At 41.2% G+C, this 47,407-nt stretch carries 44 protein-coding genes and 2 pseudogenes; 29 read left to right on the top strand and 17 right to left on the bottom strand.

Translation table 11 applies throughout. The features are described from left to right. A pseudogene (locus tag H6G48_RS20805) lies at positions 1 to 575 on the top strand (RNA-guided endonuclease InsQ/TnpB family protein); the annotation flags it as partial. A gap of 13 nt (positions 576 to 588) precedes the next feature. Here H6G48_RS20805 and H6G48_RS20800 read toward each other — a convergent pair. From H6G48_RS20800 to H6G48_RS20780, 5 genes are all read right to left on the bottom strand, one after another. Further along, a complete protein-coding gene (locus H6G48_RS20800) occupies positions 589 to 1,059 on the bottom strand; it encodes a DUF4079 domain-containing protein (protein ID WP_004162940.1) in 471 nt (156 codons plus the stop codon). A 203-nt stretch (positions 1,060 to 1,262) separates the two neighbouring features. Continuing rightward, on the bottom strand, positions 1,263 to 2,120 hold the full coding sequence (locus tag H6G48_RS20795; RefSeq protein ID WP_190723052.1) for a glycosyltransferase: 858 nt from the start codon (positions 2,118 to 2,120) through the stop codon (positions 1,263 to 1,265). Between the two features lie 20 nt (positions 2,121 to 2,140). Continuing rightward, positions 2,141 to 3,745 carry a glycosyltransferase 87 family protein gene (locus tag H6G48_RS20790; protein ID WP_190723055.1) on the bottom strand — a complete coding sequence of 535 codons (1,605 nt, stop codon included), beginning with the start codon at positions 3,743 to 3,745 and terminating at the stop codon, positions 2,141 to 2,143. 27 nt (positions 3,746 to 3,772) lie between these two features. After that, positions 3,773 to 5,395 (bottom strand): glycosyltransferase 87 family protein, encoded by a 1,623-nt coding sequence (locus tag H6G48_RS20785; RefSeq protein WP_190723051.1) that lies wholly within the window; start codon positions 5,393 to 5,395, stop codon positions 3,773 to 3,775. A gap of 39 nt (positions 5,396 to 5,434) precedes the next feature. Continuing rightward, complete coding sequence (locus H6G48_RS20780; protein ID WP_190723050.1) at positions 5,435 to 6,805, bottom strand: ArnT family glycosyltransferase; 1,371 nt, start codon at positions 6,803 to 6,805, stop codon at positions 5,435 to 5,437. A 502-nt stretch (positions 6,806 to 7,307) separates the two neighbouring features. On the opposite strand from H6G48_RS20780, the gene H6G48_RS20775 reads away from it, so the two are divergent. The 5 genes from H6G48_RS20775 (at position 7,308) to H6G48_RS20755 (ending at position 14,370) form a co-directional block, all read left to right on the top strand. Continuing rightward, entirely contained in the window at positions 7,308 to 8,798 is a 1,491-nt protein-coding gene (locus H6G48_RS20775; RefSeq protein ID WP_190723049.1) for a glycosyltransferase family protein, read from the top strand. An 864-nt stretch (positions 8,799 to 9,662) separates the two neighbouring features. Further along, entirely contained in the window at positions 9,663 to 10,637 is a 975-nt protein-coding gene (locus tag H6G48_RS20770; RefSeq protein ID WP_190723048.1) for a methyltransferase domain-containing protein, read from the top strand. Positions 10,638 to 10,671: 34 nt separating this feature from the next. Further along, the gene (locus H6G48_RS20765) at positions 10,672 to 11,742 is read left to right on the top strand and encodes a formylglycine-generating enzyme family protein (protein ID WP_190723047.1); all 1,071 of its coding nucleotides are present in this window, start codon (positions 10,672 to 10,674) and stop codon (positions 11,740 to 11,742) included. 139 nt (positions 11,743 to 11,881) lie between these two features. Beyond that, on the top strand, positions 11,882 to 13,159 hold the full coding sequence (locus H6G48_RS20760; RefSeq protein WP_190723046.1) for a glycosyltransferase: 1,278 nt from the start codon (positions 11,882 to 11,884) through the stop codon (positions 13,157 to 13,159). 245 nt (positions 13,160 to 13,404) lie between these two features. After that, positions 13,405 to 14,370, top strand: a complete 966-nt coding sequence (locus tag H6G48_RS20755) for a glycosyltransferase family 2 protein (protein ID WP_190723054.1) — start codon at positions 13,405 to 13,407, stop codon at positions 14,368 to 14,370. A gap of 43 nt (positions 14,371 to 14,413) precedes the next feature. Here H6G48_RS20755 and H6G48_RS20750 read toward each other — a convergent pair whose 3' ends face one another. The 3 genes from H6G48_RS20750 to H6G48_RS20740 all read right to left on the bottom strand — a co-directional run bounded on the left by H6G48_RS20750 (position 14,414) and on the right by H6G48_RS20740 (position 17,421). Continuing rightward, the gene (locus tag H6G48_RS20750) at positions 14,414 to 14,779 is read right to left on the bottom strand and encodes a DUF1815 family protein (protein WP_002801757.1); all 366 of its coding nucleotides are present in this window, start codon (positions 14,777 to 14,779) and stop codon (positions 14,414 to 14,416) included. 333 nt (positions 14,780 to 15,112) lie between these two features. Further along, positions 15,113 to 16,558: a precorrin-3B C(17)-methyltransferase gene (gene cobJ / locus H6G48_RS20745; protein WP_190723045.1), complete on the bottom strand. Its 1,446-nt coding sequence runs from the start codon at positions 16,556 to 16,558 to the stop codon at positions 15,113 to 15,115. Beyond that, positions 16,555 to 17,421 (bottom strand): Uma2 family endonuclease, encoded by an 867-nt coding sequence (locus H6G48_RS20740; RefSeq protein WP_190537542.1) that lies wholly within the window; start codon positions 17,419 to 17,421, stop codon positions 16,555 to 16,557. The genes cobJ and H6G48_RS20740 overlap by 4 nt, the downstream gene beginning before the upstream one ends. Before the next feature lie 257 nt (positions 17,422 to 17,678). Between H6G48_RS20740 and H6G48_RS20735 the strand changes: the two genes are divergently transcribed. The 6 genes and pseudogenes from H6G48_RS20735 (at position 17,679) to H6G48_RS20710 (ending at position 23,635) form a co-directional block, all read left to right on the top strand. Next, positions 17,679 to 18,386 carry a hypothetical protein gene (locus tag H6G48_RS20735; RefSeq protein ID WP_024970548.1) on the top strand — a complete coding sequence of 236 codons (708 nt, stop codon included), beginning with the start codon at positions 17,679 to 17,681 and terminating at the stop codon, positions 18,384 to 18,386. A gap of 166 nt (positions 18,387 to 18,552) precedes the next feature. After that, entirely contained in the window at positions 18,553 to 18,984 is a 432-nt protein-coding gene (locus H6G48_RS20730; RefSeq protein WP_190723044.1) for a DUF29 domain-containing protein, read from the top strand. A 61-nt stretch (positions 18,985 to 19,045) separates the two neighbouring features. Next, a pseudogene (locus H6G48_RS27275) lies at positions 19,046 to 20,377 on the top strand (NACHT domain-containing protein); the annotation flags it as partial. Between the two features lie 2,097 nt (positions 20,378 to 22,474). Further along, positions 22,475 to 22,837 (top strand): DUF1257 domain-containing protein, encoded by a 363-nt coding sequence (locus H6G48_RS20720; protein WP_190723053.1) that lies wholly within the window; start codon positions 22,475 to 22,477, stop codon positions 22,835 to 22,837. Between the two features lie 244 nt (positions 22,838 to 23,081). Then, the gene (locus H6G48_RS20715; protein ID WP_002745983.1) at positions 23,082 to 23,306 is read left to right on the top strand and encodes a DUF433 domain-containing protein; all 225 of its coding nucleotides are present in this window, start codon (positions 23,082 to 23,084) and stop codon (positions 23,304 to 23,306) included. Continuing rightward, positions 23,303 to 23,635 (top strand): DUF5615 family PIN-like protein, encoded by a 333-nt coding sequence (locus tag H6G48_RS20710; protein WP_190723043.1) that lies wholly within the window; start codon positions 23,303 to 23,305, stop codon positions 23,633 to 23,635. Before H6G48_RS20715 ends, H6G48_RS20710 begins: the two co-directional genes overlap by 4 nt. A gap of 311 nt (positions 23,636 to 23,946) precedes the next feature. Here H6G48_RS20710 and H6G48_RS20705 read toward each other — a convergent pair whose 3' ends face one another. After that, positions 23,947 to 24,153, bottom strand: a complete 207-nt coding sequence (locus H6G48_RS20705; RefSeq protein ID WP_004159326.1) for a type II toxin-antitoxin system HicB family antitoxin — start codon at positions 24,151 to 24,153, stop codon at positions 23,947 to 23,949. A 776-nt stretch (positions 24,154 to 24,929) separates the two neighbouring features. Here H6G48_RS20705 and H6G48_RS20700 point away from each other — a divergent pair. The 3 genes from H6G48_RS20700 (at position 24,930) to H6G48_RS20690 (ending at position 28,228) form a co-directional block, all read left to right on the top strand. Beyond that, a complete protein-coding gene (locus H6G48_RS20700; RefSeq protein ID WP_190723042.1) occupies positions 24,930 to 25,679 on the top strand; it encodes a septal ring lytic transglycosylase RlpA family protein in 750 nt (249 codons plus the stop codon). Positions 25,680 to 25,740: 61 nt separating this feature from the next. After that, positions 25,741 to 26,442: an ABC transporter ATP-binding protein gene (locus tag H6G48_RS20695; RefSeq protein ID WP_190723041.1), complete on the top strand. Its 702-nt coding sequence runs from the start codon at positions 25,741 to 25,743 to the stop codon at positions 26,440 to 26,442. 124 nt (positions 26,443 to 26,566) lie between these two features. Beyond that, the gene (locus H6G48_RS20690; protein ID WP_012266897.1) at positions 26,567 to 28,228 is read left to right on the top strand and encodes an NAD(P)H-quinone oxidoreductase subunit 4; all 1,662 of its coding nucleotides are present in this window, start codon (positions 26,567 to 26,569) and stop codon (positions 28,226 to 28,228) included. Positions 28,229 to 28,489: 261 nt separating this feature from the next. Here H6G48_RS20690 and H6G48_RS20685 read toward each other — a convergent pair whose 3' ends face one another. The 3 genes from H6G48_RS20685 to H6G48_RS20675 form a co-directional block, all read right to left on the bottom strand. Then, positions 28,490 to 28,888 (bottom strand): helix-turn-helix domain-containing protein, encoded by a 399-nt coding sequence (locus H6G48_RS20685; RefSeq protein ID WP_002788855.1) that lies wholly within the window; start codon positions 28,886 to 28,888, stop codon positions 28,490 to 28,492. Further along, positions 28,872 to 29,171, bottom strand: a complete 300-nt coding sequence (locus H6G48_RS20680) for a type II toxin-antitoxin system HigB family toxin (protein WP_002788853.1) — start codon at positions 29,169 to 29,171, stop codon at positions 28,872 to 28,874. The genes H6G48_RS20685 and H6G48_RS20680 overlap by 17 nt, the downstream gene beginning before the upstream one ends. A 71-nt stretch (positions 29,172 to 29,242) precedes the next feature. After that, entirely contained in the window at positions 29,243 to 29,761 is a 519-nt protein-coding gene (locus tag H6G48_RS20675; RefSeq protein ID WP_190723040.1) for a helix-turn-helix domain-containing protein, read from the bottom strand. Positions 29,762 to 29,892: 131 nt separating this feature from the next. On the opposite strand from H6G48_RS20675, the gene H6G48_RS20670 reads away from it, so the two are divergent. Both H6G48_RS20670 and H6G48_RS20665 read left to right on the top strand, forming a co-directional pair. Beyond that, the gene (locus H6G48_RS20670; RefSeq protein WP_190723039.1) at positions 29,893 to 30,708 is read left to right on the top strand and encodes a PEP-CTERM sorting domain-containing protein; all 816 of its coding nucleotides are present in this window, start codon (positions 29,893 to 29,895) and stop codon (positions 30,706 to 30,708) included. Positions 30,709 to 31,181: 473 nt separating this feature from the next. After that, on the top strand, positions 31,182 to 31,376 hold the full coding sequence (locus tag H6G48_RS20665; protein WP_004159306.1) for a hypothetical protein: 195 nt from the start codon (positions 31,182 to 31,184) through the stop codon (positions 31,374 to 31,376). Positions 31,377 to 31,402: 26 nt separating this feature from the next. Here the strand turns inward: H6G48_RS20665 and H6G48_RS20660 are convergent, their stop codons facing one another. Beyond that, on the bottom strand, positions 31,403 to 31,819 hold the full coding sequence (locus H6G48_RS20660) for a DUF1816 domain-containing protein (RefSeq protein ID WP_190723038.1): 417 nt from the start codon (positions 31,817 to 31,819) through the stop codon (positions 31,403 to 31,405). 701 nt (positions 31,820 to 32,520) lie between these two features. Between H6G48_RS20660 and H6G48_RS20655 the strand changes: the two genes are divergently transcribed. Then, entirely contained in the window at positions 32,521 to 33,627 is a 1,107-nt protein-coding gene (locus tag H6G48_RS20655; RefSeq protein ID WP_147069186.1) for a sensor histidine kinase, read from the top strand. Positions 33,628 to 33,766: 139 nt separating this feature from the next. Here H6G48_RS20655 and mutL read toward each other — a convergent pair whose 3' ends face one another. Next, complete coding sequence (gene mutL, locus H6G48_RS20650; RefSeq protein ID WP_190723037.1) at positions 33,767 to 35,419, bottom strand: DNA mismatch repair endonuclease MutL; 1,653 nt, start codon at positions 35,417 to 35,419, stop codon at positions 33,767 to 33,769. A gap of 12 nt (positions 35,420 to 35,431) precedes the next feature. Beyond that, the gene (locus H6G48_RS20645; protein WP_004159297.1) at positions 35,432 to 35,560 is read right to left on the bottom strand and encodes an element excision factor XisI family protein; all 129 of its coding nucleotides are present in this window, start codon (positions 35,558 to 35,560) and stop codon (positions 35,432 to 35,434) included. A gap of 233 nt (positions 35,561 to 35,793) precedes the next feature. On the opposite strand from H6G48_RS20645, the gene H6G48_RS20640 reads away from it, so the two are divergent. The 10 genes from H6G48_RS20640 (at position 35,794) to H6G48_RS20595 (ending at position 44,860) form a co-directional block, all read left to right on the top strand. Then, the gene (locus tag H6G48_RS20640) at positions 35,794 to 36,111 is read left to right on the top strand and encodes a DUF4164 domain-containing protein (protein ID WP_159290913.1); all 318 of its coding nucleotides are present in this window, start codon (positions 35,794 to 35,796) and stop codon (positions 36,109 to 36,111) included. A gap of 383 nt (positions 36,112 to 36,494) precedes the next feature. Next, complete coding sequence (locus H6G48_RS20635) at positions 36,495 to 36,719, top strand: Calvin cycle protein CP12 (RefSeq protein ID WP_002781201.1); 225 nt, start codon at positions 36,495 to 36,497, stop codon at positions 36,717 to 36,719. Between the two features lie 175 nt (positions 36,720 to 36,894). Beyond that, complete coding sequence (locus H6G48_RS20630) at positions 36,895 to 37,485, top strand: DUF3177 family protein (RefSeq protein ID WP_004159290.1); 591 nt, start codon at positions 36,895 to 36,897, stop codon at positions 37,483 to 37,485. Positions 37,486 to 37,520: 35 nt separating this feature from the next. Then, entirely contained in the window at positions 37,521 to 37,805 is a 285-nt protein-coding gene (locus H6G48_RS20625) for a DUF7734 family protein (RefSeq protein WP_079207459.1), read from the top strand. Between the two features lie 229 nt (positions 37,806 to 38,034). Next, a complete protein-coding gene (gene egtD, locus H6G48_RS20620; protein ID WP_190723036.1) occupies positions 38,035 to 39,045 on the top strand; it encodes an L-histidine N(alpha)-methyltransferase in 1,011 nt (336 codons plus the stop codon). A 40-nt stretch (positions 39,046 to 39,085) separates the two neighbouring features. Continuing rightward, entirely contained in the window at positions 39,086 to 40,441 is a 1,356-nt protein-coding gene (gene ovoA, locus H6G48_RS20615; protein WP_190723035.1) for a 5-histidylcysteine sulfoxide synthase, read from the top strand. A 248-nt stretch (positions 40,442 to 40,689) separates the two neighbouring features. Continuing rightward, positions 40,690 to 41,124, top strand: a complete 435-nt coding sequence (locus tag H6G48_RS20610; protein ID WP_190723034.1) for a VOC family protein — start codon at positions 40,690 to 40,692, stop codon at positions 41,122 to 41,124. 135 nt (positions 41,125 to 41,259) lie between these two features. Continuing rightward, the gene (locus tag H6G48_RS20605) at positions 41,260 to 43,038 is read left to right on the top strand and encodes a S8 family peptidase (protein ID WP_190723033.1); all 1,779 of its coding nucleotides are present in this window, start codon (positions 41,260 to 41,262) and stop codon (positions 43,036 to 43,038) included. A gap of 250 nt (positions 43,039 to 43,288) precedes the next feature. Beyond that, positions 43,289 to 43,837, top strand: a complete 549-nt coding sequence (locus H6G48_RS20600) for a response regulator (protein ID WP_190723032.1) — start codon at positions 43,289 to 43,291, stop codon at positions 43,835 to 43,837. A 243-nt stretch (positions 43,838 to 44,080) separates the two neighbouring features. Further along, complete coding sequence (locus H6G48_RS20595; protein ID WP_190723031.1) at positions 44,081 to 44,860, top strand: DUF1350 family protein; 780 nt, start codon at positions 44,081 to 44,083, stop codon at positions 44,858 to 44,860. On the opposite strand, the gene H6G48_RS20590 is transcribed toward H6G48_RS20595, so the two are convergent. Both H6G48_RS20590 and H6G48_RS20585 read right to left on the bottom strand, forming a co-directional pair. Continuing rightward, positions 44,857 to 45,570, bottom strand: a complete 714-nt coding sequence (locus tag H6G48_RS20590) for a Uma2 family endonuclease (RefSeq protein WP_190723030.1) — start codon at positions 45,568 to 45,570, stop codon at positions 44,857 to 44,859. The two genes, H6G48_RS20595 and H6G48_RS20590, sit on opposite strands and share 4 nt — an antisense overlap. A 38-nt stretch (positions 45,571 to 45,608) precedes the next feature. After that, complete coding sequence (locus tag H6G48_RS20585) at positions 45,609 to 46,862, bottom strand: FIST signal transduction protein (RefSeq protein WP_190723029.1); 1,254 nt, start codon at positions 46,860 to 46,862, stop codon at positions 45,609 to 45,611. A 90-nt stretch (positions 46,863 to 46,952) separates the two neighbouring features. On the opposite strand from H6G48_RS20585, the gene H6G48_RS20580 reads away from it, so the two are divergent. Continuing rightward, positions 46,953 to 47,407 (top strand): RNA-guided endonuclease InsQ/TnpB family protein (locus H6G48_RS20580; RefSeq protein WP_190723028.1); only part of this gene is annotated, 455 nt, incomplete at its 3' end.

The raw sequence follows: 47,407 nt of genomic DNA, 5'->3' as shown, positions 1-47,407 counted from the left end.
TATCACAAGCAACGGATAAAAGTAGCTAGGCTTCATCTTAAAGTGTCAAGACAACGTAAAGACAAAGCAATTAAAGATGCTTTGGCGTTAGTCCAGTCTAATGATCTGGTAGTTTATGAAGCTTTAAAGGTAAGAAACTTAGTCAAAAACCGTAAGCTATCTAAGTCTATTTCTGATGCTTCTTGGTATCAATTCACTGAATGGTTTGAATTTTTTGCCAAGATTTATCGGATTGTTTGTATTGCTGTACCACCGCATTTTACTAGCCAAGATTGTTGAGTTTGTGGGACGAGAGTTCAAAAAACATTAAGCACTAGAACTCATCAATGTCCTAACTGTAAAACAATCTTAGATAGGGATCATAATGCAGCAATCAACATTCTTAAAAAAGGGTTGAAATATTTGGGAAATCATCTCAACGGTACTGTTGGGCAAACAGAAACCGACCCAAACGCATAATAGAGAGTCCGGCAAGAAAGATTTTCAGTGGAGACATTGAGAATCTAAGCTGTCTCGTTGAACAAGGAATTTACGATAGTGATAGGTCAAGAATCCCCCGTCACAGCGTAGCTTGACGGTGGGAGTATGTCAAATTTTGCTGAGAATACGCTGGACTATATCCATTCCTGTGAAGGCTTGCCAGCCAAAAAGACCTAAAATGACGGCATTAAGGGTAATATGGGTGATTCTGGCCAATTCATTGCCTTTTTGCATTAAAGGTACTAAAGCGGCGCTGATCGAGATTAAACCCACCATCCCTAAACCCGCCAGCAGATGGGGACCGACAAATAATTTACCGTTATTAATATAAGTCACCGCCATACCCCCGATCGTCCCCAAGACCATTAAAGCGAGGATTAGGGAGCCAATTTGATAGTGTTTAGTGCGAAAATCCTTGGGCAATAATTCTTTTTTTAGGTCCTTATCTGCTGTACGCGTCCGTCGCCATTGTAGCCCCGAATAGAGGGCATAGATAGTTAACCCTAATAAAACCCACATGAGAATGGGATGGCCAAATTGTGACCAAGTTTTTACGGCACTGGGAATCTCGAAGTTCATAGTTGTCTGTTCTCATCAAAGATCGCTTCTTAATAAAAATTAACATGAATCGCTCACTCTTCCTTATTTTTCGGGTCATTAGACTTGTCAGACTAGATCAGCAACATAGCTCACCATCACCAGTACGCGCCACTTCCCGCTCTCCTATAGCTTTTAAACAGGATTTAGTAAGAATAATGCCAGAAGCGGCAAAACTAAGGGTTTCAACCTAGACGCAGTTTAGTGATAATTCTTTGACAATATAGTTGAATTCCTTGCAGCTTGGCTAGGGAGAATTTTGGTTTAATGGGAAGGATCAGTAAAGACATAAAACTCATCCGCAGCAAGCGATAAACAAGGATAGTTAAAGTCGTATGTTTTTCGAGACTGAGAAGATAACTATAGATATTATGAGTTAGTCTTAGATAACCATAGCGACGGGTGATAGAAGATGGTTCATGAATGATTTTAATCTGATTGGTAACAACAACTAAATAGCCTTGATTTGCGTATCTTCGGGAAAAATCAAAGTCTTCGTAGTAGAGAAAGTAATCGGGATCAAAATGGGGACAAGTGTAAAAATTAGAGAAATTAATTAATAAACTGCATCCCGTCACCCAGTCGGGAATAAGATAGGATTTATCTCCGTAGTCTAAGGATTCCTCCACCACGTTAATTGTGCCGATTTTGGCATTAAATTTTCCCCAACCAAACCAGATTTTACCATCCGGTTCGTAAATTTCTGTACCAGCGATGGCAACTTCCGGATATTGCTGAAAAAATTTGCTTGCTTTCTCCAGAGAGTCCGGTAATAAGTAAGCGTCAGGATTAACTAACCAAACGATAGCTTCTCTGTCTTGTTGATAAATCCAATCAAGTCCCAGATTACATCCTTTCCCAAATCCTAAATTTTCCCCCGCTTCAATAATCTTGACTCTTTGCGCTGCTAAAGATTGGATATTTTTATCTTCAATGGAATTGTTAACAATGATGAGAGTAGCAGATAATTCATCGTTGAGGGAAGCGATTAAACGCTTAATTAATTCCGCGCAATTGTAGTTAACGGTCAATAGATAAATCATTACAGATAAAAGGTAGAGAATTACTTTTTCTGAAGACGACAGAGATTAAATTTTTCGATTTTGGTGGGAAAGGGTTGACAACTTTGGAAGTCAATAACGAGATTTTCCTTCGCTAAATCCCCCACTATATCAGGCGATTTTTTATTAAAGTCCGTCTGGAGAATGTAGAGAGATTCTGGGGGAGTATTAGCAATAAATGTCTCGGCATTTTTTCGCATTAAAGTTCCCTCACTGACTCCAGTATTGCCTTTGAGTCTCACAAAACGAGTCGAAGCGGGAAAATAAGGGACGATAAAAGATGTTCCTTCATCTCCCCAGATAACAATCGTGGAATTTTCGTAGGGTTTTAATGCTTGACTATCGATACCAAAATAATGATCTGACCATCCCATTCTCCACCAATCCATCGGTTTAACCGTAGTGACAATTAAGGAAAATATTACCAAATTTATGATTAATAATGGTTTCTTTCGAGGATAAAGATAGGCAATAATCAAAATAATTAAAGTGGGAGTGATTAATTCTAATGGCATCAGATAACGATAGATAGAAAATCCCACTAACCAAATAGAGTAAGCGGTCAGAGAAAAAGGCAGTAAAAACCCTAAAACTGCACCGTGGGTTAAGTCAGGTTCAGAAGATAGATTGCGCTTAGAAATAGCACGAAAAATAATCACTACTATTAGTAAAATTATCAATAAATAGGTTATAGCTAATCGGCTATCTTGGAAAGGAACCTCAGATACAAGAGTTTGTCTCTGGATAAAATAAACAGGATAAAACAACCATTGCCAGATATCTTTAGGCAAATATTGTATCCCTTTAAAATTGTAGTCGGTTTCGATATAAGGAGATTGAAAGATTTTATTATAGAAGGGAAAAAGAGGATTAGCAAACTTTGTCCACATTAGGATAATCCAATAACCAGCAGTGAGACTAAAACCCACGGCCATTGAGAGAATTGATAGAATTAAATTGCGTAACTTTTCTGACCAAGAATTAGGTAAAAAATTAATAGCTACCAAAAAGCTAATACTATATAAAGCATTGGTTAATTTAAACCCCGTTGCTAATCCTAATAAGAATCCAGATAAAAGAATATTTTTAGAGGGAATTGGCAGATTTTTCCCGAAACTACTAACTATAAAAAATAATCCTCCCAGAACGAAAACACTGGTGGTATTATCACCAATACTGGTTCCTAACTCCGAGATATAGGCTGCCCCAAAAATACTGGTAATCGCTGCCGCTATGCTTAGAGTTATCTTGTATCTTTCCGAAACTTTATCTAGGGAATGATAGGTAATTAGGTGAACTAACCATTGATTTAACCCGTGAAATCCTCCCATTAAAAACCCTACGACAATCGGAGGCAGTTTCAGATAATAAATAGCGACAAAGAAGGGAACATCGATGAGGGGATTAAAAAAAGTTTGTATCTGTGCGGGTAGGACATCATACTTAAACCTTCCTGTCAATAACATATAGGGATTATAAAAATGATAATTGCGTAAATCCCAACTAACATCTTGACCTAAAATAACCGAGATAATTCCCAAAGCAATAAAGTAGATAATTGCCCAAAATAAGGGATGAGAAATTGGAAACCGTTTCAGGGTTGTCATCATTGATTACCTAGTTTTCTAGAGTATTTAAGTTGAAATTTTTCCGAGTTTACAAATTGAGTATTTTTCAATAGCAGTTATAAAAGGTTGACAATTATTGCGATCAATAACAAGTTTACGCAATTCTAAAGCTGCTTGCTTAGATTTTTCCCTATCTGATTCTTTTAGTTCAAAATTGACCTCTAGTAAATACAGCGATGATTCGGGAGTTTTATCGATAATCTCTTCTGCTATTTTACTCATTTTGGTATGAGGACTTAACCCAAAATTACCAGTAATCCGCAGGAAGCGAGTATTACTAGAAAAATAGGGAACCACATAGCCGACCGGTTCTCCTCCCCAGAGAACAATTACATCATCTTGATATTGTACCAAAGCTTGTCTATCAATACTAAAATAGTTATCCGACCAAGGTATTCGCCACCAATCTAGGGGTTTAACAGTAGCTAAAATTAAAACAAAAATCCCCAGATTTACTAATAATACTGGGTTTCTTTTGGGATAGAAATAGACAACAATTAAGATAATTAAAATGGGAGTAATTAACTCTAAAACTATGAGATAGCGATAGATAGAAAATTTCATTAACCAAATCAAGTAAGCGGTCAAATAAAAGGGTAGTAAAAAGCTTAAATTTGAGGTATAAATTAGGTTATTTACAGGAAAAGTTAATTTTTTGTTACCATAGCGATAAAGAATAAAACCCAGCAATATTACTATGAGAATATAAGCGATCGCAAAGCGAGATTCTTTAAATTTAAGTTCAGCTACTAAGGTTTGTTCTTGAGCAAAATAAAAAGGGTAAAATAACCATTGCCAAATGTCTCTAGGCAAAAATCGCAGGTCTTGCAAATTGACATCGGTTTCTATATAAGGAGATTGAAAAATTTTATTAAAGAACGGAAAAAGAGGATTAGCAAACTTTGTCCACATTAGGATAATCCAATAACCAGCAGTGAGACTAAAACCCACGGCCATTGAGAGAATTGATAACATGAGGTTACGCAGTTTATCAGGCCAAGAATTGGGTAAAAAATTAATGGCTATCAAAAAGCTGATACTATATAAAGCATTGGTTAATTTTAACCCCGTTGCCAATCCTAATAAGAGTCCAGCTAAAAGAATATTTTTAGAGGGAATTGGCAGATTTTTCCCGAAACTACTAACTATAAAAAATAATCCTCCCAGAACGAAAACACTGGTGGTATTATCACCAATACTGGTTCCTAACTCCGAGATATAGGCTGCCCCAAAAATACTGGTAATCGCTGCCGCTATGCTTAGAGTTATCTTGTATCTTTCCGAAACTTTATCTAGGGAATGATAGGTAATTAGGTGAACTAACCATTGATTTAACCCGTGCAATCCTCCCATTAAAAACCCCACGACAATCGGAGGCAGTTTTAGATAATAAATAGCGACGAAAAAGGGAACATCAATCAGGGGATTAAAAAAAGTTTGTATCTGCGCGGGTAGGACATCATACTTAAACCTTCCTGTCAATAACATATAGGGATTATAAAAATGATAGTTTCGTAAATCCCAACTAACATCTTGACCTAAAATAACCGAGATAATTCCCAAAGCAACAAAGTAGATAATTGCCCAAAATAAGGGATGAGAAAGTGGAAAACGTTTCAGGATTGTCATAATTGAAAATTCAAGATTTATTTGTTTAGTTTTACTAGCTTAACTTGGCAATTTATAGTTAAGGATGAGATTAAGATTACCTAGTAACAATCCCAAAAAGACAATCAGCATGATTATCTTGACAAAATTAGTTAAAATTTTCGATTTTTTCTCGGTTAAATCATTAAAGAAAAATCCCCCTAAAGTAATTGCCGTTCCGATAATAAAGTCATATCTACCGTAAGGGGAACTCAAAACCCAATCCTTAATATTTAAATTCACCGACCAAACGACAAGAAAAATAAAGATAGTGGCAGCACTGATAAAATCAGGGTTCTTACGAAAATCGTCTAAGAATATACCAAGCACTAGCAAGAGAAATCCATAGTAAGGAATTACATACCAAGCATAGTAATGGCTTTGAGCGCCAGAAAAAATAAGAAGAATTGTATAGATTAATATAGGAAAAATAATTAATCGTATCTTAGATATTTTCAAAGGAAATCTGGCAACTAACAGTAGAGTGATCCAACTAAAAATTAACCAACCATCCTCAAAAAAAACTGTAGGTAAAACTAGATTTTTTAACATAGCAAAATCCGTAAAGCGATTTTTATGTTCTTGGAGAGTAGTTAAAAACCAACTAAAATCATAAAACCAACCGTAAAGGTAATACAAACCTAAGGATAAAACTGCCGTCAGAGAAGCGATTAAGCTATCTCGCCAATTTTTTTGGAATAATAGTAAAGCGACTAGAGAACCTAGAATATATAATCCTGTCACCTTAACTAAAGGTGCTAAACCACCTAGAACTATAGCCAAGTATAGATACTTTTTTTGAGACTTTTCACCGTACTGAAGGAATAAAATTGCTACCGCTAAACTTAGACATAATAATAAATTTTCACTAACTGCTAAACGAGATAAAAAAACCGTATTGGGGTTAGTGGCAAAAATTAAAGAAGTTATAATCGCCACACCGGTATTAGTCAAACGTAAAGCTAATAAATAAAGCAAGAAAATAGAGAGACTGCCAAAAACTAAAGAAGGAATTCTAATTACTGTTAAACTACAGTCAAAAAATTCCTTTGCTCCCGATAAAATAGCCGTCATACCCACAATTAATCCAAACAAGGGAGGATGATCAAACCAAGGGGTAACAAAACGATAACGAACAGCAGTTTTTTCCCAAACTGTCACCAAAAAATCATCCGTGGGACTGAGGAAAGACCAACTGGTAGGAACTCCCTCTTGAATCAAACTCATGCCACTCCAAGCAAAAGCAAATTCATCTTGAGTCCAGTTATAGGGAGGCAAGGAATCGTACTGATAATATCTTAAGATAAATCCCAAGACCGTAATTAATACACCCAGAAATAGACGGTAATCAAACTTTTCAAAATTCTTAAATAGAAAATCTCGTTGCAGCATTATTCTGAAATTAGCTCGCTATTTATTTTTTGGGGTGAACCCGTGCTATTGTATCACGGTTTGACGGTTAAATTTTTTGGCAAACCCAGAGCGATTAAATACCTGATTATCGAGATGACTTAACCTTGATAATTTCTCCTTCGTAAATTCTCAGGGGTATCAAAGGGCAAACTCATCTTTAATAGCCAACTCTAGGCAAGGGACTCATTTCTAGGAGAAAAGTTCCCCAGTTTCTCCCTACTAAACTATAACTTAAGAGATTGACATTACCATCAGCAATATGCTAAAAAACATTAGCTTAAGTAGGGAGGCACAATTATTTGTAGGATAGGTTAGCGGTAGCGTAACATAATCGGGCGTTGGGTTTCATGCTTCAACCCAACCTACGTTCATCTTATATTTAATTCCACCCACCTACTTAATAGCCTAGTAACAACAATTACCCCGTTAAAAATCCCTATATTTTCCCCTAAAGCAAAAATCTTTATCCTTAGTTGCCAACATGATTCGTCAGTTAAATTATTCTAGAGTTTGGTTGTTATTAATCCTTATTTTTGCCCTTTTCCTCCGTCTAAATGCCGCTTTCTCTTATCCTAATATTCTCTGGCCGGATGAAATTTTTCAGACCTTAGAACAGGGTCATCGACTAGCTTTTGGTAATGGGATGATACCTTGGGATTTTCGGGACGGGATTCGTTCTTGGTTATTTCCAGGCATTCTTGGCGGGATTATGAAGTTAACTGCTGGTTTTTCCGAGGGCTCCAGTGGCTATCTGGCCAGCGTCAAGATTTTCCTCAGTTTACTATCTTTAATCCCCGTTTGGATCGGATTCTTGATCGCCTACGAAAGTATCGGTTTGGCTGGTGCTATCCTAACCGGCGGTATTTGTGCGATTTGGTTTGAATTTATCTATTTTGCCCCGAAAGCCTTCACCGAAGTTATTGCTGCTTATTCCCTGCTAGTCGGCGTTTATTTAGGATGTTACGGCAAAAATCCCCCCTCTCGTCAGCGACTGTATTGGACGGGGTTTTTCTACGGATTGACCACCTATCTTCGATTTCATTTACTGCCTGCCATCGCCATCGCCCTCATTTATCAAATTAGACAAAAAAACTTTCCACAATTACTGCCCCTTGCCCTCGGTTTTCTCGGTCCGGTTTTGCTGGGTGGCGCTTTAGACACTTTCACTTTGTCCACCCCCTTCCAATCGATTTGGAAACTGATCTGGATTAATATTTTTGAAGGAAAATTTAATAGTTTTGGCGTATCCCCCTGGCAGCAATATTTTACTTGGTTAGCCCTCAATTGGTCTTGGTGGCTGTTTCCGATCCTCTTCTTCTCTGCAATCGCTGCTCGTCGTCACTGGATTCTCGCCCTTCTGGCCCTAGTTATTATCCTCTCTCACAGCTTTTTAGGTCACAAAGAATATCGCTATATGTTCCCTGCCCTACCATTAATTATTATTCTCGCCAGTTTGGGAACCGCCACTCTCGTCTCGCGTTTATCGTTAATGCGAGGTTCCCTCGCCAGCAAAACTATCATTATTTTTAGTAGTTTACTTCTTTGGGCTTTTCTATCCTGGTTATTGGCGGGGCGTTTTAATACCGACCAGACTTTTAATTTCGGACCGCCTTGGCAAAAACCGGGCTATACTCACTGGCAAACCCACGGCGGACAATTACAGGCCTATCAGTATTTAAGTAGCGAGAAAAAACTCTGCGGTTTAGGAGTAAAAGGATTGGCGTGGCAATATACGGGGGGATACGCCTACTTACACCAAGATGTACCGATTTATTTCCTCAAAGATAACCAAAATTTCGAGGAACTACAACCTTATTTTAATTATCTATTATTTAACCAAGACCGGGCCGCCGTCGGAGATTATCAACGGGAGAAATGCTTTAACGGAACTTGCGTTTACAGGCGATCTAATTCTTGTCAAGTTAACCCGAATTATCATATCAATCAGTATCTCAAAGAAGCTGGTGAGTAGGATCATATATCTTTAGGCAAACTTGCAGAATTTGTAAGGATTCAGGTGCCTCAAATGCAGTCACAGAGCGGCTTCTAAAATCTCAGAACTCGCTAAACTAACAGTTTCATTCTCAATAAGCACGAAAATTAAGGCTTTCAGCGTTTCTTAATGAGAATGAGGATTTGTCCATAATTCGCCTAAATGCTTACACAGCATGGGTTTGACTGCTTTTTGTCTGACCTGAATCCTTACCAGAATTTGTCAAAAATAAGTCTAAAAAGCAGAAAAAAAGTTAATTATCTAAGCGGGATAACTTCGATCATGAAAAAAGTTAAAATCTTGCCAATTTACCTAAGTTTTCTGATTTTAATCTACATACTTTTTGTGATCATCGTCAACCTCTCCTCTTTCCCCAGATTGCACGGAGATGAGGCTTGGTTTGGACTGAATGCCAGCAAAATCATCCACCACTGTTTTGATTGAATACTGTCCCAATTGTCGAGATTTTCCCAAATATTGGAAAATTATCTAAGGAAGTTACCCAGAATCTATAATTATTCAAAATCAATTATCTGCAAAAATTCTCAGCCTATATATTAACGAAAGCCAATAATAAGCTGACTTTAACCATCAAAAATTTTGGTAAATATCTTGACAAATGATCCCAATCGAGGGTATTATTAGAGTGGTTTTGGTAAAAATATCCAACAGCCAGACACCTTCTAGACTAACTTAAGTAGGGAGGCACAATTATTTGTAGGATGGGTTAGCGGTAGCGTAACCCATGCGGGCGTTGGGTTTCATGCTTCACCCCAACCTACGTTCATCTTATATTTAATTCCACCCACCCACTTAGTAAAATTAATTCCTTCCTATTGATAGATGAAAATCAAGAAATATCTTAAGTTCTGGAAATATCCTCGCTTAGTTGATGAACGAGAGACTTTAATTGAAGAACGAGATTCTCTCAAAGATCATCTGAAGAGTTTGAATCAAGAAAAACAAGAAATGATTCGAGAAAAAAATGCTCTTTATGAAAGATTAGGTCAGTTATCCTTAACCATTCCCGAACTGCAAGAAATTAGTCCGAAACTTCTCGATATTAGCGTGCTCAAAAATAAGGGCCGCCAGTTTCGAGTCCAATTAGATGCCGAAAAAGAAAAACTCGCTCCCGACAATTTTGGCTGGTATCCTTACAACACTTTAACCTGCTTCGAGATTCTCGAATTACTATTAACAGGTAAAAACCGTTTTCTCCTAGAACTAATCTCGGAAAAACCGATTGTTGATATTGGTTGTGCCGATGGCGATCTGGCGTTTTTTCTGGAATCTTTGGGCTGTAAAGTACAGGTGGTTGACTACGCTCCTACTAACTTTAATCTTATGCAGGGGGTTAAACTGCTCAAAACCGCACTTTCTTCCTCTGTGGAGATTCATGATGTTAACTTAGATTCCCAGTTTCTCCTCCCCGAAAAAAGCTATAGTTTAGTCATCTTCTTAGGAATTTTATACCATCTCAAAAATCCCTACTATGCCCTCGAAACCTTAGCGAAATCTGCCAATTATTGCCTGATTAGCACCCGCGTCACTAAGTTTAATACGGTGAGTAATGCCGCTAATCGAATCGATCTTTCCGCGATTCCTCTAGCCTATTTACTCGATGAACTAGAAGCAAATAATGATTCCACCAACTATTGGATCTTTTCTAATGCCGGGTTACGCCGAATTTTACAGCGAACCGGCTGGGAAATTTGCGATTATATAACAGTAGGTAATACCGAAAACTCCGATCCCGCCAGTCGTGACGGCGATGAAAGAGCCTATTGTTTAGTAAAAAGTCGTTTCTATCAAGATTAGAAATGCCTAAATATCAGACCAGTCTCCTAAAAATATGAACTATCCCCCTAATCCCCTCTTAAACCGACGTAGTTTGCTGAAATTAGCGGCCCTAGCCGGAGGAAGTGCCGGACTAGCTACCCTTCTCTCCTCTCGGCTCAGTTATTCTGCCGACCAAAACCAAGCTAGTGCCGAGAATATAGAGGCAATAGAGGAATTTTTGCGGCAAATTCGCCCAGTAAATTCGCAAAATCTCCAGTGGACAGAATATAGCTTTGAAACAGTCACCGTTGATCGTCGAGGGCAAATTATCGATCGCCGTCAGGGTAGCGCTCGCTCCTGGCGCGAACCCCTAGGCAACGGCAGCGAACTAGAAATGGTGGCTATTCCGGGGGGCAGTTTTCTACGAGGCTCGAAAAATGAAGAAAGAGGCGATCATACTAGCAGTGAAAAACCAGAAAATTCCCTGACGACGGCGGCTTTTTTTCTGAGCAAATACCCGATCACCCAAGCACAATGGCGAGCGATCGCACAACTTCCCAAAATTAATCTCGAACTCAACCCGGCGCCCTCCTTTTTCCAAGGTGATAACTTACCCGTTGAGAGAGTCTCCTGGTACGAGGCGATCGAATTTTGTCAAAGACTCTCCCGATCCACCGGCAAAGATTACCGACTAGCGAGTGAATCACGCTGGGAATACGCCTGTCGCGCCGGTACAACCACCCCCTTTTACTGCGGGGAAACCCTCACCAGCGAGCGGGCCAATTACTTTGCCGTCTATGATCCCTACGCCGAAGAACCTAACACCACCTATCTGGCCAGGACTACCCCGGTGGGCAGTTTCGCCCCCAATAATTTCGGTCTCTACGATATGCACGGCAACGTGGGCGAATGGTGCGCCGATAGCTGGCACCGGAATTACGAGGGAACCCCGCCCCTGGATGGTAGTGCTTGGTTAGACAGGGATACTCGCTTGCAGCCCCGTTATCGTTCCGCCCGCTTAGTGCGAGGGGGCAGTTGGGGCGATGAAGCCAGGCACCTACGCAGTGCCAATCGCACCTTTTGCCCTCCTGAGCAACAGCACAGTGTCTTGGGTTTACGAGTCATGGCCGATAGTACCGGTTAATCAATGCTTGTGTCCGCCCAAGAGACGACAAAGGTATGGTTCAATAGGTTAGGTTCCAAAGGGCCAAAAGTATTCAGAATCTTCTGCCGTTGTCAGTGCGTCTATAGCTAAATCAACCGCGAGTGAGGTCAAATTTTTCATGAAGGTACAGCAGTCTCATCTTTTCTTAACTCCCCCCACAGGAGATCTACAGGTACCTTTATCTCCTCCTCCCCCGGACGACGGCAACTTAGAAGAAGAAAAAAATTATCCTCTCAGCCTGTCTCTAGTCATTCCCACCTACAATGAACGGCAAAATATCGTTCAATTAGTCAACATTCTCAGTCAAATACTTGACGAAGCCCTTCCCAACGATTACGAACTGATCGTTGTCGATGATAATAGTCCTGATCGCACTTGGGAAGTCGCCGCGTCTTTAATCCCTGAATATCCCCAGCTGCGAGTGCTGCGCCGGGAGGGAGAAAAAGGCCTATCCTCGGCAGTGGTACGGGGGTGGCAAGTGGCACGGGGCGACATCCTTGGGGTCATCGATGCCGATTTACAGCATCCCCCGGAAGTGTTATTAAAATTATTCGAGCAAACCAGAGCCGGAGCCGATCTCGCCCTGGCTAGTCGCCATGTGGAAGGGGGTGGAGTCAGCCAATGGAGTCTGACTCGACGCTTCCTCTCCCGGGGGGCGCAGCTGTTGGGATTAGTCATTCTGCCTAACGTGGTGGGACGGGTATCGGATCCGATGAGTGGCTATTTCATGGTTAATCGACAAGCGATCGCTGGCCCGATCTTAAACCCGATGGGCTATAAAATCCTCCTCGAAGTTATCGGTCGCGGCAATATCGACCGGATCGCCGAAGTGGGTTACGTTTTCCAAGAGCGTCAAGACGGTGAAAGCAAAGTCACCTGGCAACAATACATCGAATATATCCTGCACTTGCTGAAATTGCGTTCCCGCGGTCGTTTCGGTGGCCTGAAAAGGCGTTGGCAATTCCCCCTCGCTCGCTTTCTTCGCTTTAGTTTAGTCGGGTTTAGTGGCGTATTCGTCGATATGGCCATCTTTTATCTCCTCAGCGATCCCACTACCCTCGCTTGGGGAGTAACTCGCAGTAAGATTATCGCCGCCGAGGTGGCCATTATTAATAATTTTCTCTGGAATGATCGCTGGACTTTTGGCGATTTGTCCACTGGCCAAAATCAGTGGCAGCAGCGTCTGAAACGTTTTCTTAAATTTAATCTTATTTGTTTGGCCGGTTTGATCCTCAACGTGCTGCTCTTGAACTTTTTCTTTAATGTCTTACATATTAATCGCTATATTGCTAACTTAATAGCGATCGCTATGGTTACTGTTTGGAACTTCTGGATGAATTTAAAACTCAGTTGGCGTGTGACGGAGGTTAAACCCGAAAAGTCCAGCAAGCAATAGTAAAGCCCGGGAAAACTTGGCCTCTCATCCTGCAAACCCTTTTTAACTCTCGTTCAACCGCTGGCAGCCTTAATTTTCGGGACTTAAAAGCGGACCAGGGTCAACAGGAAACCGATTACTGGAGATTAAGTCTCAAAGAGGGGATGGAATGGCTTAATCAAAATGCCGCCGCTAATTCTACCATTGTCGTCGCTGACCCAATCTTTGCGGCGGAAATGGTACAAGACTACCAAAAAAACTTGACGATGATCGAAATGACTGCTATTCCGCCGATTTCCCTGCAAAACTACCGTATCGCCGCGATTATTCCCTGTCACAACGAAGAACTAACGATCGCTAAAGTGGTCTCCCAATTCCAAACTTTTCTGCCAGAAGCGGCAATTTATGTTTATAACAACCGCTCTAGCGATGATACCGTGACCGAGGCGCTGAAAGCGGGGGCGATCGTTCGTCAGGAAATCCAACCGGGAAAAGGCAATGTTGTCCGGCGGATGTTTGCCGATATCGAGGCCGATATCTATATTCTCATCGATGGTGATGATACCTACGAAATTGCGGCAGTACGACGCTTAATTGAACGAATGTTGGGGGAACAATTGGATATGGTGGTCGGTGCGCGTCGGGAAGCGGCAAAATCCTCCCAGGCTTATCGTCCCGGTCATCGCGCTGGTAATCTATTTTTAACAGGATTGGTGAAATTTCTGTTTGGAGCGCGTTTAATCGATATGCTCTCCGGTTATCGCGTCTTTTCTCGTCGTTTCGTCAAATCTTTTCCCGCTTTGTCCAATGGTTTCGAGATTGAAACCGAGTTAACTATCCACGCTTTAGAATTAAAAATTCCCTTCGCCGAAGAACCAACCCTCTACGGGGAACGTCCCGAAGGTTCCCAAAGTAAGTTAAAAACCTTTCAAGATGGCTGGCGAGTATTGGGAACCGCTATCCTACTTTTTAAAGAAATTCGTCCTTTTCTCTTTTTTAGCCTTGTCTCGCTAATTTTGGCGGTTATTTCCCTCCTCTTAGCGATCCCCGTCCTGTTTGAATACCTCGAAACCGGCTTAGTACCACGTTTTCCCACCGCTATTTTATCGGCCTCGATCATGCTTTTAGCCTTTTTAAGTTTGACCTGTGGCATGATCCTCGATTCCGTCTCCCGGGGACGAAAAGAGATGAAACGAATGGCCTATCTAGCTAACAGTTGGCTGAAAGGTTAGGGAAAAAGTTCGCTAAACATACAGGTCTAGGTCACATCTGGGGTTAAACCGTCTCTAACCGTTGCAGCACGGAGGAGGGTTTTTTGTCAATAAATTCCGCCGGCGAAATTTGATATTTAATCAGATTGGCTAATTCCTGTAGTTGGCTGATGGCTTCTGCACCTTCGAGTTTCATTAACTCTCGATCATCGCGCATTTCTGTCCAGGTGATGCCGTAATCGGACACGAGAAACCGAATTAGATGGGTTTCACCCAATCCCACCATAAAAGATGCGCTGTTCATTTGACCGCCACAGGTGTAGCAAGATGCTAGATAACCTTGATTTTCTAGTGCGATCGCTAAGGCCTGTAAATCCATGACCAAGTCTTTGACTAGTTGGCGATGCTGTTCTGCAAGTCGTTTAAACACAATGTTCCTCCTGACAACACTGATCAATTATAAAGCCTTAAGACTTTTTTAAGATTCTTTTTTGAGAAAATAAGGTAAATGAACCAGGTTGTTTTACGGATGTTAAGTAACAAAATGTAAAGAACCCGATACCTAGAGTAGCGTGAATTCCTGAGATAGCCAAGTATATGTAAGTACAAAGCCACCAGTTTACCCATCTTTCCACCCCCTCGATCCCAACTATTCCCATCATGCCTATTTTTAAAGTTTAAGATCCGGTTTCGACAAAAAAGTTCGCAAATCTATGTTGACTGCCTATCCTAACCAAGAAGTTAATTTTACACGACTACTTACTTAATAGTGACGTGGAGTATAAACCCATTGCTTGCTTTTCCCTTGCTCAATCAGGCGAGTTTTACTCGATCCGATCAAAATTATGGTTCGCATATCCGCATCTTTAATAGTCATATCCTTTAGGAATTTCACCGTCACTGTTTCCCCTTTTCGTCCTAAATTACGCGCTAATACCACGGGAGTTTGCGGCGATCGCCATTGTAGTAAAATCTCTTTTGCCTTCTCCAATTGCCAAGTGCGCTCTTGAGACACAGGATTATAAAATGCGATCGCTAAATCAGCACGGGCCGCTAACTCAATGCGCTGAGAAATCACCTGCCAAGACTTGAGAAGATCCGATAGGGAAATCGCACAAAAATCATGGCCTAAAGGTGCGCCAACCCTGGCGGCCGCCGCCTGCATGGCCGAAATCCCCGGACAGACCTGAATGGCCACCCGCTGCCATTCCTGTTTTGCTTTTTTTTCTAATACCTCAAACACGGCCGCGGCCATGGCATAAATTCCCGGATCTCCGGAGGAAACTAAGACAACCGATCGCCCCTTAGCCGCTAAATCTAGGGCAATTTCTGCGCGATCGAGTTCCACCCGATTATCCGATTCATGGCGGACAATTTCTGGTTTTCGCAGGGATTCTACCAAATCCAAATAGGTTTTATAACCCACCCAATCCGTGGCTTTTTCCAATACTTCTCGAACTTCCGGCGACATCCAATTTAGCGCACCAGGGCCGGTTCCGACTATGGCTAATTTACCTTGACTTTCCTGGGCAAAATCCCCTGGGGACAAACTGGATTTTTCCTTAATTTGCTGGCTTTCCTCATACAGATAAACTAAACAGGCAGTGCTAGGTTTTGCCAAGTTTAAGTTATTTTTATCGATAATCTCAATGCTCAGTTTTGCTGCTGATGAAATCGGTAAATTACTATTTTTTAACCAGTCCGCTTCACCAATTAATTTTACTTTTTCACCCGCCAATAAATCGGCAAGAAACTTCTTAGCATCATCGGGATTAACTAACTGATAACCCAGTGGTGGCGATAATAAAGTCGTTTTAAATCTAATATCACCAGTGGTGGTAATGGCGGGGGAAATTTGCCAAACCGAGGCAATTTGACGAGCGAGATCGTTAACCCCTTGTAAACCCCCCAACAAAGGCACTACGGCGCTGCCATCTTCTGCGATTGCTAATACAGGCGGTTCTTGCCATTTATTAGTTAATAAAGGTGCTAAAGTGCGAATTAAAATACCTGCCGCACAAATGCCAATAATTGGCGTTCCCATCTGGAAAAATTCTCGCACCGTTTCGCCAAAATTAGTATAGGTAAAATCAGCCGAATGGGTACGATTTATTAACCCATAAACCACTGCTTCCGGTAGGGACATTTGCACTTGACGAGCAACGGGGATACTGGTTTCTCCTAAAATGAGAATAGCTGGAGGTTTCATTTGGCTTCCCCTGACTGCGCTGCAGTTAACTTTTGGATAAATTCTTGATGTTCTACCGAGTTAATTCCAGCCTTTAAGATGTCCAACACCCGTGACATATTGCCGTTGAGCATGGCTGAAATATCTAACCACAAACCCGGAAATACTAGAGAGCAAATCACCCCTTCTTGGTTGGGTAACAAAGAAATATAATCGCCATTTTCTAAACTAAACCAATCAATCTTTTGATCAAATACCTGCCAAATAAGGTATTCTTGAATGCCACTGCGACGATAAGCACGTTTTTTATCCCCTAAATCTATGGCGGCACTACTAGCGGCAATTTCTACCACTAATTCCGGCGCTCCTTCTAGGTATCCCTCTACAGTTAGGGTTGATTTTCCCCCGCTTTCTTGACTAATTAATAACACCCCATCCGGCTGTAGTTCGTTGTCGATATCCAAGCGGACTGTTGGCTCAATACCCATTTGTACTTGGGGGGTAGCAACTTTGTATGTCCATAGCCAACCCACAAGATTGCCATGGGGTTCAGCATGAAATTTAAACCTTAATGGGGATGCCATATACACAACTCCTTCGATCAGTTCGGCTTTTTTTAATCCTGGCATAGCTTGATAACGGCGCTCGAATTCGGGACGAATTAAGCGATCCCCATTTTCTAACGGGGGTAAATGTTGAGTGGTTACAATCTGAGAAGTTAAGGATTTAACCGGAGAAGAAGTCATGGTGGCAGTCTTTGGGAACAAAACAGCATTGATTTTATTATAGATTGTTTCATCGGACTTCTTGAGGGATTTAACTTTTAACTGAAATTTCGCCAGAAGTCCTGAGCTTTTAGCGATGGGATGAATGGCAACCAACATATAGACAATTCCCCAAAACTATAGCATTTATCTTAGTGGTGAGGTACAAAGTTTTCGTTTTGGGAAGTCGGTAGTCGATACCAAATTAGGTTACACTTCATCTAGTATGAGAAACGCTGTCATAACTGATATAGCGCCCCTAAATGAAATGTAAACGTCCTCTGCTTGCCGTCAAGCGACACCCGACTTCTAGAGCCTACCCATTCACGAATCAATTAGGCACACTATAACTGATAACTGATAATCGATAACTGATAATGTTGGTTCCCCTTACCCGTCAATCGATCGAGCAAATTGTCCCGATTATCGCCACCGGCCCCCAGTACGCTCACTATTGGGGTAAATGGTCTGATTTTCTGCGCCGTTTATTCATTTCTATCATCGCTCTCACCGCAGCTTGGTTAATCGGTAATTTATTCGGCCCGGGTGGTTTAACAATTAAACTAATTTTCGACATTATCGCCGGTTTATATTGGCTCTGGGGTCCGGTTTATTGGGCCAGTGTTCGCAATAATACCTATCGTCGTCTTCCCTACGGGGGGTTTTGGCGCGGTCGCGTTTTCGATGCTTTTGTCACCGAGGAATTAATCGGGGAAGAAGAAAGGGTCAATAAACGCGGGGAATTAGAGATTATCGAAAATCGCCAACGCTGTATTAATCTAGAAATCGGTGATCAAACTGGCTTTTCGGCGATCGTTCGCGCTCCCCTCAAACGCATTCATAAATCGATCCGTCCCGGGATGGTGGCCGAAGCTTTGTTAATGTCTCGAGAACCCGATTTAGGGGATATCAATCAGCTTTCTGATGTCCATCTTCCCCAACTCGACCAGTGGATAGGGGAATATCCTGTGCTGCGACGGGATATTTTTCAGCAAGTTAGTCGCGAATTGGGAGGGGGAAAAGAACCCCGGCCAAAACCTTCTCGTTATTCTAATAATGTCATCCGAAGACGCAAAACCCGTTAATGGTTCGGCAATCTTTGAAACGATGCCGGTTTCTCAGTCATCAATGAATCATAATTTACAGATTTTAGTCCATTTAATCCTTGTTTTCGCTGTTTTTGAACCATCAAAAATTAATTATGCAAGAGGTTTAATATAATGTTAATTGAGCTTATAAGGAGATAAATCGATGACGGCATCCTATGAGCAAGACTTTGGACTTTGGGCCGAACAAATGGCCGATTTATTAGCCTCTGGTCGGTTTTCCGAGTTGGATATTGAGAATTTAGTCGAAGAGGTGCGGGATTTGTCGAAACGGGAGCGCGATCGCTTACTTGCTAGTCTCAGATTAATTTTGCATCATTTATTAAAGTGGGACTATCAACCTCAACGGCGATCCAGGGGTTGGTTGGGAACTATTCAGCGAGAAAGAGCTAATATTAGGCTTTATTTGGACGATAGCCCCAGTTTAAAGCGATATTTAACCGATGAAAGCCTATTTAAACTCTATGCTGTTGCTTGTTGCGATGCCTTTAGAGAGACGGGATTAGAGTTTCCCCCCATTTGTCCCTACGGTATTGAGGATATTTTAAATCGTTCTCTTCATTTGTCGGAACGATAGACGAAAAACGATTAAAGTTGGTAAGCTTAGATAGTATCCACAGAATCTTAAGTTTATCGCCATGGTTGACCCGTTAATTGTCTGGGGGGTTACTCAAGCCGCAGGTTCGCTTGTTCGTTCAGTAATGCAAGATTTGGCCATAGAGGGTGCAAAAGATTACGGAAAGGAATTTTTTAAAAACAGTCTAGGTAAAGTGTTACACTTACCTGAAAAAGATGTTCAAAAAGAAGCTTATGGCAAAGCAATGAAGGAGTTTTTAGAACTCTTTCAGCAACAGTTAGAAATGGCCGATCTGGAAGATGATCAAATTAAAAACTTTGAAAAACCTCTCAAGACTTTTATTAAAGATGACCAAGTTAAACCTATTTTAGGGGATGCTTTTGATATTGATTGTCAAGTTCTTGATAATTTTACGTTAGCTCAATCTTGGCAAAGACTTAATTTACCCCCGTTACCTGCTGAATTTAACTGGGAAAAACTCAGTAAATTTTATTTGAGAAAAACTCAGGAAATTATTCAAAATTCTGAAAAGTTAAGAGCCGTTTTTTTAGTTCAGTTACAGGATAAAAATAGCCAAAATATTCAAGAAATAGCAGGAGTTAAAACAGATTATAATTTAGATAACTATGCGGAAGGCTTAAAAAAGGAATATGGCCATCTTAAATTAGAATGTTTAGACACAACGACTTATGAGCAAATCAAACTCTGGCGAATGTTTGTGCCGCAAAATGTGAGACGATGTAAACAATTTATTCCTCAACTTTATGAATTACCTAAAGAAGTGCTGCAGGAACTTGTAGATAGGGTAGAAATTACTCAAGCGGAGTTAGAACAAATACAAGCAGAACTAGAACGAAAACGGCGAAAATATGTCAATGAAAAATTATATCCTGTTTTGTATATCGTCAATTCTTCTGAATACCGACGAACCGTAATTTTAGGTGATCCGGGGGCGGGAAAATCGAGTTTATTGCAGTATTTAGCTTTAAATTGGGCTGAAAAAGAACCCAGTCAGCGTGTTTTGCTTCCCCTTCCTCTTTTGATAGAATTGCGTATTTATGCCAGAGATAAGGATGAAAAAAAATGTCAGAATATTCTAGAATTTTTCCATCAAGGTAATCTGATTTGTCATCTCAATCAACTTGCTTTAGATGATAAGCTTGAAAAAGGTCAGGCTCTTGTGCTTTTTGATGGTTTAGATGAAGTTTTTAATCCCCAATTAAGAGAAGAAATTGTCACGGATATTAAACGTTTTAGTATTCAATATCCTCAAGTGCAGATTATAGTCACTTCTCGCTGGTTAGGATATAAAGCAGAAGAATTAAATCATGCTGGTTTTGAACATTTTATGATCCAAGATTTAGATAAAGATCAGATTGAAGATTTTATCAAACGTTGGCATGATTTAGCTTTTGAAAATCGAGATGATAAAACCCAAAAACAAGGACGTTTACAAAAGGCAATTAAGGAGTCAAAAGCGATTCGAGAATTAGCAGGAAATCCTTTATTATTAACGATGATGGCTATTCTGAATCGAACTCAAGAATTACCAAGAGATCGCTCAAAACTTTATGAAAAAGCGTCAGAGGTGTTATTACATCAATGGGATTTTGAAACCAAGGAAGGATTAATTGATCCTGAACTGAAAAAATATCTTTATAATATTGATCTACGGGATAAAAGAGACATTCTTCGTTTAGTCGCAAGTGCCATACAAGCAGGGGAAAAAGGGTTAGCTGCCAACTTGATCTATAAGGAAGAATTAGAAAACATTTTGACTCAATATCTTGAAGGAACAGGAATTAACAAACGAGACGCTAGTGATCTGACTGATTTAATTATCAAACAACTGCGCTATCGTAATTTTATTCTTTGTTCTTTAGGTGGCAATGCTTTTGCTTTTGTTCATCGAACTTTTTTAGAATACTTTTGTGCTTGCGAGTTTTATGAAAGATTTAAAAACCGAGGATTACCAGACGGAATTAGTCTTGAGGAATTGAAAAGTAAAGTATTTGGAGAACATTATTCAGATCCTGTTTGGAAAGAAGTTTTATGTTTATTGATGGGGATGCTAAGTGCAGAATTTCCTAAAGAAATTGCTGAAGAATTAATTAGTTATCTCATTGATATAGAGGAAAAAGATCCGGAATTCCCTCATATTTTTTTGGCAGCAGATTGTTATGGAGAATTGCGAAATCAGTCTATTTATGTTGAACTAAGTCAGCGATTGTTAGATAGTCTTCAATCTTTGCTTAAATTATCTTATGATTATAAGATGGATACTGATTTTAAAGAAAAAACAGTTGCTAAAATTGGAGCAATTTGGCAAGATGATCCGACAGGATGGAGTGTTCTTCAATCCATAGCAATTGAGCAACATTACTGGAGTGGCGCAAGGGAAGCTGTTAATCAATTATCTAGAATTGCTAAAATTCATTCTGAGGCGTTAGTTTATCTACAGGAAGTTGCTAGACAAGGTGAATCAGCGGCAGGTAGAGCGGGTGAAGCTTTAGCCAATTATTGGCGAGATAATCCGCAAACTTTACCCATTATTCAACAACAAGCTAATAAGATTCAACAACTAGCTAATAAGATTCAACAACTAGCTAATAAGGGTGAACAACTAGCTAATAAGGGTGAACCAGGAGCAATTAAAGCTTTAGTAACCCATTGGCGAGATAACCCTCAAACTTTACCCATTATTCAACAACAAGCTAATAAGGGTGAATATGGAGCAATTGAAGCTTTAGCAACTCATTGGCGAGATAACCCTCAAACTTTACCCATTATTCAACAACTAGCTAATAAGGGTGAATATGGAGCAATTGAAGCTTTAGCAACCCATTGGCGAGATAACCCTCAAACTTTACCCATTATTCAACAACTAGCTAATAAGGGTGAATATGGAGCAATTGAAGCTTTAGCAACCCATTGGCGAGATAACCCTCAAACTTTACCCATTATTCAACAACTAGCTAATAAGGGTGAATATGGAGCAATTGAAGCTTTAGCAACCCATTGGCGAGATAACCCTCAAACTTTACCCATTATTCAACAACAAGCTAAGGAGGGTGAATCAGAAGCAATTGAAGCTTTAGCAACCCATTGGCGAGATAACCCTCAAACTTTACCCATTATTCAACAACAAGCTAATAAGGGTGAATATGGAGCAATTGAAGCTTTAGCAACCCATTGGCGAGATAACCCTCAAACTTTACCCATTATTCAACAACAAGCTAATAAGGGTGAATCAGAAGCAATTGAAGCTTTAGCAACCCATTGGCGAGATAACCCTCAAACTTTACCCATTATTCAACAACAAGCTAAGGAGGGTAAATCAGAAGCAATTGCACTTCTTATAGCATTAGCTACAATACCAATTGACTCAGAAATAGGAGCAATTATCGAAACCATATTAGCTAGAAAGGATCTAGATTCTGACATTAAAGAAAAGTTTCGAGAACTTCTTGGGCGTAATACTTTCAGAAAGTTGAGAAATCCTGATCAAGATAGTCAGCACGAAAGCGGCGGCGGTCATTTTTCTACTTTAACAACTAAAATAACTGATCCTGAAATTTTAGTAAAATCTTTGCAGGATTTAGGAATAATAGTTAAACGTGAAGCAGATGTTCGTGGTTCTAACGGTCAAAGAGTTAGATCAGATATTGTTGCTGTGCTAGAGGGAGATTATGATCTAGGTTGGATTCGTAATACTGACGGAAGTTTTGACTTGATTGTTGATGTATTGGGAGTTGCTCAAAAACATAATCAAACTGAATTGATTAATAGTATCAATGCAAAATATGCTGTTAATAAAACCCTTAAAGAAATTAAAGAGAGAGGTTTAAATTAGCGCGATCTAATCTACTAATCTTGTAGGGTGCGTGTTTGCGGCTACTAATTCTGATCAAAAACCAAAATTAACAATCCGCGCCCCACGCACCAAATTTATTATTAAATTGGTGCGTTACGCTTTCGCACTTTACACCCTAAGAGTGGTACGAAGTTGAAGGGTGATCGTTCTTGTCGGTGGGGTGGAGTGCGATCTCTGTCATCGAATAAGATATAATTGGGAAGGTAAAAATAGTTAAAGCATTATGAGTTACCAAAACATTATTACCATTGAACCTGGAAAACGCAGCGGAAAACCCTGCATTCGAGGAATGCGTATAACTGTGTACGATATTCTAGAATATTTAGCAGCAGGAATGACAGAAGCAGAAATTCTTGAGGATTTTTCAGAATTAACTTCCGAGGATATCAAAGCTTGTTTGGCTTTTGCTGCTGATCGAGAGAAAAAATTATTTATCACCTCCTTATGAAACTGTTATTAGATGAAAATTTGTCAGATCGGATTATTGATAAAATAATTGATTTATATTCTGATTCTCAGCGCGTCAAGACTTTAGGACTGATCAATACTGATGATGCACTTATCTGGGAATTTGCCAAATTCAACGATTTTGTAATTGTCTCTAAAGATGCCGATTTTCATCAGCGCAGTCTATTATATGGTCATCCACCAAAATTTATCTATCTTCGTATTGGCAATAGTCCCACTGCAAAGATTATCGAAATTTTAAGGGATAATTTTTTAATTATTGTTGAATTTTTTGATAGTGAAACAGAAAGTCTGTTGATATTAGGTTGAGTGCGATCGCCTAATCTGGTAGGGTGTGTGTTTGCGGCTACCAATTCTGTTAAAAAACCAAAATCAATAATCCGCTCCCCACGCAGCAAATTTATTATTAAATTGGTGTGTTACGCTATCGCTAACACACCCTACTGGATTGTTTCAGTTAATTTTGTGTATTAGAAAAATGCTATAAATTCTATAATTTAAGACTTTAAGCCGAAATCTATTGCCCTATTTTAGCTGAAACAATCCACTACGTTTAATTTTCCAACCTATGCTTTTTAATGCTTTTAAAACTTGTTTGGCTTTCGTTGCTGACCATTGACTCATAGAGCAACAAATGATAAATTTAGGTGATTTTCTGGAAGTTCTCCCTGTTCAAGTTGATCGGCTAAGACACGCAAGGCAAGTGCTTGAACTTTAGCAATAGCTTCCTGTTGACTATTGCCATAGACTAAAACTCCCGGAAGTTCGACGATTTCAGCAATATATCGTCCATCTTCTTCTTGTTCTATGTCAATCTTGTAATTCATTTGAGAATTACCTATGGGATGACCTGCTGTCTTGATTATATTAGATTTTATAGCCGCTCTTGTCGGTTGGATTGACCTAAAAAAACCCAACACACATTAGATAGGGTTTGCCGAAAAAGCCTTTCGTGGGGTTAGGAGTCAGTATTCAGTGATCAGATGCGGGTTTTCAGTTCACTGTTTACTGTTCACAGCAAAAAACTCCCCACTTCCCCAATCCCCTATACCCTTTAAACAGGATTTAGTATGAGCCTGTATCAGCATTTCTGATTCTATAGTTAAGTTTGGCTAATAACAACTTATTTTTAGTCGCTTGTCAAGCCCCTATTATAATTTTTAATCTCTGACCCTTGATCTGATTTAACATTGATCTTAAAAATCTGGTTTTTTGTAGCGAAGAAAACAGTTTTATTAACCATTGTCTGCATACATAGAGGGAAATCGAGGAAGGCTGATAATCCTTGAAACCCTTGTCAATACTAGCATTATTACCTCTCGACATTTCACTAATTTCCTAAGTTTTCCTAACTTTGACCCCCTCTAGGACACAAAAAATTAAAAACCTTCCATCTTAACTTGGTTTTTAGATCAAGTCAACCCTTTATTTAAATTTTTGATTCTCTTGCCCGATAACGATATAAATTCTCGTAATGACCAACCGATTTTCCGTGATACGGTTGAACAGAAAGCAACCAAGTTAGCTCTGCAAGCACAAAGGAATGTTAGCAAGTTCCTTCAGCTTTGCATTGGGAACTTGCTAACGCACAATAAGAAAGTCTATGAATAAACAACTGATCAACAAACTACAAGCTGTAACTGCCCTTACCGTAGTGGGGACTACAGCCTCGATAATTTGTTCCCAGACAGTAGGACACAGCAACAGCCTGACGGATATTAGCGTAGATCGTCAAACTGTTATCGAGTCCACTTCTCAAACCATTCTGTCCGCTTTTTCTAATAGTCGAACAAATGATTCAATTATTAAGATATCACGTTCGGTTCAAGATAATGCTAACGAAATTCTAAAAACTTTGGAGTCCCTAGTGGACAAAGAAAATACCGTCCCTGCAAGCGTTACACCCCGAACCCAAGAGGCCATTCCTTCGACGGGACAACCCCAATCACAACCCAATCAAGTCAAGCCGGCCTCGACTAATGCCCCAGCCAGCAATCCTGCCTCAGTGACACCAGCAGAGAAGCCGAAAACAAGCCCAGAGGTAAAAACCAGCAGTCGCCCCCGTAAAAAGGGAATGGCTTCCTGGTATGGTTCCGGTTTCCATGGTCGTCGCACCGCTAGTGGTGAGACTTTTAACTCTAGTAGTTTAACCGCCGCTCATCGCTATCTGCCTTTCGGCACTAGGGTTAGGGTCACTAATCTGCGTAACGGGCGCTCGGTGGTGGTGCGAATTAACGATCGCGGTCCGTTTAGCGGTGGTCGCGTCATCGACCTTTCCAGAGGTGCGGCAGCGATTATCGGTGTCTTCCAATCGGGAGTTGCCCCAGTGGTCTTGGAAGTTTTAGGCAGATAATCAGTGATCACTATGGCAGTGATCACTGCTATAGTGATCCTATTGGGATTTGACTGGGTTTATGTTAGAAATTAGCGATTTATCGGTCAATTATGGCGGAATAAAGGCATTACAGCAGGTTAGCTTAGGGGTAGAAACGGGGGAAATTGTCACCCTGATTGGAGCGAACGGAGCGGGCAAAACGACGACTCTAAAGACGATATCTCGGATTTTAACGGCAAAGACGGGGCGAATAATTTATCAGGGTCAAGATATTACCCATTTACCGCCCCATGAAATCGTTAAGCGGGGAATTGCCCATAGTCCGGAAGGGAGAAGAATCTTAGCGCGTCAAACAGTCTTGACAAATTTGCAGTTAGGTGCTTATACGAGAAGCGATCGCCTAGGAGTAAAAAGCGATATCGAAGAGCAGTTGCAACTGTTTCCCCGACTATCGGAGCGCCGAGAGCAGTTAGCGGGAACCCTAAGCGGTGGGGAACAGCAGATGCTGGCGATTGCCAGAGCTTTAATGAGTCGTCCCAAGTTATTGTTACTAGACGAACCCAGTTTAGGACTAGCGCCGCAGATAGTGCGAGAAATCTTCAGTATTATCCGTCAATTAAACGAATCGGGAGTAACTATCCTGTTAGTGGAACAAAACGCCAATTTAGCCCTAGAAACTGCCAATCGCGGCTATGTTTTGGAAGCGGGACGCTTGACTATCGCAGGAGAAGCCGGGGATTTACTCAGGGATGAGCGCGTCAAACAAGCTTATTTGGGTTAATCGATGATGATGCGCCAATTATAGATAAAAGCCTATGGTAAAGGTAGGACAAAAAATATTCACAAAATTTTACAAAGTCGCATAAAATGAACACATAACGAAATAGGTATTTTTTCTTACTGCCATGCTAACGGCTAACTTCCCCTGGCTCAGTGCCATCATTTTGCTCCCCTTGCTTGCCTCCTTCCTGATCCCTGTAATCCCCGACAAAGAAGGAAAAACTGTTCGTTGGTTCGCTCTTGGAGTCGGACTAGCAGACTTTATATTAATGTGCTACGTCTTTTTACAAAAATATGATTTAAGCAACCCCAACCTACAATTAGTGGAAAAAATCGATTGGGTTCCCCAAATTGGTTTAAGTTGGGCGGTGTCGGTGGATGGTATCTCGGCACCGTTAGTTTTATTAGCAGGATTGGTGACAACCCTTTCTATCTTGGCCGCATGGCAAGTAGACCGCAAACCCCGTTTATTCTACTTCCTGATGCTGTTGCTCTACGCCGCTCAGATTGGTGTTTTCGTCGCCCAAGACTTATTATTATTCTTCTTAATGTGGGAAATCGAGTTGATTCCCGTTTATCTACTCGTTTCCATCTGGGGTGGTCAAAAACGTCGTTATGCCGCCACTAAATTCTTACTCTACACCGCCGCCGCTTCTATCTTCATCCTCGTTGCCGGTCTAGCCATGGCCCTTTACGGTGGTGGTGCGATGACCTTTGATATGGCGGAATTAGGATTTAAAGATTATCCCCTCGCTTTAGAATTAGTCCTTTACGCTGGTTTATTAATCGCTTTCGGGGTCAAACTCGCCATCTTCCCCCTCCATACTTGGCTCCCCGATGCTCACGGTGAAGCTTCTGCACCTGTATCGATGATTCTCGCTGGTGTTCTCCTCAAAATGGGTGGTTATGGTTTAATCCGTCTTAATATGGGGCTTCTACCCGATGCACACATCTACTTTGCCCCGATTCTAGCGATTCTCGGTGTCGTCAATATTATCTACGGTGCTTTCGCTTCCTTCGGTCAACAAAACATGAAACGCCGTCTCGCTTATTCCTCGGTTTCACACATGGGATTCGTCCTTTTAGGGATTGCTTCCTTCACCGATGTGGGTATTAGCGGTGCTATGTTACAAATGCTCTCCCACGGTTTAATTGCCGCCGTCTTATTCTTCCTTGCTGGTGTCACCTACGACCGCACCCATACCTTAGCTTTAAACGAGATGGGTGGGATTGCCCAAGCGATGCCGAAAGTCTTCGCTCTCTTTACTGCCGGCGCCATGGCTTCCCTAGCGTTACCCGGAATGAGCGGTTTTGCCAGTGAAATTACTGTATTCATCGGTGTCACTAGCAGTGACGTTTATAGCCAAACCTTCCGGGTTGTGACTGTTTTCCTCGCTTCCGTTGGTTTAATCCTCACCCCGATTTATCTACTCTCCATGCTTCGTCAAGTTTTCTACGGAGATGGTTCTTCCTGCGATATTACTAACATTCTCCCCAACAAAAGTAACGAACAGGCAGTTTGTTTTGGTACTAGCTGTGTCCTCCCTCATGAATCAGAATATAGTGACGCTAAACCCAGAGAAATCTTTATCGCTGTCTCTTTCCTCGCTTTGATTGTCGCTATCGGTTTCTATCCCCAACTGGCTACCCGTATCTACGATGTGAAAACGGTGGCAGTTAACTCGGAAGTGCGTCAAGCTTACACAGAAATCGCCGCTACTCGTCAAAATATCTACGCTGAAACTCAACCGGACGTAAGCGCCAAGGTTGCCAGTATATTCCAATAAATTGGCAAGTCTAAAGTGAATAGGTTATCGGGAGTGGAAATTCTGCTCCTGATTTTTTTTGGCGAGGAGATAATTAATTAGGGTTGGCTGAATAAATGTGAAATATAGACGAGGTAAGGGTTTTAGGGGTCTATTTCGCAAAACAAGTGCAAGATTTTCAGAGAATCGTGGTCTTGTAGGGGCGAAGCATTCGGGCATAACCTATCGCTGAAACTGTAGATTTCCTATCCGAATGCTTCGCCCCTACTTTTTCAGCAAACCCTACATAAACAAACTATAATCTACATGAAAGAAATGTCCTAATAATTTCGCCTGTTCTTGGCTAATTGACCCTTTTCCTGCAATTAAACTAGAAGCAATTTTGTCAGAGCCAAGGATTATGGCTATGTCTTTCTTGTTAACGCTTTGTTGCTCCATCAAAAACAATAACATAGAATTAGGTGTGGTTGATTCTTGTAGATAAAAGCTTCTTTCAAAATTCTCAATTAAAAAAATTAGAAGCTCATAAAGTTCATCTTCTTCGGGAGTTCGATGCTGACGGTGCATCAATTCTTCGACAATAACCAGAGCTTTTTCATTTTCTGCTTCTGTTCTGATAACTTTAGGTAAATGGCGAGCTAGTAATTCTTTGTATTTTTCTGGATTAAAAGTAAGGGTCATTTTTCCATTGCTCCTTATCGTATTCAGCGTGAGTTAAAACATACTTGATATAAATTAGCCGCTTCTGATAATCGATACTGGTTATAAGGCGATAACGATTTCCTTTAATGTTAAAAACAGTAAAATTACCAACTGCTTCTGCTTGGGGAAATACTGTTTGAACCTCAACTAAATTATACCAAATTGCTTGACTGGCAATTTTATGCCAATTTTCTAAAGCTATTCGGGAATCAGCGTGTTTATTCGTAAATTCTCGTAATCTTCGATAGCTGATGACGTGCATTTATAAAAACAAACATAAATTATCTCTATTGTGTGGACAATGCTCATTAAATAAAATTAAGGAATACATTTTTAAACTTGCTCAAGAGACAATCCCAACGTACTAGCAATTTGCTCGGCCGTCAAGCCAAGCTCGACTAAGTTTGGAATAATTTCTAGTTTTGCTTTTTGTCTTTCTCTTTCCAGAATTGTCAGGCTTTCTTTAACATAAGGTATAGCAGTTTCTTCTATTATTGATTCAATATTTTCTGTCTCATAACTTTGTGAAGGATTAGCACAGAGGTTAATGTTACCGATTTGCACAGGATTAACCATATTGGAGTACGCATTTGCCACTCCTAATCTTTCAATAGTAGCACGGAAATTAGACTTATTTAAATCTTCTCCTAAAGCTTCGGAAAGAATGCGCCACAGTTGATAAGCTTCATCTTTAGTATGCCCTGCCGAACAATGATATTCTTCAGAAATATGGGTATATTTTTTTCCCTTAAGGACTCCCTTCAGAATCGCAACTTGCAGACTGTCAAGATGTTGCCCCGTTTGTGCGAAAACTAGGTCATCCACGTATTTCGACACCGCTTGTACGTCCATTAACCTGTTGCTTCATACCTCTAACGCCCACCCGTTATTATCCGCTATAATCCGCTTTTTGTCAAGATTATTAATAAAACTCCCGCCTTTATCCGCCACCATCCGACTTTAGATTAGCTGAAATCAGGCTTATGCTTGAAGCAGGAATTGATGAGGCTAAAAGAATGGCTAATAAAATTACCACCATAACACTAGCTACTGGAGTTTTCCTCGGTTGTGCAGTCATTGAAACTCCCGTTGTAAATTCTGCTCCAACATTACTCGGACCAACTCCTTATCTTAGCTTTAATGATAGTCCATTTAAAAATGTTAACTTTAGCTATTTTTACCTTGAGAATTTTGAGGATGGTTCCCTGAATGTGCCAGGTGTTACAGCCTCTAGTGCTAGTGGCTTACCATTGGGCGTGGAAGGTCCAGGTTTTTATACAGATTCTGTTGATATTGACGACGGAGTGATTGATGGAAACGGGCAACAAGGTCATGATCTCGTTGAAGTAGGTAATGGAATAATAGGAGGCTTTAAATTTACTTTTAATGCCAATACTTTAGGAAACTTTCCTACTCATGTAGGTATTGTCTGGACAGATTCATATTCAAGCTTTGGCGGAATAGATCAAACACCACTAACTTTTGAAGGGTTTGATGCACAAGGAAATTCTTTAGGTACTATTGCACTTGGTCAGGGACAGATTGGCGATACCAGAAACGACGGAACAACAGTTGATGATCGCTTTTTTGGAGTTATCAATTTAGCAGGCATTTCAGCTATCTCAATATCTCAGACTTTGATCAATGTAGGCTTTGGAGTAGATCACTTAGAATATGGATTTGTTCCCCAATCTAGTCAACCTGTTTCTGAACCTTCCACTGTCTTTGGTTTATTAGGATTTGGTTTATTTGGACTAGGTGCAATCTGCAAGCGGACTGTTTCAGCTAATTGGATGTAATAGATTCTCCCGATCTCCCGGGGAGCATCCCACTTTTGCAATAAGCAATTGTACTTAGATGTGAAATGCTTATATGGCAAGCCTTTTCGGGAGTTCATAGATTTTTAACGGTTCTCTAAATTGTGTGATTGGAACCAGAATCGTTATACTAAATCCGGTTATTAAAGACTGATTATTTATTCCCCCTTTTGCATGAGTGCCTTTTGCCTGTCTTCATAAGTAGCCTATGCTCAACGGATTTAGTATAACTTCTGCTGATCACCATAAGTGAGATAAATTCACAAATATGAGATACACCCGATTGATAGTGAACACTCATCATATATTAATAAACATAAATAAATATGAAGTAATTTAAGTTTCAAGAAGAATGAACCCGATCTTTTTTACGATGGGGGTAAAAGTGATTTTCAATTTCTCAGGTTGAAAGATGAATCCAGATTAAGCTATCTCAACGATAAGAGGACAAGCCAATGTTTGAAGATTTTACCTATATTACCGATGAGGCTTTTTTAGAGAATTATTGGTGGGAAGAAAAAGTTATCTGTCCCCACTGCCAGGGCAAAGAAAGAATCTATCTAGAGACGGAGAATGAATCCGTCCCCTGTAAATTCTGTGAGGGTAAAGGCATTATTAAACGAAAACAAGAGGAAACTAACTATTCCTAAAAATCTGTAAAATTAGATACCATATATTAAAAATCTTCTTGAGTTAAAACCTCTGGCTGACATTGTTTAATTTCGCTGTTAATTCCCAGGGCAGATTCCGATTGGAGGTCTTCGATATAACCGGATTGATGGGATAAAGCTTCAGAAAAACTCTCGAAAGGACCGAAATAATAGAGACATTTCGGCTGAGTGGTGGTGATCTCTATCCACCAAGGTTGAGGTGGTAAACTAGGCTTAATCGGGGCAGTTTCTGGGTCAAGAGGCCTTATACTGAGAATCTTAGCCCCTTGGCGCAGGAGGCGCTGTGTTTCTTGACTCATGCGGTTTTTAGGTACTCGCAGGACTGTCCGGGAGAAGCGTTGAGGCAAAGAGCCAGAAGAACCGGAAAAAACAACTTCATAGAGAAATATTTGATTCTCTCCCTGATTATTAGCCTCTAGCATACAGAAAAGATTCTCTTTTAAGGGTAAGGGTTAAAAAACAGACGCTACTTTGAGCAGATGACTCAAGCAAAATCATCTCCTAACAGAGTAGCGCATCTTGATACCATAGCATAGAGCGGCAAAAAGTTAGGTTTTGACCTACTCTCCCCTCACAGCATAGCTTGACGAGAGATTCTTCAACAAGAAGAACCCGATAGAGTTCTTTATGATGCTGTAGCCGAATCTAGGGACGTTATCTTAATGGTGAGGTACAAAGTTTTTGTTTTGTCGATGCCAAATACTGTTATACTTCATCTTTATGAGAAACCCTGTCAATAGGGTTTGCGGCAAAAAGTTTTTCCTAGGGGTAGGGTGTGGGGTGTAGGGTGTAGGGTTTTCCCCATTTTTGAATTGGCGAATTACCTAATTTTCAGGGAAAAAGTCCCTAAATTTTCCCACCGAACAATCCAATGGCTGGCACTTTTTGATTTCAAAAAGACCAAAAGATATTAGCCAAAAAGGTTGGCTCTTCTGGTTTCTGTGTGGAAGGAAGAAGAATAGGGATAATTTTCCAGAAATATAGTCTTCAAAGCCTTGCCTAGCAAAACTCCTACGAATGATCAGCACTCATTATCACACAGAGTCGAGAAGAGCCAAAGGTTTTTATATTTATGCAGCAGTCTCTCAATAATATTGACAACAAATAGAGTTTTTAAACAAATATGCAGCCACCAAAATTAAGCTTAGGAACCAGATTATTTTTATCCCATCTCCTCGTTATGGTGGTGGGATTGAGTAGCTTTATTATCATTGCTAAATTATCTTCTCCGCGAATGTTTGTTTTGCGTTTGGAACAGTTAGAAAGGCAGGGATTTTTTACCGTGCGATCAGCGAGAACTTTCTTGGTTAGGGGTTTTGAGACAGCTTGGGATAGTAGTGCCATTTGGTCATTCATTGCGGGAGGAAGTACGGCTGGTTATCTGAGTTTTTTGGTTTCTCAACGCATTATGAAACCGGTAAAACAAATGAAACAAATCACTAAAAATTTTGCTGAAGGGGATTTATCGGCGCGAGTTCCAGAAAGCGAAATCCCAGAATTAAATCAATTAGCCATCAGTTTTAATCAGATGGCGATTAGTTTAGCCGATGTGGAAAAACGGCGCCAGGAATTAATCGGTGATCTTACCCACGAATTACGCACCCCTTTAACTGTGGTACGGGGATATTTAGAAGAATTAGCCGATGGTGCGATCGAACCTAATCCAGAACTTTATCAGAAATTAGTGAAAGAAACCCGCAGGTTAGAACGTTTAACCCACGATCTACAGGAGCTATCGCGAGCGGAATCTGGTTATCTATCGATTAAAATGCAACCTGTTAATTTATTGCCTTTGTTAAATTCTCTCATCGAAAAATTTGCCGATCAATTATTAGAAGATGGACCGACTTTACAGTTAGATTGTCCCCCCAATTTACCATCTGTCATGGCCGATCCCGATCGCCTCGAACAAATCTTAGTTAATCTGCTCGGTAATGCCATTCGTTACACCGATAATGGTGCAATTACCCTGCAAGTGACAAGGGACAAAAATCGCCTACAAATTGCCGTTATCGATACAGGAATTGGCATCGCAGCAGAGGATTTACCCTTTATTTTCGAGCGCTTTTGGCGGGCCGATCGTTCTCGTTCCCGTTATTCTGGGGGTAGTGGTATTGGTTTAGCGATTACCCGTCGTTTAGTGGAATTACACCAAAGTCAAATCGAGGTGGAAAGTGAATTAGGTAAAGGCAGCACTTTCCGTTTTTCCCTAGCAATATCTCCCAATTGAGAGATGGGGAAGTGGGGAACTGGGGAACTGGGGAAGTGGAGCATTTGGCTGAAATTTCCCTAAACCCCTAAATCCCTATCACCCTATCTCCCTATCTCCCGACTCGGAGACTCGGAGACTCCTATCTCCTGATAACTGATTAAATGCCGTGACTTTTGCCGATAACCCAATGACGACGGAAGAAGCGAGCGAGGGAAGTTTCTTCTAAGGATAAGTAAATCGGTCTTCCGTGGGGACAGGTGCGGGGATTACGGGTATTTTGCCAATCATCGAGTAAATTCTGCATTTCTTTTAAACTTAAAGCTGTACCGTTGCGGATAGCACTCCGGCAAGCGGTAGCCACCTGAGCGGTTTGTAAATCCCCCCCTAAACTTAATTCTAGTAAAGCATCAGCCCGATCCTCGCGTTCTTTTAGTAGAACAGGAATACTACGAATTGCCCAAGAGCGATCGCCAAAACTAGCAATTTCTAATCCTAAACGTTGTAATTGTTCGATTTGTCGAGTAGTTAACTGATTTAAGATGATCGGAGTATCTAACGGCACGATTTCCCAGTTATCCTCTAAACGTTCGTACAAAACCCGCTCATGGGCAATATGTTGTTCGACTAACCATAATCCGTGAGGATGTTCGGCAACTATGTAAGTTTGGTGAATTTGGGCTACTGCCTTTAATTCCAGCCGATTTTTCGGGGATTTCTCCCCTATTGTATAGGTGCTTTTTTCTTCGGCAGCCTTGAGAATTTGACTGACGCGCTGATTTTGCGCTTTTTCGGGTATATGTTCGGGATTTAGTCCTAACGCCTTGTCTATGGCTGAAATTATCTGTTCTTGCCAAAAAATGAGGTTATGCAGGTATATTTCCGCTTTGGCTGGGTGACGATTCCAATCGATCGAACGAGGGTTAAGATGTAGATGGAGAAAACAAACGGGATAGCGATCTTTAGGGACTGTGCGAGCGAAAGCTTCAAATATTGCCTGTTCTAACTCCGATGAGCGCACCATTCGCCCATTAACAGCAATTCTAACCCAATCTGGTTGATGGCGAGAAATGCGATCGGGCAAACCAATGACTAATTCAATTTGAGCAGATTCTGCGTCAGGAGTCGTTAAGTCAAGTTTTAGGGATACTAAATCGTTCAAATGCAGAGATTTAACTAATTGGGGTAATATTTGACTGGCATCCTTACCCGGACTAATGCGTAACCAATCTTGATGATCTTGAAAAACCTGCCAAGTAATTTGGGGATGACAGAGAGCAAAATTATGAATTAAAGTCTGTATATCCTTTAATTGTTTGTTAATTGACGGTAAAGCTTGACGACGCACGGGAAAGTTACCAAAGAGATTCTCTACCGTGACGATAGTACCGATAGCTATAGGAATCGTTTCTAAATTACCCGGCTCGCCTTGGTGATTGTAAAGACAATAACAACCTAAATCATCGTCATGGCGACTGGCAACCCGCAGATGCGCCACCTGTGCGATACTGTGCAAAGCTTCACCACGGAATCCGAGACTGGTAATCTGCCAAAGATCGTCCCGTTGGCGGATTTTGCTGGTACTGTGGGCATAGCTACACAGTTGCAAATCTTCTCTAGACATTCCCCCACCGTTATCCGATACTTGTATTCGCCAGTTTTGGGGAGATATATCGATGGTAATCCTATCGGCCTCCGCATCAATGGCATTTTCGACTAATTCTCGCACCACAGCGCCTAAAGAGTCGATTACCTCTCCTGCGGCAATTAAATCGATTACGTCTTGGGGTAAAACTTGTATGGGCAAAGTCATCAATTAATGGTTTTAGCCAAGGGCAAACTCGGTATATTGTCGCACAGGGGGCCCATGGTAAGCTAAAACGATGTCTTGTTTGGGGACTCCCCTAGCTACCAATTTATCAGCGATCGCTGCTGCCGTGCCGTCCTGCTGCACTCAGATTTTATTACTAATAATATCAACGGGAATTATACAGCCATAAATGCCCGTGCTGCTGTCCCCGTAACCGAATCAAAAAATGTTTCAGTTTTGACGGGATCACTAGGCGCTCTCAGTAGGGAATCTGATTTTTGTGAATTACTGTTTGAAAGAGTCCCCGACCGAGAAAATATTGATAGAGTATTGATTAGGAGACTAGGAAAAATTCAACTTTAAGAGGATTGTCACTGATGACAGCAGTTACCGAGAATGATCTGAAAAGGTTAGAAGATTTAATCGTTAGCGGACAGAAAGCGATCGAATCCCGACTAACAGCGATCGAGTCCCGACTGACAAACCTAGAAAATGGACAGAAAGCGATCGAGAACAGTCTAGGAGAAATTAAAGGAGATATTAAGGCCTTAGATGCCAAAGTTATGGGACTAGAAAAGCGGGTTGACGATCTCAACGCACGAGTCAACATTACCACCATTGGATTCCTTAGTATTGTCGGCATTTTGGTGACAGGAATGCTGACTATTGCCAGCAAAACAGTCTTTTTCCCCTAGTCCCTAGAATGATACTAAATCCTGTGTAAAAGGTATAGGAGAGTAGGTGAGTGCCAAAGCACTGGAGCGGGGAAAAACAATCGATAACTTGGCAGTTAATCACACTATTAAAAACGGATTTGGTGTAAGACGGCCTAAATAAGTCGATATATGGTTCTGCTCGCTGTCTATGTCGGGGAGAAATCTCTCTGGCATTTCTCCAGTGCGGAATGTAGGCTAAAAATTGGCCCGGTCAGGAAATCTTGATGTTAAATTCCCGAAAAATTGCGCTAGGATCGGCTTCATAGCACAGGAAAGGCGATCGAGTGGGATAACCGATCCTGTGGTTTGAGAACGTGACTGTATAATTGTTAGAGTGTCAATAGATCAATTCCAGAGGAATCATGAGCAATATCCAAGATAAAATTCAAGAAGAGCTAGAAAACGCCAGAGCCGTCTGTAGTACGGAAGGTGCCACCTCTGGCGAATGCGCCGCCGCTTGGGATGCGGTGGAAGAATTACAAGCAGAAGCCGCTCACCAACGTCAGGACCACCCCCAAAAAACCTACTTCGAAAATTATTGTGATTCTAATCCCGATGCCGCCGAGTGTCGCATTTATGAAGATTAATGCAGTCAGGCAGCGGTTTTTTCTCTCCTCACAGTAGAATCCTAGCTTTAGGGCGATCTCAGCTATAAAGGGATCGCCCCTCGTTTTTTTGTTTGTTGGTCAAGCTGTGGCCGATTTTGGCTCCTGCGTCCGAAGACAGTAAAATATTGACAGTGTAATTATGTCTGAATAGTTTATGAATCAACTTTGGTTTCGTCCTCTCGTTTGGATAGATTATCGTTTAGCCGTCCTATTTACGGTGATTATTCCGGCAATTTTGTTAATTTGGTCTTTATTTGCAAAAATCGAATCATTACAAAAATTGTTGATTATCTATTGGCGAGTGGCTAGTCTTTTATTAATTACTGTATATTTAATGATCGCTTCCTGGCCGATTGGTTTTGTTACCAGTTTTTTAGCTAAGATTTTAATCCCGATTTCCCTCTGGTTTTGGGTGGATATTAACGATGAAATTAAAGATTTACCCGCCAGTCCAATTAAATTTGTCACCACTGCTTGGCGTTGGGCAGTAACGATTTATTGTCCTTTGGGCGCGATTTCTACCTTACCTTTTCTCTCCTGTGCTATGTCAGGGGAATTGCTAAATTCTCCCTATTGTCAAGTTTGGCAGGAAGCACCTTGGCAGTTTCGCGAGATTTTTCATTCAGAAGCTACCGCTAATGTTTTGGGCTTTTTTGGTTTAGTTGGTCTCTCTTTTTATACTCTCTATTTTGCCCATTTTCTTCTTATTCGCCTTGGCAAACAGGGACGTTCAGCTTTACAATAGGAGGTCTTTAGCTATCGATAATTAGCCATTTTTCTATGAATATTGGTAGACAACTCGAACAATACACCCTCAAAAATCCCCAAGAGGTTTTATTAGTGACTATTGCTGTGGATGGGGAGGAGGAAGAAATCTCTATTTTTAAAGGTTTTTCTAGTTCCCTTACCCGCAGCACCCCCTACGATCCCGATATTCCGATCATTCCTGAAACTGCTAGAGTTATTAAGATAGATCGTCTTGCTAGTCCTTATCATCCCCTTAATCCTCGCTATATCCAAGAAAATCTTACCTTAGAGGAAATGCAATCTTTACTGATTAATTGAAACGGTAATTTTGCTTGGATAATATCAGCACCCATCTCGATGGATTTAACAGCTTTTATTTACCATCCATAAACTTTGTCTATCTAGACAAGAGGTAAATTTTGCGGCGTTTTAGTGGTAAAATTACCAAAGAACAATAATCGCTGCCAGTATTCAAGCTGTCAAAGTGGATTTCATCCTCGGCATTGATCGAGAACAATCAAAAAACTGGAGAATAATCGGAGAATCTATGCAACTTAACCCATCTAAACAAGAACTATTACAAATTGAGTATTTAGTTACCTCTGCCACCGGTCAAAATATGGTTAAAGACGAGGGAAAAGATGTGATTAAAGGATTAACTAAAACCCCCAAAAGTTTACCATCTAAATATTTTTATGATCGGCAAGGTTCCCAACTTTTTGAAGCAATCTGTCAATTACCAGAATACTATCCCACTAGGACAGAAGCCGCTATTCTCCAAGAATATGCTCAAGAAATTGTCGCCTATACAGGTCCCTGCGAATTGATCGAATTAGGTAGTGGTAGTTCCACGAAAACTCGTCTGTTATTGGACGCTTATTATCGGCAACAAAAATCCTCTAAATATGTACCTATCGATGTTAGTGAAACTATTCTCAAAGCTAGTGCCATAGAATTACAAAAAGAATATCCTAATTTACCCATTCAGGGGTTAATTGGAACCTACGAACAGGCCTTAGCTTATTATCAAAACACTTCCTATAATACCAGAATGATTTTTTTCTTGGGAAGTTCTATCGGTAATTTTTCTGCATCTGAATGTGATAAATTCTTAGAAGAAATTGCCACTGTCCTAAAAGCTGGAGATTATTTTTTATTAGGGATTGATCTCCAAAAACCGTCAGCAATTCTAGAAGCAGCTTATAATGATGCCCAAGGGGTGACAGCAGCTTTTAATTTAAATATGCTTTCCCATTTAAATTGGCGTTTTCAAGCTGATTTTAACCTTGATTTATTTAGTCATCAAGCTATCTATAATCAAGACAAATCCCAAATTGAAATGTATTTAATTTGTCAAAAAACTCACCATGTTCATCTTAAAAAACTCGATTTAACAGTTAATTTTCAAGCATCAGAAAGTATTTTGACAGAAATTTCGCGTAAATTTAACCTAGAAACTATGGAAAAAGACCTAGAATCAAAGGGATTAAAACCCCTTAGGGTTTTCACCGATCCTGAAAATTTATTCGGGTTAATTCTCTGTCAGTTATACCTGTAAATAACGAAAACATTATCATCAGTAATAGAGGCATAAAAACATGGAAAAGATTCAAGCACAGGCTCCTATATCTCTAAATAAATGTAGTCGAGAAAATCTACTGGACTATTTTGAAAATGCTTGGCAATTAGAAGATATGCTGTTAAAAAGCATCATCAAAGAAGAAGCTTTTTATTGTAACCCTGACGATTTAAGAAATCCCCTCATTTTTTATTTAGGTCATGCTGCCGCTTTTTATCTTAATAAATTGCAGCTGGTTAACCTATTAAAAAAAAGCCCTAATCCTGACTACGAATTATTGTTTGGAGTGGGAGTAGATCCGGCAACTCCCGCAGAATTAAACTCTGCTATCGCCCATATTCAGTGGCCCGGGGTGGCTAAGGTTTGGGAATATCGGCAACAAGTCTATGAAATTGTGGTCGAAATAATTAAAAATACCCCCCTTAATCTTCCTATTCATCCTCAGCATTCTCTCTGGTCATTAATGATGGGAATTGAGCATCAGCGTGTTCACTTTGAAACATCTTCAATGTTACTCAGACAACTGCCCTTAGAGCGTCTGCAACGTCCTCAAGGGTGGCATTATGCCCCTTCTTTTGGTCAAGCTTATCCTAACCAAATGGTGGAGGTTTCTGGGGGAATAGTGGAAATTGGTAAACCCCAAGATTCTCCTATTTATGGTTGGGATAACGAGTATGGTTATCGTCAAGTTCAAGTTAACAATTTTCTGGTGAGTAAATATATGATTACCAACGGAGAATTTAAAGAATTTGTCGATAATGGTGGCTACGAAAATCCCAGCTATTGGGATGAAGAAGCTTGGCAATGGAAAAATCATTACCGAGTCAAATATCCTAAATTTTGGCTGGTAGATGAGGGAGGAAATTATCAATATCGAGCCATGTTTGATGTTCTCGATTTACCTCTTGATTGGCCGGTAGAAGTTAACTATTATGAAGCGATCGCCTACTGTCGTTTTCAAGGTCAAGGAATACGTTTAATGACGGAAGCTGAATGGAATTTAGTCACCTATGGCAGTCAAAAAAATCGATGTTATACCCTAGAAAACGATAACTTTGAGGACTATAACCTCAATTTAAAATTCTGTTCTCCCACTCCCGTAGGAATGTTAAAAAATGCGGGCAATAACTCAGAAATTTATGACTTACGCGGTAACGTCTGGGAATGGCTAGAAGATGATTTTAATCCCTTAACTGACTTTCAACCCCATTACCTCTATGCTGACAATTCCACTCCTTTCTTTAATAGTCAACATAAAATGATGTTAGGAGGAGCTTGGGTAACTAACGGCACAGAAATCCTACCCTACTATCGCAATTGGTTTCGCCGGAATTTTTATCAACACGCTGGTTTTAGAATCGCACAAAGTCTTTAGGTGGGGTGTGGGGTGTGGGGTGTGGGGTTTTACCCATTTTCAGGGAAAAAGTGCCTAATTTTCCCCCCCGATTACTGCAAAGGCCAGCACTTTTTGATGTCAAAAAAGCCTAAAGATATTATCCAACAAGGTTTTTAGATTCATTCGGCCAACTTTAGGTAATTGCCAATTTTTTAAAAAATTCCTGTAACAGTTGCCCCTCGATCGCTACAATAGAACCTAGTAGAGCGCGGATAAAATCGATCGCCATGAATCAACCTGCAATTTTTCATCTCGCTATTCCGATTACCAATGTGTCCACCGCTAAAAGCTTCTACTGTGATGGTTTAGGTTGTTTAGCAGGAAGGGAAACCGAGAAAGCGATAATCTTAAATTTCTCCGGTCATCAGGTAGTCGCTCACGTCACCGAAATGCCTCTTACTCCCCAAAATAGCATTTATCCTCGCCATTTTGGTCTAATTCTGCCGGATGCCAGCGATTGGGACAATCTTCTCGAAAAAGCGCGAGTCAATCAACTAAAATTTTATCTAGAACCAAAAACTCGCTTTACTGGGGAGATAACCGAACATAAAACCTTTTTCCTGGAGGATCCTTTCTATAATCTCCTGGAATTTAAACATTATCGCCACTACGAAGCTATTTTTGCCAGTCGGCAATTAACAGCGATCGGCGATCGAGCTTAAAATAAACAACAGGTGACTTTTTTGTAACTGGTTAGTTCTATCTTTAACCGAGACAAAAATAGGGGAACTTCGCTCAGATTTTCTCATCAAAACTAAAAAAACCTTGGCTGGCAATGATCAATTCTTAGGAAATCTATGAAAAAACTTTTATTGTTAACCCTATTCATTATCGGTCTAGGATTTGCTCTCTTTAACTTTACTGGATTAGCAAATCGGGGCGAATATCAATCAATTTTGATCGACTTTAAAGACGATATACCCGTCAGCGTCCTCGATGAGCAGTTAAATGCTATCAACAAAAAAGCGGGAAAAACCACCAGTTTAAATAGTATTTTTTCCATCGATGAACATCTTTACATTATCGATGGAGATAGCAAACTCCTGAAAAATCTCCGCAATTCCGACCTAAAAAAATACACCGAATCGATCGAACCCGATTATATTTATCATGCTTTTATCGCCCCCAATGACCCCGACTATAGCAAACAGTGGAACCTAAGGGGAATTAACATCGAACGTGCTTGGGAAGAAAATCACGGTGAAGGGATCACCGTCGCTGTTATTGATACAGGTGTATCAATAGTTCCCGATCTGCGAGAAACCGAGTTTGTCGAAGGCTACGACTTCGTCAACGATCGCAGCAATGCCGAGGACGATAACGGTCACGGAACCCATGTAGCGGGAACAATTGCCCAATCGACCAATAATAACTACGGGGTGGCCGGCATCGCCTACAAAGCCAAAATTATGCCCCTCAAGGTGCTTTCCGGGACGGGTGGGGGAACCGTGGGAGATATTGCCGAAGCGATCCGTTTTGCCGTCGATAATAAAGCCGATGTCATCAATATGAGTTTAGGGGGTGGAGGCGAAACCCAAGTAATGAAAGAGGCGATCGAATATGCCTATAGTAAAGGTGTGGTAATCGTCGCCGCTGCCGGTAATGCCGATGATAATTCCGCCGCCTATCCCGCCCGTTTTCCGCACGTTATCGGCGTTTCTGCGGTAGATGCCTCCGGAAATAAAGCCCCCTATTCTAATTTCGGGGCCGGAATCGATATTGCTGCCCCAGGCGGCTCCGATACGGGTAAAATTGTCCAAGAAACCATCGATCCGGCTAAGGGGGGGGAACCGGCGTTCCTCGGTTTTCAGGGAACCAGCATGGCTGCCCCTCACGTTGCCGGGGTGGTAGCTTTAATCAAGGCTGCGGGAATTAAAGAACCCAATGCAGTTTTAGAGGTTTTGCAACAGTCGGCCCGTAAGATTAATGATGATCCCTTTAATCATTTTGGGGCCGGACAATTAGACGCGGGCAATGCCCTACAATTGGCCCTGAAAGGACAGATTACTTTCCGGGATTTTTGGCGTTGGTTGCGCGATAACGGTTATCTCAATCCCCGTTTCTGGATTGATGGCGGCGCGGTGGCGGTTTTGCCCAAAATTGGCATGGTTTTGGGTTCTTACTTGCTTGCTTGGCTACTGAGAAATTATTTTCCCTTCTCTTGGAATGGTTTTCTCAATGCTGGTCTGATTTTTGGCAGTTCTGGCTTATTTTTCCTCAGAGGTCTTTATATCTTCGATTTACCCCAATGGCCTTTCCGAGTGATGGGGAGTTCTCTTTCTGACCTAGGAGGTGTTATTCAGGGAAGTTCTGCCCTTAATCCGCTTTTTGCTAGTGTTATCCTGCCCTTTGTCCTGATTGCGCTGCTTTTGGGTCATCCCCAAGCAAAATGGTTAGCGGTGGGGGTATCTTTAGCCATGGCGGTGACTTTAGGTATCAGTGCTGTTATCGATCCTACTCTGATCTGGTTAGGTTCTGGTACGATCGCTCGGACATTTTTGGGCGTAAATGCGCTTTTATGTCTCGGTTTAGGTTATTTAGCCCTAAAAAGTGCTACTTCATCCCGATACGCTTAAACAGGGGTTACAATGGGACAATAAGGGTGATTTACCGATAAAAACCTCTTTGGTTTTGGTATCTTCCTTTTGTTTTGCATTGAGTTCTCCTACAACAGCAGCCTCGGACATTAACCGAGGTTTTTTCTTTATGGTGTATGTTAGTTTCTAAGGGTTTTTTGGGAATCCCCAATCCCTATCTCGAAAGTTTCCCCCAATACCCCCTCGAATCATCGAGTTTATCTATTGTCTCTTTTCTAAGGTGTCTATCGTGTCAAATCATAAAATTCTCGTTATCGATGACAGTAAAGTGATCAGGATGCACGTTCGCGATATGTTACCAGAGGGTAACTTTGAATTTCTCGAAGCTAAAGACGGATTAGAGGGTTATAATCTCATCCGTACCGAAAACCCGAATTTGATTATTTTGGACTTCCTTCTCCCGAAAATGAGCGGTTGGGAGGTGTTTCAGCAAATCCAAACCGAAGATAATCTCAAAAGTATCCCCCTAGTGTTAATGTCGGGACGGAAAGAGGAGGTAGTAGAGAAAATCCCCGAACCTTTCCAGCATTTTGCCTTTATTGAGAAGCCTTTCGACCAAAAACAATTGGTACAAGCGATTAAAGAAGCGAGGGCTAAGGCCAAACAATATTCCCCCAAACCAACAGTTTTTAGCCCGAAACTAGAGGAACTCACCGGGGATTATAGCACCGATATTCAGACTCTCCGGGTCCAAATTGCCCAAATGCAAACAGAAATGGAAACTATGAAGAAACAAATGTCTCAATTAGTGGCTTTTATTAAGAAAAAACTGGCCTAGAACTATTCAGCCCGATTTTTGATGACTTGGGCCAGCAGTTATCCTGATCTGGCGGTGCCAATCTCTGGCTAATCTCCTATCCCTTTTAAACAGGATTTAGGATAATATGAAGTAGTCTTTATTTGGTGAGTGACTAATACTAAATCCGTTGAGTATAGGCTACTTATAAGGATAGGCACTCATGCAAGAGGCACTCATGCAAAAAGAGGAATAGATAATCAGTCTTTAATAACTGGATTTAGTATGAATTGGCAAGAAATAGCAGGTAATTGGGTTTTTCTCCCCCGTCGTCCCCGGGGTATCATTCACTTTTTAGGGGGGGCATTTGTGGCGGCAGCCCCGAATATTACCTATCGTTGGTTATTAGAAAGTCTTGGGAATTCAGGATACGCTATTGTTGCTACTCCCTTTGTTAATACCCTCGATCATAAATCGATCGCCCGCACTGTTTTAAACCGTTTTGATAATATTATTGAACGTCTGCGCTGGAATCATAGTCTGCCCCAAGGTTATCTCCCCATCTACGGATTGGGTCACAGTATGGGGTGTAAACTACATTTATTAATCGGTAGTCTCTACGAAGTGGAACGGGCGGGAAATATACTCATTTCCTTTAATAATTATCCCATTCGTCGAGCTATTCCCTTGATCGAACCTTTGCAAATTGACACCACTTTTAACCTCGAATTTACCCCTTCCCCCGAAGAAACAAACGAGTTAATTTTCCAAGATTATGCCATTCGTCGCAATCTTTTAATCCGTTTTCAAGACGACACGATCGATCAATCTCTGGTATTAAATCCCCTGCTAAAAAAACGCTTTAATGATTTAATTGCCCTGCGAACTCTCCCGGGCAATCATCTCACTCCCTTGAGTCAAGATGTCAGTTGGCAAACCGGAGAAGTATTTACTCCCCTCGATGCGATCGGCCAATGGTTAAAACAGGGACTTGCCCGGGATAATTCCCGTCTCAAAGATGAGATTCTCCACTGGTTAAATCCCGTCCTTCCAGCCTCTCGTTAGCTTTCCTCTAGATTAATCCCCAGGGCCCGTAATTGCGCCTCTATGCGGGCTAATTTTGCCTCAGCTTCCCGGGACCGTTGACGTTCCTGTTGGGCTTGCTGTTCGGCGGCATTGGCTCGTTGTTCGGCTAATTCAGCTTTTTGCTTGATTTCTAGGGTGGTCAAAAACCGCGAGCCATCGGGATAAAAAATAGCTAACTGGGGACTCTCCAGTTGAAAACGAATCTGTAGAAGCGGACTCTGCCAATTATCGATCGCGGGAATCATCTCCAATCGATCACCCCTTCGCCACCAACCCTGTAGATAATTAGCATCGGGATCGTAGAGATAATATTCTTCTACGCCAAAACGCTGATAAAATTGCCATTTTCGGCGCATTTCCGCTTTAGTGTTGCCCGGAGAGAGAATTTCAAAGACTACCTGCGGCGCAATCTGGTTCTCTAACCATTGCTTATAGGAACCTCGATCGCCCTTGGGTCTGCCAAACACCACCATAGCATCCGGCGCTTGACAGGTTTTATTATCCCCCTCGACCGGATACCACAACAGATCGCCGGCGATAAACACATTGTCATTCTCTGCGAATAAACATTCGAGATTTTCCTTGATCGTCACGATCCAGCGAAACTGTTTGGTATTATCGGCCATCGGTTTACCGTCACTATCGGGATAGATAATCTCCGACTCAGAGAAAGATATCGCTTTTACCATCGTTCTACTCCCTAGCGTACTAACTATTTAGTATAGCATTAAATTCCCTGACGAAAGAGGGCAAAGGCCGAAGTATAACCGTGTAAAAAAGTGCGACCGCCCACTGGCCCGATTTCTCCATTGCCAAAGAAGCCAGCGAGGGGAATATTGGCGAAATAACGCTGAAAAAGACCCGAATCAAAGTCCGGTTTTTCGTAGAGATTTTCCCCGCGACCGAGACAGGAAAAGATCAAAGCTCCTAGTATATCTGAACTAGCGGGTTTTTCTTGGGGAAAAGCTTGCAAAAGTAATTCTAAATCTAGGGCGGAAGTCTCGGCATCGCGCAGGTGAAATTGTACCCGCTGCCCCGGACGAACTCGATCGCCAATTGCGATCGCACCTTGGCGAGGATCTACTCCCAAAACATTGCGAATTAAGAAATCTCCGGGCCGCAACTGCATTTTAAACTCATCCCTAGCAATACCGATAAAAAGGGAGTGTTGCGCTAATTCTCGGTCTTTTTCCCTCAAGGAGGGGATTAAAGCCCGCAGTAGATTTAAAGGTGGTTGCGCGGTCCCATCGGCCCCTTTACCGGTCATGGAGATGATAATATTGCGTTCTCCCTCACTCACCTGATAAATCGGTCCGATGGGACGACAACCCTGGGCGACGATAGTTTCGACGATAATATGGCCAGAAAGGGCGATTCCTACGGTTCCCTGACGATAGAGATAGGTATTACGGGGTTTTTGTTGATCGTGGTAGAATAGACCCCCAGAACGTTCAATCATGCCACCACTGACTAAACCGCCGATTTTGGCCGAACTGGGGTAGGCAAAATCTAAACCCTCTAACAGATCATTGATGCGACTGGAAAAAGGATCGGCTAAAAGGATAAATTGGGGATTTTTGGCCGCTTCTACCCCTAATAATTCTGTCCAACTAGAGGGGGAACTGTCGAGATCGGGCATTTCCGCCGCTTCGATATAGAAAGGCTGTACTTCCACATTGGGCAAATGGGCGACGGTGAGACTTAAAGCCGGACTCGCTTCGATTTCTCGCGCTTTTTCCCTGTCATCCATGCCGACAACCCCCGCCCCACCGCAGCCGATCAGGACAGGAACGGAGAGTTTATCCAAGATTAAGGGAACTAAACGGGGATAGTCGCTGGCATAGGCAGAAGAAATAAAAATTATGGCTAAATCTGCCGATCCAACTAATTTATCTTGCACTTTTTCCACTACCTCCGTCACCGCCGCTTCTAGGGAGGGACGGGTTGATAGGGCATTAATCCACTCGATGCGATCGCTCATCGAAAATTTGGGTCTGAAACCCCGTCGTTCTACGACGGCTTTACTGTTAAATATTAGCACATTTACGAAATATATGCTAAAATGTGAGACATGGAAAAAGCCTACTCGTTTCGATTTTACCCAACACCCGAACAAGAGTCGCTATTGCGGCGCACATTGGGCTGTGTAAGATTAGTTTACAACAAAGCTCTCCACGAACGAACACAAGCTTGGTACGAAAAGCAAGAAAGAGTAGGCTACGCTCAAACTTCTTCAATGCTAACCGATTGGAAAAAGCAAGAAGAATTAAACTTTCTCAATGAAGTAAGCTGTGTACCTTTACAACAAGGGTTAAGACATTTACAAACAGCTTTCACTAACTTCTTTGCTGGTCGTACTAAGTATCCTAACTTTAAGAAAAAACATCAAGGAGGAAGTGCCGAATTTACTAAGTCTGCTTTTAAATTCAAAGACAGACAAATCTATTTAGCTAAATGCACAGAACCTTTACCTATTCGATGGTCAAGACAAATCCCAGAAAGCTGTGAACCAAGCACAGTAACAGT

It is taken from the genome of Microcystis flos-aquae FACHB-1344 (assembly GCF_014698375.1).
Taxonomy (GTDB): domain Bacteria; phylum Cyanobacteriota; class Cyanobacteriia; order Cyanobacteriales; family Microcystaceae; genus Microcystis; species Microcystis aeruginosa.
This window is presented reverse-complemented; position numbering and strand designations above follow the sequence as displayed.

Excerpts from the sequence above, each read along its gene's own strand:
- H6G48_RS20605 (WP_190723033.1), top strand. The coding sequence starts at position 41,260 with ATGAAAAAACTTTTATTGTTAACCCTATTCATTATCGGTCTAGGATTT.
- H6G48_RS20665 (WP_004159306.1), top strand. The coding sequence starts at position 31,182 with ATGTTTGAAGATTTTACCTATATTACCGATGAGGCTTTTTTAGAGAAT.
- H6G48_RS20700 (WP_190723042.1), top strand. The coding sequence starts at position 24,930 with ATGAATAAACAACTGATCAACAAACTACAAGCTGTAACTGCCCTTACC.
- H6G48_RS20610 (WP_190723034.1), top strand. The coding sequence starts at position 40,690 with ATGAATCAACCTGCAATTTTTCATCTCGCTATTCCGATTACCAATGTG.
- H6G48_RS20740 (WP_190537542.1), bottom strand. The coding sequence starts at position 17,421 with ATGTTGGTTGCCATTCATCCCATCGCTAAAAGCTCAGGACTTCTGGCG.
- H6G48_RS20790 (WP_190723055.1), bottom strand. The coding sequence starts at position 3,745 with ATGACAACCCTGAAACGGTTTCCAATTTCTCATCCCTTATTTTGGGCA.
- H6G48_RS20785 (WP_190723051.1), bottom strand. The coding sequence starts at position 5,395 with ATGACAATCCTGAAACGTTTTCCACTTTCTCATCCCTTATTTTGGGCA.
- H6G48_RS20760 (WP_190723046.1), top strand. The coding sequence starts at position 11,882 with ATGAAGGTACAGCAGTCTCATCTTTTCTTAACTCCCCCCACAGGAGAT.
- H6G48_RS20630 (WP_004159290.1), top strand. The coding sequence starts at position 36,895 with ATGAATCAACTTTGGTTTCGTCCTCTCGTTTGGATAGATTATCGTTTA.
- H6G48_RS20640 (WP_159290913.1), top strand. The coding sequence starts at position 35,794 with ATGACAGCAGTTACCGAGAATGATCTGAAAAGGTTAGAAGATTTAATC.
- H6G48_RS20755 (WP_190723054.1), top strand. The coding sequence starts at position 13,405 with ATGATCGAAATGACTGCTATTCCGCCGATTTCCCTGCAAAACTACCGT.
- H6G48_RS20655 (WP_147069186.1), top strand. The coding sequence starts at position 32,521 with ATGCAGCCACCAAAATTAAGCTTAGGAACCAGATTATTTTTATCCCAT.
- H6G48_RS20660 (WP_190723038.1), bottom strand. The coding sequence starts at position 31,819 with ATGCTAGAGGCTAATAATCAGGGAGAGAATCAAATATTTCTCTATGAA.
- H6G48_RS20690 (WP_012266897.1), top strand. The coding sequence starts at position 26,567 with ATGCTAACGGCTAACTTCCCCTGGCTCAGTGCCATCATTTTGCTCCCC.
- H6G48_RS20705 (WP_004159326.1), bottom strand. The coding sequence starts at position 24,153 with ATGAATTACAAGATTGACATAGAACAAGAAGAAGATGGACGATATATT.
- H6G48_RS20780 (WP_190723050.1), bottom strand. The coding sequence starts at position 6,805 with ATGCTGCAACGAGATTTTCTATTTAAGAATTTTGAAAAGTTTGATTAC.
- H6G48_RS20730 (WP_190723044.1), top strand. The coding sequence starts at position 18,553 with ATGACGGCATCCTATGAGCAAGACTTTGGACTTTGGGCCGAACAAATG.
- H6G48_RS20685 (WP_002788855.1), bottom strand. The coding sequence starts at position 28,888 with ATGACCCTTACTTTTAATCCAGAAAAATACAAAGAATTACTAGCTCGC.
- H6G48_RS20670 (WP_190723039.1), top strand. The coding sequence starts at position 29,893 with ATGCTTGAAGCAGGAATTGATGAGGCTAAAAGAATGGCTAATAAAATT.
- H6G48_RS20595 (WP_190723031.1), top strand. The coding sequence starts at position 44,081 with ATGAATTGGCAAGAAATAGCAGGTAATTGGGTTTTTCTCCCCCGTCGT.
- H6G48_RS20765 (WP_190723047.1), top strand. The coding sequence starts at position 10,672 with ATGAACTATCCCCCTAATCCCCTCTTAAACCGACGTAGTTTGCTGAAA.
- H6G48_RS20770 (WP_190723048.1), top strand. The coding sequence starts at position 9,663 with ATGAAAATCAAGAAATATCTTAAGTTCTGGAAATATCCTCGCTTAGTT.
- H6G48_RS20715 (WP_002745983.1), top strand. The coding sequence starts at position 23,082 with ATGAGTTACCAAAACATTATTACCATTGAACCTGGAAAACGCAGCGGA.
- H6G48_RS20625 (WP_079207459.1), top strand. The coding sequence starts at position 37,521 with ATGAATATTGGTAGACAACTCGAACAATACACCCTCAAAAATCCCCAA.
- H6G48_RS20800 (WP_004162940.1), bottom strand. The coding sequence starts at position 1,059 with ATGAACTTCGAGATTCCCAGTGCCGTAAAAACTTGGTCACAATTTGGC.
- H6G48_RS20590 (WP_190723030.1), bottom strand. The coding sequence starts at position 45,570 with ATGGTAAAAGCGATATCTTTCTCTGAGTCGGAGATTATCTATCCCGAT.
- mutL (WP_190723037.1), bottom strand. The coding sequence starts at position 35,419 with ATGACTTTGCCCATACAAGTTTTACCCCAAGACGTAATCGATTTAATT.
- H6G48_RS20635 (WP_002781201.1), top strand. The coding sequence starts at position 36,495 with ATGAGCAATATCCAAGATAAAATTCAAGAAGAGCTAGAAAACGCCAGA.
- cobJ (WP_190723045.1), bottom strand. The coding sequence starts at position 16,558 with ATGAAACCTCCAGCTATTCTCATTTTAGGAGAAACCAGTATCCCCGTT.
- H6G48_RS20795 (WP_190723052.1), bottom strand. The coding sequence starts at position 2,120 with ATGATTTATCTATTGACCGTTAACTACAATTGCGCGGAATTAATTAAG.
- egtD (WP_190723036.1), top strand. The coding sequence starts at position 38,035 with ATGCAACTTAACCCATCTAAACAAGAACTATTACAAATTGAGTATTTA.
- H6G48_RS20710 (WP_190723043.1), top strand. The coding sequence starts at position 23,303 with ATGAAACTGTTATTAGATGAAAATTTGTCAGATCGGATTATTGATAAA.
- H6G48_RS20585 (WP_190723029.1), bottom strand. The coding sequence starts at position 46,862 with ATGAGCGATCGCATCGAGTGGATTAATGCCCTATCAACCCGTCCCTCC.
- H6G48_RS20680 (WP_002788853.1), bottom strand. The coding sequence starts at position 29,171 with ATGCACGTCATCAGCTATCGAAGATTACGAGAATTTACGAATAAACAC.
- H6G48_RS20675 (WP_190723040.1), bottom strand. The coding sequence starts at position 29,761 with ATGGACGTACAAGCGGTGTCGAAATACGTGGATGACCTAGTTTTCGCA.
- H6G48_RS20735 (WP_024970548.1), top strand. The coding sequence starts at position 17,679 with ATGTTGGTTCCCCTTACCCGTCAATCGATCGAGCAAATTGTCCCGATT.
- ovoA (WP_190723035.1), top strand. The coding sequence starts at position 39,086 with ATGGAAAAGATTCAAGCACAGGCTCCTATATCTCTAAATAAATGTAGT.
- H6G48_RS20775 (WP_190723049.1), top strand. The coding sequence starts at position 7,308 with ATGATTCGTCAGTTAAATTATTCTAGAGTTTGGTTGTTATTAATCCTT.
- H6G48_RS20695 (WP_190723041.1), top strand. The coding sequence starts at position 25,741 with ATGTTAGAAATTAGCGATTTATCGGTCAATTATGGCGGAATAAAGGCA.